Here is a 57,671-nt window from a genome sequence, read left to right as displayed (position 1 = left end):
TCATATGCAAAAATCACCTGATCAAAAATATCCTGAAGAATCCTGGTAGTAATTTTTTCTCCCTGCTGTGGTGCTGCCGGTTTATAAAATCCAAGCAGACGGCCATATTTGTCAAATACAACCGAGCAGGCAGGATAATGAATTCCTTTTGCTATCGTCGCAACATCAAGACCTACAAAACAATCCACATTGCCAGGCATATCTTTTACAACCCATGGAATCCCGCCTGTTTTTCCAAGAATTCCAAGAATTATATTGTGAAGATAATATCTTGAATTATTTTTTGCCTTATTCCCTTCTTTTGCTTCCTCAGCGAACAATTTTGCTGTTTTCATACTGATCATCTGTGACGGGATATTAGCCTTTGCCCAAATAGTTTTAAACGGATTGTACGGTCCATCTTCCTCCATCCCATCTGGTACAAGTGCAATGACCAGATTGATTCCTTCTATCTTCTGCAATTTATTGGCAGCTCTTTTATAATCTGTAATATCTCCCAACTCATATTCTTCCCGTACCATTGCCTTTACATCCAGATCCAGCAGTCCCGCCATGGTATATAAATCCTTTTCCCCGTGATACTTTCCAAGTTTCGCAAAGGTATAAATCCCATTTACAACTGCCTTCATCAAATCATAGGAATTTCTCGGATACAAATATCCTATTTTTATTTCTTTTTCCGTCTTTCGATAAAAACCGTAGTTGAATACTTTAAATTCTTCGCCGCATTTAAGAGCCTTATCTTTTCCACAAACTAACAGCGGTTCTTTAACTTTACCTTTCTTATAGCCAATTTTCTCTACTGTACATGGATCTGTTTCAAATTTCATTCCGTCAAGTGGCTCAATCGTTCCAATATCCTGTATAAAATCCTGGTCTAAAAGTACTCTGGTCTTCATATTCCGTTTTACCAAAGACTCTGTCCGCATAGAAAAAGCTGCATCCATACGGCTTACCGTTTCTCTTGTCAATACTGGTTTTAATGCCTGCGGATAATAAGGTAATTCTATTCCCGTCTGAAGTGCCACCTTAACCATCCTGGTATCATCAGAAATATTCTCTACCCTGTATGCTTCATTTCGTTGGATATAATACGCCTTTAGACTATCTGCAAAATCCAGTTTATCCGTTACGGTCAAATCACAGATTTCTGTCAGAATGCCTGTCTGATTATTCTTTGCCCAGTCATTTTTTACTTCCTGACCAATTAGATTTAGTCCTTTTTCCAGATAATCAGCTACAGTTTGATTCGATGAAAAAAGACTGCTGGTATCAATTCTCAGATATGCTTTTTCATCATCCATAATAGTAACCCAGAAATTATATTTCCGTTCCAGACTAATTTCTCTGTTCCTGACGAAAACGTCTCAAATCCCTGATTTGTCATAATCCACTTACTTGTCACATTACTTTTACAGGAATATTTTCTGTATTTTCCAAAAATTAAAATTTGGGATAGTTTTTGTGTGATCCAGTATTTGATAAGTTCCTGATAGATTCTTCTGTTTTCTAAAACAGGCAGTTCTCGTGATCCCTCATATTCGACTGTAAAATCAGCATTTGGGATTTTCTCTTGCAGTTTTTCCGTCGCATAGATTTTGTTTCCATCTTCAAATACGCCTGCCTGATTCCAGTTTCGTAATTTCCAGGCTACCCCTCTGATAATAGAATATGTATTTCCTATTTTTTGTACATGAAGTTCATAAACATGAAATTCTACCGGTTTTACAGTATCTACTGACGCAAATACTTCCATTTTTAAATCTTTTTCCAATATAGTTCCTCCTGGTTTTCATAAAGTTTGTTTTATCATATTTTTTTGTCCTGTATTATTGTGATCCATTTATATTATTCATTATTTCCAATGTATTCTCCAATTTTGTCTTTATATTTTCCCGCAGCATTTGTGGTTCTATAACCATAAACTTATCCATATATTTCATGAACCATCCAAGTAAAGTTACACTGTTCATTTTATAAAAAACGGCTCTGCAATTTCCATTTTCCAGTTTTTGGACCGATACATTTTTCCCAACAAAATCATAGAGAATTGCATTTGTCGCCGGTTCTGATTTATATTCCACTTCTATTCTTACGGTTTCCCCCAGGAAATGGTTTACACTTTCTTCAATATATTTCCGAATAATAAGTTCGGGATTTGGACCTATTTTTTCTACAGCATCAATCGCGTCACTCTGTGATATCTCCAGATTTTCAATTCGATCAAGCCTATAACTTGTAAGTCTATCATAATGATCATGTGCCCCGATTAAATAATAGGTATTATCAGACCAATATATTTCATAAAGATTAAGCGAATATTTTTTTCCTTCTCTTCGAAGCACCTTTTGCAACTTCTCATTTACTTCTGTATATTGAAATTCAATTTTTTTATGGAGATACATAGCTTCCAGCATTGTTTCAATGTAGTATCCTGTTTCCCTATCAGAATCCATGTTTCCTGCCTTGGGTGTCATCATATGACAAAATCTGCTTCGACTTCTCTTACTTGTAAGATCCAATAGTCGTTCTTTCAATTCCTTTGCTTCCTTTGCAGAAATGCATCTTGCCTGCTGTACTGCATCCAACATAATTTTAATTTCCCAGTCCGAAAATATATGTTTTTTCATATACCAGCCCATCTTTTTATCCGCACACTGATATATTTCATAACCACAAAATTGCAGCATTTTAATATCACGATAAACAGAACGGCGATCGACCTGTTCTATTTGATATTCCTCTTCCAGATATTTCAAAATCTGTGTCGCATTCATCGGACTTTTTTCATCTGTTTCCTCTAAAATCTGTAACACTCGAATCAGTTTTTCTTTATGATCAGTTCCCATTCTTTCTCCTTTTGATCATTTTATATGTATCTTACCTTTTCGCCGCTTTTTATCATAATATTATATCATCTGTCACAATAATGGCACACGTAAAAACATCTGCCCTATTGGACAGATGTTTTTACATATCTAAAAGCATTTCATAAATATGCTGTTCTTTCTCACTCTGCAAGAAAGTGCCGCGCGCCAACGCATTTTGCAGGCGGCTAAGCTGTGCGTCTGCATAGCCGCCGAAGGACTGGACGGCTCATTTCCATTTTCATCACCTTTCTTTCTCAGATTGAGATCGAAAAATCTGCTTTCACAAGAAAGAAAAAAAGCGCGATCTGCACCAGCAGCATCAGCGGAACGCCGATGGTAAACTTCTTTTTTCTTGTCTTGTGATGGAACAGGTGCATCGCCAGCAGTGCTCCTGCCGAACCGCCGACTGCGGCCAGGGTAAGAAGCGTCGAGACACGGATTCTCCATTTTCCATGCACAGCGTTTCGTTTATCGATGCCATAGACTGCTATGGTGATCATATTAATACAGATCAGATACAGGTACAATCCTGCCTGTAGTTGAATGGGAAGGTTCATTCTCTCTTCACCAGCCTTTCCTTTTTATCTTTCTTTGAAAAGAAGGCAGCGTTTTTCTCCGCTGCCTTCTTTTCAGATTTTTTTCAGAATCATTTCTTCTCCAGAAAGATTTTTCTGGTAATAAAGTTGTACACCATGACAACCGCAGTTGCAAAGACTTTTGCAATGGTGTAAATCAGGTTGTAGCCGATGTGCTGCTGCAGTGCAGTGCTCCCCCGGTAGATGGGTCCTACTACAATCCAGATCAGGAAGCTGTTCAGCAGCATTCCGATCAGGGAAAGGACGACGAAGGTAATGAATTCGACTTTTTTGTTCAGGTCTTCTTTTCGCTCAAAGACAAATTTGAAACTTAAAATGTAATTAGCGATGACGGACACAGTAAATCCGGCAATAGAACCGACAAGCGATGCCATTTCAAAATATGAACTGGAGGTCAGCGCCATAACAAGGTTCAGAACGATCAGTCCGGTCACGTAATCAATACCAAAGCTGATGAAGCCGACGATACCGAATTTCACAATCTGTGCAAATAATTTTTTCATTTTTTCCTCTGTTTCTTCTTATATAATTTTTAAGCAACATCCTGTAAAGAATACCATACAATGCCATTTTTTTCAAGTTTCTGCAAATTTTATCACAGCAAAAACGCCAGATTTCACGTTTTAAAATGAAATCTGACGTCTTTCGTTTTTTCTAAAATTCCTGTTTCTCCATAAATCCTACACTGATCCGGTACGAAATCAGCAAAACCACGATGCCTGCAGTAAAAATTCCTGCCTGGCCCGGAATTGTGCCCGTAATGGTGCCAATCAGCTCCGTGATTTGATCCAGTGTCGCTTCTCCTGCGACTTTCTGCACAAACAGAATCACACCGGCAAACAGAAAACAGATTCCTGCCATCATGACCCGTGCGCTTTCTGCTCCGCATTTGATCTGCACCGGAATCATGATGGAAATGGTGATGAAAAATACCGCCAGAAAGACCGGTATCATTCCCGCATTTTCCGAGAGAACACCAGATACATTCGAAACGCCGTGCACCAGCAGGGATACCAGGTATAACGCCCAGGCGAGGACAAACGATACTACGGTTCCGGCCACGCAGAACAGGTATTTTTCGCGGATATACAGTTTCCGGTCAATCGGGAGTGTGAACAGGAACGGCAGTCCGTTATCCGCTTCATCGCAGGAAAGCGTTCCGATCAGCAGAACGATCATCAGAAACGGAAAATAGCCCAGAATAAAGGTGTCCGTCTGGCTAAGTCCGAGGAATACACAGATCATAAGGAAAAGGATCATCGTGTTGCGATGGCCTTTTAACAGCAGACAGATATCTTTCTCTAATAATCCACTCATCTTTTTTCTCCTCCTGTCATCATCAAAATTACATCATCAATTCCGGCCCGCTCTACTACAAGGTCGGGAACGTTTTCTTCGTAATATTTTCTGTCGTTGGTAAGGCATGCATAGCCATACGGTTCTTTCTGGGTATCGATCAGATATTCTTTGTCGAGCGCCGCATACTGCGCCTCGTCTGCCTTGATGAGACCGTATTGCTCGAGAATCACATCCGTCTCCTCGTGCAGGAGCTGTTTTCCCCCGTGAATCAGATAAATGTCATCGCAGAGATGCTCGAGATCGGAGGCGATGTGGGACGTAATGAGGATCGTCCGGCTCTCATCTTCGGCCGCGTATTCGCGCAGCAGGTCGAGAATCTCATTTCTCGCTTCCACATCGAGTCCTGCGGTCGGCTCGTCGAGGATCAGAAGCTGTGCCTTGTGTGACAGGGCGGTAAGTACACGCAGCTTCGCCTTCATTCCATTGGAAAATTCCTTGAACTGTTTTCCTTCCGGAAGATGCAGCTTCTGGCACTCTCTGGTGAACCAGCTTTCCTCAAACTTTGGATACATTTTCGCCAGAATTTTCTCCACTTCCACGATGGTAACTGTCCGTTAAATCCAGATTCTGCCAGCGAAACGCCGATATTCTGCCGGTCCTCTGCCATAATTTCTGTGATCGGTTTTCCAAAGAGTTCGATTATTCCGCCATCTGCTTTTGCAAGGCCGAGCATCAGCCGGATCGCCGTGCTTTTTCCGGCTCCGTTTTTTCCAATCAGTCCGGTGATTCTTCCCTCCGGAATCTCCATAGAAAGCTCAAAATCAAATCCCGGATACACCTTTCTGACATTCTGCATTTTTATCATGTCTGTCTCTTCCTTTCTGCCGCTGCTCCGGCATTCCTTATTTTTCCTCCAGAAGAAGGGTTACTGTCTCCAGAATATCCTCCCGGCTCATTCCCATCGCAAGGGCACGGTCGATGGCTTTTTCAAAATCCGCCTCTGCTTCTCTCTGCCTTGCCTCCAGCGCGAGCTGTTTGTCGGAAGCCGTTACATACGTTCCCTTTCCGTGAATCGTTGTAACAAATCCTTCCTCTTCCAGCTTGTCATACGCCTTTTTGACGGTCAGCGCACTGATCCGCAGTTCCCCGGCCAGAGAACGGACGGATGGGAGCGCCTCTCCTTCTTTTAATGCTGTATTGATAATTTCTGATTTGATCTGCTCCATGAGCTGCTCGTAGATCGGCACCATGGAGGAATGATTCAAAATAATATGCATATCGTTTCTCTTCTCCTTTACAATAAACAGTATATAACAGTCTGCTACTGTTGTCAACTGTTATATACTGTTTATTTCAGAGAATTTTCTTTGTTTTCTTCTGCATTTTCCCCTCTTTTCTTTGCTTTCTATGGTTTTTCCTCTGCTGTACATGAAAAAAGCAATCAAAAAAATAGCAAAAAGTTCTTGACCAAATAAAAAACACCCGTTATAATGCGTGATATAAAATATGAAAGAGCAGACAAAGGAGTCTGAACAGAAATGTTTTCTCCCTGGTCTGCTCTTTTTCTATGCAAAAAAGGAGGAACACCATGAGATTAAATCCCAAGGAACAGGAAAAACTGATGCTTCATATGGCCGGTAATCTCGCCAAAGAGCGGAGAGCACGCGGCCTGAAACTGAATTACCCGGAAGCACTCGCCTACATCAGTTCCGAGCTTCTGGAACTGGCAAGGGACGGAAAGACCGTTGTGGAGCTGATGCAGCTCGGCACAAAGATTCTGACCCGCGACGATGTCATGGACGGCGTTGCCGATATGATCGGCGAGGTTCAGGTCGAGGCGACGTTCCCGGATGGAACCAAACTGGTCACTGTACATAATCCTATTCAGTAAGGAGGAGACATCATATGAAAATCGGTGAAATCATGGCTTCCGATCGCGAGATCACATTAAACGAAGGCAAAAAGACAGTCACTGTCATGGTAGCAAATAAGGGCGACCGTCCCGTTCAGGTCGGCTCCCATTTTCATTTCTTTGAGGTCAACCGGTGCCTCTCTTTTGACCGGGAAACGGCGTACGGTTATCACCTCGATATTCCTTCCGGAACTTCGGTCCGTTTTGAGCCGGGCGAGGAAAAAGAGGTGCAGCTCGTCGAGATGGGCGGCAGAAAACGTGTCTTCGGTCTGAATGACCTGACCCGCGCACAGGCTACCGCTGACACGAAAGCCGCATCACTGGAAAACGCGAAGTTAAAAGGATTTCTGTAAGGAGGGACAGCAAAAATGAGTGTAAAAATTTCCGGAAGTAAATATGCCGCTATGTACGGTCCGACCGTCGGCGATAAGGTCCGCCTTGCCGACACCAGCCTTGTGATTGAAGTCGAAAAAGACTACACCACATACGGCGATGAAGTAAAATTCGGCGGCGGCAAATCCATCCGCGACGGTATGGGACAGTCCGTCAAGACCTGCAGCAGAGACGGAGACCTTGATCTTGTCATCACAAACGCTCTGATCGTGGATGCTACAGGCATTGTAAAAGCAGACATCGGAATCAAAGACGGAAAAATTGCCGGCATCGGAAAAGCCGGAAACCCGGATGTCATGGACGGCGTGACTCCTGGCATGACGGTCGGCGCATCGACCGAGGCTCTGGCCGGCGAGGGTATGATCGTTACGGCAGGCGGCATCGATACTCACATCCACTTTATCAGCCCGCAGCAGATTGACTGCTCCCTCTACAGCGGCGTGACCACGATGATCGGCGGCGGCACCGGCCCGGCGGACGGCACGAACGCAACGACGTGTACCCCGGGACCGTGGAATCTGCGCATGATGCTGAAAGCCGCAGAGGAATATCCGATGAACCTTGGTTTTCTCGGCAAGGGCAACTGCTCCGACGAGGCTCCGCTGATTGAGCAGGTCAAAGCCGGTGCGATGGGCCTGAAAATCCACGAGGACTGGGGCGCAACGCCGGCGGTCATTAACCACTGCCTCAACGTTGCCGATGAGTTCGATGTCCAGGTTGCCATCCACACCGATACTTTGAACGAAGGCGGATGCGTCGAAGATACGCTTGCGGCCATCGGCGGAAGAACCATCCATACGTACCACACCGAGGGAGCCGGCGGCGGCCACGCACCGGACATCATCCGCGCTGCTGCTGCACCGAACGTTCTGCCTTCCTCCACGAATCCGACAATGCCTTACACTGTCAACACACTTGATGAGCATCTTGACATGCTGATGGTATGCCACCACCTCGACAAGCACATCCCGGAAGACGTTGCGTTCGCGGATTCCCGTATCCGCCCGGAGACGATCGCCGCAGAGGATGTTCTGCACGATATGGGTATTTTCAGTATGATGAGTTCCGACTCCCAGGCGATGGGCCGTGTCGGTGAGGTCATCACCCGTACGTGGCAGACCGCAAGCAAAATGAAGGATGAGCGCGGCGCTCTGCCGGAGGATGCCGGTCATGAAAACGATAACTTCCGCGTGAAACGTTATATCGCAAAATATACGATCAACCCGGCCATCACCCACGGTATCTCCGAGTATGTCGGCTCGGTCGAAAAGGGAAAATTTGCTGATCTCGTGCTCTGGAATCCTGCTTTCTTCGGCTCCAAACCGGATATGATCATCAAAGGCGGTATGATCGTCGCTTCGAAAATGGGAGACGCCAACGCTTCGATCCCGACGACACAGCCGGTCTGCTATCAGCCGATGTTTGCCGCTCACGGAAAAGCAAAACAGGAGGCATGCCTGACCTTCGTTTCCCAGGCTGCTTTCGATGCCGGTATCAAAGACGCATACGGACTGGAAAAAACGGTTGTCCCGGTACACGGCTGCCGCAGTATCAGCAAAAAGGATATGGTATGGAACGACCGCACGCCGGTGCTTACCGTAGATCCGGAGACATATAAGGTCACTGTTGACGGCGAGGAGATCACTTCCAAGCCAGCAGAAAAACTGCCGCTGACCCAGCTTTACAGCCTGTTCTAAACGGCTCTGCATTCTGTAAAACCATACGAGGAGAATTTTATTATGCTTGGAGTGTGTCTTTTATTTGTAGGAATTGTACTGATCAACAACGGCATGTGCACCCTGTACCATGTGGATGGACGCTCGGCCGCTGTAATGAATATCTTTACCGGCGGACTTTCCCTTTTCATCAACTTCGTGAATCTCGTGCAGGGAAATTATTACGCTGCCGGAACGGGACTGCTGTTCTGCTTCACTTACCTCTTTGTGGCCGTCAATAAATTTTTAAACGCCAGCCCGATCCCTTTTGCGTGGTTTTCGACCTTTGTTGCCGTCAACGCTGTCATCTTCGGAACGATCGAAGGCTTCATTGGAAGCGCGGCGCTTGGCATCACGCCGGATCTCCGCTGGGCGGGCATCTGGTATCTGTGGGCCATTCTCTGGGGTACTTCTTTTGTGGAGGATATCTGCGGAAAGAAGCTCGGAAAATTTGTGCCGTGCCTCAGGTATTTGAGGGCGTTGTCACCGCGTGGATCCCGGGCGTCATGATGCTGCTTCAGATCTGGTAATTCGGTAAGGAGGAACTTTTTTCAATGGTTTGCGAACAGATTTTAGGAAAACTTTCGAAATTTGACACTTCCGGAAAAACGATCGAATACGTCGATATCGAATGGCATGAAGCCTTCAAAAAGATTCATAAAAAGACGACCGACCACGGAACGGAGCTCGGCATCCGCATGGACGATTCCATTCTCACAAGGGGTCTGTATCAGGGTGATGTGCTCTATGCAGACGATGAAAAAATCATCGCCGTCAATACGCCTCCGTGCGAGGTGATCCGCGTTTCCCTTACTCCGGGTCACGAAAAGCAGGCGGCAAAGGTCTGCTACGAGATCGGCAACCGCCATGCACCGCTGTTCTGGGGCGAAAACGATACTTTTATCACGATTTACAATGAGCCGATGCTTCTGATGCTTCAGAAACTCCACGGCGTTACGGCCGAAAAAGAACTGAAAAAGCTCGACTTCGACCAGCGGATTTCCGCATCGATCCACAATCATCATCACTGATGCGGTCTGTCCGCACGCAGAAAAGAATGGGCCGGCCCCTTTTCGCGGGCAGGCTCATTCGATATCTTATGATTTTTCAGGAGACTTTTTATGTCCGAACTTAATTTTTATCTTCTTCAGATCAACGACGCCCTGTTTCCGATCGGCGCGTACTCGCACTCGCAGGGACTCGAAACGTATATTCAGCGTGGAATTGTGCACGATGAGGCGACGGCAAAGGAATATATCCACCACAAAATCCGATGGAATCTTGCCTTCACGGAGCTTCTCGCCGCAAGACTCTCCTATCTTGCTGCCGCAGACGGGGATCTGGAACAGCTTCTTTCGATTGAAGAAATTCTGGAAGCGTCGCGGATTCCGATGGAACAAAGGGAGGCCGCACGGAAAATGGGGTCCCGTTTTGCAAAGACGATCGAAAAGCTGGAGCTGCCCGTGACAAAAGAGGAAAACGGGATCTTCCGTCGTTATCTTACTGCCAGGAAAGGGCAGGCGATAAACCACTGCTGTATCTACGGTGTTTTCTGCGCTGCCATGAACATTCCGCTTGCCGATGCGCTGTCGCATTATCTCTATGCGCAGACTTCCGCGATCGTGACAAACTGCGTCAAAACGATACCGTTAAGCCAGAGCGCCGGACAGCAGCTTCTCGGCGGATGCTATGCGGAATTTGCCGAGATTTTAAAAGATCTGGAACACCGGAGTGCGGAGGATCTCTGTCTTTCTGCGCCGGGCTTTGATATCCGCGGAATCCAGCATGAAACACTGTATTCCCGTCTTTATATGTCGTAATGTGTTTGTTTCGCGCAATCATTATTTTCAGGAAAAGAGGTATGTGTTATGTCTTACGTAAAAATTGGAGTAGCAGGACCGGTCGGCTCCGGAAAAACGGCACTGATTGAGGCGCTGTCCCGGAAAATGGCAAACGATTACAGTATTGGCGTTATTACCAACGATATTTATACAAAGGAGGACGCACAGTTTCTCGCGAAGAACAGCGTCCTTCCGGTGGAACGCATCATCGGCGTGGAGACCGGCGGCTGCCCGCACACCGCGATCCGCGAGGATGCTTCGATGAACCTCGAGGCCGTCGACGAGATGATGGAGCGGTTCCCGGACATCGAGCTTCTCTTTATCGAGAGCGGCGGTGACAACCTCTCCGCTACGTTCAGTCCGGAGCTTGTGGACGCCACGATCTTTGTTATCGATGTCGCTGAGGGCGATAAGATTCCGCGGAAAGGCGGCCCTGGCATTACACGGTCCGATCTTCTCGTCATCAACAAGATTGATCTGGCTCCGTATGTCGGTGCAAGCCTGGAAGTCATGGAACACGATTCGAAAAAAATGCGTGGCGAGCGTCCATTTCTGTTCACCAACATCCGCGGCGACGTCCATGTGGATGATGTTGTTTCCTGGATCAAAGAAAATGTGCTCTTAGAAGGAATGTGATGCTTATGGAAAACAAATTCGGAAAGATTTCCCGCATCACGGCCTGCGCGGCGTTAAAAAACGGAAAGACGATTCTCGAAGACCTCTCCTTTACGGCGCCGTACAAGATTATGGCTCCGTTTGCAAAAGAGAACGGCGGAATCCAGATCATGCCTCTCTGTGCCTCCGCGGGTATTATGGAAGGGGATTCACAGGAATTTTCTTACCATGTAAAAGAGGGGGCGGATCTCGAGGTCCTGTCGCAGTCGTTTGAGAAGATCCACAAAATGGACGAGGGATCGGCATCCCGCACAATTTCCGTTCAGGTTGATCCGCACGCGGTACTTTACTACTATCCGCAGCCCGTCATTCCGTTTGCACAGTCTTCTTTTACGAGTACAATGACGATTCATCTGGCAGACGAGACATCCCGCCTGTTTCTGCTGGAAATCATCTCCTGCGGACGGAATGCGCACGAAGAGCGGTTCCAGTACCGCCGCTTTGCCTCAAAGGTACAGATTTTCCGCGGTCAAAAGCTGATCTACCGCGACAACACCTGCTATCTGCCCGATCAGATGCCGATGGAAGGGATTGGTATGTACGAGGGATACACGCATATGGCGAACCTTTTTCTCTCACGGACAGAATACGCGGATACGCTTCTCAATGAAATCCGGGAAATTCTTGACGGCGATCCGGAAATCGACGGCGGCGCAACGACGCTCTCCGGCGGCGATCTTGCTGTTCGAATTTTCGGACACCGTGCGCAGAAGCTGCAGCAGACGGCGGAAAAAATCAAAACTGTGTATGAAAAACTTCTATAAAAACAGACTGGAAAATTTCTGATTTCAATCAATCAAAAATTACCGGAAAAATGTCAAAATAAGGTGTGACAACCTCTTTGGAATGTGATAAAATAGCTTTCGTTTGAAACGAAGATAAAACTAATTTTACCATCATTCTGAGGAGGTTTTTTCATGGAAAGAGATATGACAAAGGGCAGTCCGCTGCCGGTCATTCTGCGGTTTACGCTGCCGCTGATTATCGGAAACATTTTCCAGCAACTCTACAACATGGCAGACACGATTATCGTTGGCCGATATGTCGGAGCGGATGCACTGGCTGCAGTTGGTTCTACGGGAACGATTATGTTCCTGGTGCTTGGATTTGCGCAGGGCATCACAGCAGGCTTTACGGTTCTGACATCGCAACGGTTCGGTGCAAAGGATACGAGCGGAGTAAAGCGAAGTGTGGCAAACGGCATTCTACTGGCTCTCCTTTTCACGGTTGTCCTGACATTCTTCAGCATGATCTCCATGCGGCCGTTGCTGCATCTCATGAACACACCGGAAAATATTTTTCAGGACGCTTATACCTATATTATGATTATCTGCGGTGGCCTGATCGCTACGATTTTTTACAATCTGCTTTCCTCCTATCTGCGTGCAGTAGGAAACAGCCAGACTCCGCTGATGTTCCTGATTTTTTCGGCTGTATTAAATGTTCTTCTGGATCTGCTTCTCATCATTCGTTTTAAAATGGGCGTTGCGGGAGCCGGATATGCAACCGTTTTCTCCCAGGGAATTTCTGCTGTGCTCTGTCTTTTTTATATTTATCGCTCCATGCCGGATATGTGGCCGGAAAAACACCACTGGAAGCTTCATGCGGCAGATTCCCGCCATCAGCTCTCGATGGGCATTCCGATGGCACTCCAGTTTGCCATCACCGCATCTGGTACAATGATTATGCAGGCTGCCATTAACCTGTTCGGCTCGGAGGCAGTTGCCGCTTTTACGGCGGCCTGTAAGCTGCAGAATCTGGTCACACAGGGCTTTTCCGCAATGGGACAGACGATGGCAACCTACAGCGGACAAAATTTCGGAAAGGGCGATATTCCACGGATTAAAAAGGGAGTTCGCGCTGCACTTCTGACTTCCGTCACGTATTCGATCGCAGCCGCTGTTCTCGTCTTCCTTCTTCTGAAGCCATGTCTTTCCCTCTTCTTCTCGGGTGATGTCGATATGGCCGCCATGATGCCATGGGCAAAGACTTATTCCTATATGTGTGCTCTTTTTTATGTACCGCTCTGCACCATCTTTATTTTCCGAAATGCAATGCAGGGTTGCGGCTACGGCTTTCTGCCTATGATGGGCGGTGTTTCTGAACTCTTTGCGCGCCTTATTGTAGCTGTGATTGCCATAAAAGTCATCAGCTATCCGCTCGCCTGCTTCTGTGACCCTGCAGCCTGGGTGACGGCAGCTGTCTTTACCGGTGTTTCGTATCTGTTCGTCATGAAGGATATCGATAAAAAGTATGATTCAAAGACACCAACGGCTCCGATCAGCTGACATTTTTCATACCAAACGCAAAACTGCGCGGAATGCACGATTCTGAAATGCATTCCACGCAGTTTTTTGTATTTACAGGATTACAGATTCAGTTTTGCTTTCTGCAGACTTACACAGGAACGATGATATGTGAGTGTCATCGTCAGATAAACGACGCCTACAACAATGACTGCGAGAATACCGGTATGGAACACCAGATGCAGGAGCATCGTTGCACACAGCAGGATCTGAAGCATCTTGCCCAGCGCCGTATAGGCCTTATAGGCACTCTGGTATACCATCTCTTTTTCTGCCTCATCGCAGCTTGCCATCCAGTCTTTCTGGAAGTTTTTCGAGTTCATATCGCCTCTCTTCTCCGGATGAGCCGCCTGAACCATTTTCACGTAACGCATCTGATAATAGCCATAGAGAAAGAAGTTGATACAAAACAGAACACAGGCTGCCAGGAATCCAGCAAGCTCTTTTCCCGATGCTTCTTCCAGCCAGGAACGGGAAAAGGTAAATGACAGCACGATGAAATCGCAGACCTGCGAAATCACATTGCAGTTCATCAGCATCGCGCCGTATTTCTCTTCTTCATAGCTTAAGACTTCGTACTGTTCATCCTCTGCTTCTTCGAGATGCTTCATCGTATCCTTTAATTTCCGGCTGTAAAATTCCATCAGGACAATGCTTACAACGAAAATTACCGCAATGATCGGCAGTGCCAGCGGACGGACCAGATCGCTCAGATCACTCATGCCATTTTTCACTCCGAACGTCATAAAAATTCCGACAAAAAAACCACAGACTCCGCCGATTCCCAGATAAATCAGCATCCGTTTCATCAACTTTCCGTAGGAATTTGGTTTGTTCCCCTGTTTTTCTTTCATGATTCATCCTCCTCATATTGAAAAATATCTTCTACTTTTACTTCACAGATTTTTGCAAGTTTTAACGCCAGTGTCACCGACGGTGAATAATCTCCCCGCTCGATCAGGCTGATGGTCTGTCTCGATACCCCCGCCATTTTCCCAAGGTCGGTCTGGTTGATGCCGAGCTTCGAACGGTACTCTTTTAACTGATTGTACAGCGGCATCGCAGCATCTCCTTTCTTGTCACGTTTTTTAGATGAGCTCTCTTTTTGACAACTTTTCTTGTCATCTACTACTCTACCATTGACAACTTTATTTGTCAATACTTTTGACAAGTTTTTTTGTCATTTCAAACTCCCGGTTGATTTGTGGGCTGAAATGTACTAAACTAGAGATATCTATTTTCGTAACTATTCAAGCCGCAGAAAGGACAGAATCTATGGAACAGAAAGACAGCCGGTTTGCCGTATTGATCGATGCGGACAATGTTTCCCCGAAATACATCAAATATATCCTGGACGAGGTTTCCGACCAGGGTGTTGCCACGTACAAACGGATCTACGGGGACTGGACCGATATCTCGAAAAAGAGCTGGAAAGAGCAGCTTTTGCGCTACTCGATCAATCCGATCCAGCAGTACAGCAATACGAACGGAAAAAATTCAACTGATTCCGCGATGATCATCGATGCCATGGACATCCTCTACTCCGGAAATGTGGAGGGCTTCTGCCTGGTTTCTTCGGACTCTGATTTTACCAAGCTGGCGCAGCGTCTGCGTGAATCTGGCATGTTTGTGCTCGGCATGGGCGAGCAGAAAACCCCTTCTTCCTTCCGCGTTGCGTGCGATGCCTTTAAAATTCTCGAAATCATTTCCCAGAACGAGGACGATATCTCCCCTGCGATTACCGCTGTCTCGGAAAATCCGGCGCGCTACGGCACTTCTCAGGACGAAACCCCTTCCATTACAAGCAAGGCAGAAATCGAGCGGACGGTTTCCCGTGTACTGACAGAGAACAATGATCACGGAAAAAATACGACACTTAGTGAGATCGGCAGTATCCTGCAGAAGAAATTCTCAGAGTTTGACGTTCGAAATTACGGTTATTCCAAACTTTCCACGTTTCTAGAAAGCATGAACGATATCGAAGTGCTGAAAACCGGTCATAATTACCTCGTAAAGGAACGCCAGAACACCGTATCGCGCCAGCAGATCGAAAAATGTATCACGGATCTGATCTGCTCCAACGGAGGCCATATCGACAACCTCAGCATTATTCACGATGCCCTGCGGAACCGTTTCCCGGGCTTCGATGTGAAGCAGTATGGGTATAGCAGGATTTCAAGTTTTATCAACAGTTTCAAAAAATTCAAAATCACAAACAATACGGTACAGATGAAACAATAGCATTCAAAACATAAACCAGATTCGCCGGATCCGGATCGTGTTTGATATACCATGTACATGTTTGGTGTGCCCGCAACAAAAAGCCCCCGGAAATGTCAGATTTTCTGACACCCGGAGGCTCTTTTTATTTCGTCTGTTGTTATCTTTTTCCGGTACTTCCAATTCCGCCGCGGTCCTCGCCGTTTAAGTGGTCAACTTCTTCAAAGCCGATGGTCGGCTGGTGTTTCTCGATGCGGAACTGGCAGATACGGTCATTGACATGAATCACGGTGTCGCGCAGGGCATACGCCGGCATGTAGAACCAGTCGTTCGGTCCGCAGTAGCTCTCGTCGATGATACCGCAGTGGTTTGTCTGGATAATGCCGAAATTCTTGAAGGTGCTGCTTCTCGGCACGATATGCGCCTCATAGCCTTCCGGCAGCTGCATGGCAACGCCGAGGTGGATCAGCTTGAATTCTCCGGCCTTTAACTCTACTTCTTCTGCCGCGCGCAGGTCGATCCAGTCGGACTTTCCGTCGATATAGCGCAGGCGCTCAATTTCATCGTTTAAATACTGAATTTTAATGGTTTCCATAAAGCGTCTCCTTTTCTTTTTGCGTGACTACTTTTCGCCGAACAGTACGACTTCGCCGCGTGCTCTCGTCTTTTTCACATCAATGACTCTCTGATTCGGGCTGCCCTTCCATTCCAGGGTAACGTCCCTCTGGGCAAGAATAAAGCGACCGTCCACAACCACGTCCGTGTAATCCATCAGTTCCAGATCACAGACGGATTCCCACTCATATCCGGTGTAAACCCAGATATCTTTTTTCGGATATCTTTCCTTGATCTCTTTTGCCAGAGCCGTCACATCCGCCCGGTTTGCCTCATACAGCGGATCTCCGCCGGAGAAGGTGATGCCGGAAATGTAGTCCTTGTCCAGCTGTTCAAAAATTTCTGCCTTTGCCGCGTCATCAAACGGGATGCCGCCATTTGGATCCCAGGTAATCGGATTCTGACATCCCTTACAGTGATGACCGCATCCGGCGACCCAGAGCACGACGCGCAGGCCGTCTCCGTTCAGCATATCGTCTTTCGTTATATTATGGTATCTCATAGCTTTCACTCCTATTGGACATAAGAAAACACAGAAAAACGAACCGTTTTGCAGATCCCTTTTTCTGTGTTCCCCGCTCTTTATCGTCTGGCAGATCTATTTATTTCGCGTCTGCCGGAACATCCTTGATACTGAAGCTTACACGGCCCATTTTATCTTTGCCCATGCAGACTACTTTTACAACATCGCCAAGGCTGACAACGTCTTCTACTTTCTCAACACGCTGTTTGGCGAGCTTGGAGATGTGTACCAGACCTTCTTTTCCAGGTGCAAACTCAAGGAAAGCACCGAAGTCTTTGATGCTGACAACTTTTCCGGTCAGGATCTGTCCCTCGGTAAAGTCGCTTGTGATGATCTCGATATATTTCTTTGCCTGATCCATCATAGCCTGCTCGGTTCCGCAGATGGAAACTGCACCGTCGTCTGTGATGTCGATCTTTACGCCGGTCTCATCGATGATGGCGTTGATGGTCTTTCCTCTCTGGCCGACAACTTCACCGATCTTCTGCGGGTCGATCATCATCTGGATGATCTTCGGAGCGAACTCGCCGACCGTCTTACGCGGCTCTGCGATCGCTTTCTCCATAACCTCAGTCAGGATGTACTCTCTTGCCTGTTTCGTTCTGGCAATCGCCTCTTCTACGATCTGACGGGTCAGTCCATGGATCTTGATATCCATCTGGATTGCAGTGATTCCGTCGTGGGTACCAGCTACCTTAAAGTCCATGTCGCCGAAGAAGTCTTCGAGACCCTGGATATCGGTCAGTACGAGGTAATCATCATCGGTCTCGCCTGTTACCAGACCGCAGGAGATACCTGCAACCGGTTTTTTGATCGGTACACCGGCAGCCATCAGAGACATGGTGGATGCACAGATACTTGCCTGGGAAGTAGAACCGTTAGACTCGAAGGTCTCGGATACGGTACGGATTGCGTACGGGAACTCTTCCTCGGTCGGAAGTACCGGAACCAGGGCACGTTCTGCCAGAGCACCATGGCCGATCTCACGGCGTCCCGGTCCGCGGGACGGTTTTGTCTCACCTACAGAGTAGGACGGGAAGTTGTACTGATGCATGTAACGTTTGGAGGTCTCGAACTCATCCAGTCCGTCCAGTTTCTGTGCTTCGGAAAGCGGAGCCAGTGTTGTTACGTTGCAGATCTGAGTCTGTCCACGGGTGAACATAGCGGAACCATGAACACGCGGGATAATGTCAACCTCTGCAGCCAGAGGACGGATTTCTGTGATCGCACGGCCGTCCGGACGTTTGTGGTCTTTTAAGATCATCTTACGAACGGTCTTTTTCTGATACTGGTAAACAGCCTCGCCTAATACTGCCAGCCACTCTTCGTTGTCGGCAAATGCCTCCTCGAGTTTCTCGGTGATGACGCGGATGTTTTCTTCTCTTGTCTGTTTGTCATCGCTGAAAACAGCCTCTTCCATCTCTGCCGGAGGAACGATCTCTTTGATCGCTGCAAACAGCTCTTCCGGAATAGCGCAGCTCTCATAAGCGTGTTTCGGTTTTCCAACCTCTGCTACGATGCTGTCGATGAATTTGATGATTTCCTGGTTTACTTCGTGTGCTTTGTAGATGGCGTCGATCATTTTTGCTTCCGGAATCTCTTTTGCTCCGGCTTCGATCATGATGACTTTCTCTCTGGTGGAAGCTACGGTCAGTTTCAGGTCGGATACGGCTTTCTGTGCGAGAGTCGGGTTTACGATGAACTCGCCGTCGATCATACCGATCTGAGTCATGGCACACGGACCGTCAAACGGGATGTCGGAAATGCAGGTTGCGATTGCGGAACCCAGCATTGCGACTACTTCCGGATCACACTCCGGATCTACGGACATTACCATGTTGTTTAATGTAACATCGTTGCGGTAATCTTTTGGGAACAGCGGACGCATCGGACGGTCAATGACACGGCTGGTCAGAATTGCGTGCTCGCTTGCTTTTCCTTCTCTTTTGTTGAATCCGCCCGGGATTTTTCCAACGGCGTACATCTTCTCTTCGTACTCAACACTTAATGGGAAGAAGTCGATGCCGTCACGCGGTTTCTCAGATGCGGTTGCTGTAGAAAGAACTACAGTATCGCCATAATGCATAAATGCTGCGCCGTTTGCCTGTTTTGCTACACGGCCTACGTCTACGGTCAGGGTTCTGCCTGCCAGTTCCATAGAAAAACTCTTGTACATAAATAATCTCCTTTTTTTCTTCTGAGCAGAATTTCCGAAACAACTGAAAAGCACACCGGAATACGGACAGGATGCAGCTTTTCAATGTGTTTTTCAGTGGTCTCGGATAAAATTCCTGCACCTCCAGAACCTGCCACTGGCAGCTTCTTACGGATGCAATGCAGCTCAGAATGGCTCCATGTCGTTTGCGTCTTTGATCTTACAAGCAAAGAAACGGGCGGAAAATGTATCCCGCCCGTTGTTCCAAGCTGATTATTTTCTGATTCCTAACTTCTCGATTAAAGCACGGTATCTTTCAATATCAGTTTTCTTTAAGTAGTCAAGCAGACCACGTCTCTGACCAACCATTTTCAGAAGACCTCTTCTGGAGTGATGATCTTTGTGGTGAACTTTCAGATGCTCAGTGAGCTCCTCGATTCTTGCGGTAAGAACAGCTACCTGTACTTCCGGTGATCCTGTATCTCCCTCAGTTCTTGCATACTCTTTGATGATTGCCTGTTTTTTTTCTTTCGAAATCATTTTAAATTCCTCCTGTTATTTTGATTGCACCGCTGACTAAGAAGTGGTCGGAGTGTCCTGCCTCTGAATCAGGGTCCGGGGATCTTTTTTGTCCCGCATACTCGATTAGTATAGCATACGCTTTTCGAATTGTAAATACTAAAATCAGATGTTTTCGCGATGAATTTTCACGTAGTTACAGTTCTCCGAACTGTAACTTTCGCAGCTCTCATTTTAAGTTTTGCTTCGCAAAAGGAGAGCTGCTCACACCTGAATCACTTTCTTACGCAGCGAAACAGCGAGTGTTTCACTGCTGAGCGAACTTTTTTTCTACATATTTTTTCCCTGCCGCAACATCATGATCGAGCTGGTTTTTCAGCGCGTCGATCGAAGCAAATTTCTGCTCCGGGCGCAGGAATTTTAACAGAGAAACCTCCGCCTGCTTTCCATAGAGATCCTCGCTGCAGTCAAAAAGATTCGTCTCCACGCCGGTAAATTTTTCCTGTACCGTCGGCTTAACACCGATGTTTGTGATACCGTAATAAATTTTTCCTTCGATTTTCACCTCGGAAACGTAGACGCCGAACGGCGGAAGCAGCTTTTCTGCCGGCGGGATCTGATTGATGGTCGGCACGCCGATCGTTCTGCCGAGTGCATGACCGTGGACAATCTCGCCGTGAACCGCGTAATCGTAGCCGAGCAGACCGCTCACGGCTTCCATATTGCCCTGTTCCAGCTCTTCCCGTGCCCAGGTGCTGCTGATCTCGCGGCCGTTTTCCTCTGCTTTTTCGATGATCTCGGTTTCAAAACCAAGGGACGGGCCCATTTCTTTCAGCATTTCGGCTGTGCCGCTTCTCTTGTAGCCAAAACCGAAATCCTTTCCCACAACAACTTTTTTCGCGTGCAGCTTATCCACCAGAATCTCTTTGATAAAGGCTTCCGGCGTCATGTGCATCACTTCATCCACAAACGGGCATTCCACAAGGCAGTCCATGCCAAGCTGTTCGAGGCGGGCTCTTCTCTCCTCATTCGTCAGCAGCTGATGCGGCTTGACATGCTGCACTTTCGACTGCGGCGGCACGTCAAACGTAAACACAACCGTTTCCAGTCCTTCCGTTCTGCCGATTGCAAGGACACGGCGGATCAGAAGCATATGCCCCCGGTGGAGGCCGTCAAATTTCCCCAGGGTTACAACGCTGTCCCCTCTGCTGTCAAAATCCAGTGTTTTTGTTAGATATCTCATGTTCTCTCCAGAAATAACTTGACCGGTCTGGTTAAGTTTTGTGATGGTCTGTATTGATAAATACCGACAAACGTTCCGTCATCGAGATAAAGGCGGAACTCCTCGTCTTCTGCGAAGTCCCCGCCGGAAGCAGTTTCCCCGATTTCGCGGATCTGCGCCGGTTTCAGCGGATTTCCGTTTTCCGCAAGCTTTTTCGCATGATCGTCCGCTGTCGCAAAGCTGCGTAGCGCGGCAAACATTTCATCGACCGGCACGAGGATCTCCGAAAGGCGGCCCTCACCGACAATCGCTGCGATCTCGTCAAGCGTGTGCGCTCCGTTTCGGTCAAACTGGCCCACTCTCATGCGGATCAGCTGCTCCATACATCCGTGGCAGCCCAGTTTTTCGCCGATATCGTGGCACAGGGTGCGGATATACGTTCCCTTCGAACACGTTACCTCCATGCGCACCAGCGGAAGCTTCACTTCCAGAATGCTGATCTCGTAAAAGTGCACCGTGCGGGCCTTCCGCTCGATCTCGATGCCTTCCCGCGCCAGCTCGTAGAGTTTCTTTCCATTAACCTTCAGCGCGGAATACATCGGCGGCACCTGCTGCTGCTCCCCGACAAACGAGGCGATGCAGTCCCGCACCTCTTCTTCCGTCACGGTCACTGGCGCTTCTGCTGTCACGGTTCCGCTCATGTCCTGCGTATCCGTTGCGATTCCAAGGTGAAGCAGCGCTTCATACGTCTTCGTTTCATCGGTCATCATATCGCAGAGACGCGTTCCCTTTCCAAGGCAGACCGGAAGCACGCCCGTCGCATCCGGGTCTAGGGTTCCGGTGTGGCCGATTTTTTTCTGGTGCAGGATGCCGCGCAGCTTCGCAACCACGTCATGCGACGTAAATCCCGCCTCTTTCCATACGTTCAGAACTCCGTTTATCATGTTGTTTTGTCTCCCTCTTTTTCACAAGAAAACCGGGCGTGGATATATTTTCTGCGCCCGGCTGTTTCCTGTTTATGCTTCTTCCTCTGTCGTCTCTTCTTCCTCTTCTGCAAGAAGCTGTTTTTCGATATACAGAGTCAGATTGTTGATTACATCATACGGAGAACCTGACATCGTGCAGCCAGCCGCACGGGCATGGCCGCCGCCGCCGAATACGGCTGCGATTTTGCTCACATCAACCAGCTCGTCGGAGCGGAGGCTTACTTTGAAGACCTGCGGCTCCAGCTCATACAGGAAGATCGCTACGTGAACGCCTTCTGTATTTTTTAGCTGGCTGACAATGCCGTCCATATCTCCCGGTGTCAGGCCATAGAAGTCCATGACCTTCTTCCGCACGATACCGACAATACACTGCTTGTCGAGAAGCATGATGCTCTCTGTCAGCGTGCGTCCCATAATCTGGTTCTGTACATATGTTTTCTTGAAGAATGCATCCTCGATGATTCTGGTAAACGGAACTCCCTTTTCCATCAGAGCGGCCGCAACCCGCATCGTGTGCGGAGAAGTGCTGCTGTACTGGAATACGCCGGAATCGGTCACAATACCGGTGTACAGCGCCTCGGCGCACGGCTCGGAGATCTTTTCTTCCTCCAGAAGTCCGAACAGCACCTCGCAGGCAGAGCTTGCATCCGGCTCTACGTGATTGATTTCGCAATATTCTGTATTCGTCACATGGTGATCGATGCAGATCGTCTTTCCCGCTTTTGCAAGAAGCGGTACGGCAACGCCGATGCGTTCCTCGCTGGATACATCCAGAAGGACCACAAGGTCGTACGCTTTCTCTTCACAGCTTGTCTTTACCTCAGAAAAGCCCGGAAGATAGGAAAATTCCGGCCGTGGATCCTCAAGATAGACATCTGCCTGAATCTCCGGCCGATTGTCGCGAAGATACTGGTATAATCCCAGGCAGGAACCGATGCAGTCACCGTCCGGACGAACGTGTCCGGCGATGGCCATGCAGGAGACTCCGTTTAGAATTTCATCAATTTTCTTCATTTTCCTCATCCTTTTTGTCTTCTTTGTGTGTTACTTCATCAATCAGTTTCGACATCGTAACGCCATATTCAATCGACTCATCCAGGACAAAGGTCAGCTCCGGTGTATTGCGGAGGTTAATGGTCTTGGCCAGCATACGGCGGATGAAGCCCTCCGCGCTCTTTAAGCCGCGGATGGTTTCTTTCTTCGCCTCATCATCGCCAAACACACTGATATATACTTTACACGTCTTCAGATCCGGCGCTACCTCTGCCGCTGTGACAGAGGTCATCATTCCGATGCGCGGATCCTTGATCTCGTTCCGGATGATGTTGGAAAGCTCTTTCTGTACTTCCCCGTTGATCCTGGTGTTTTTAATACTGTTTTTTCTCAACTTAATTCCTCATTTCTATCTCGGCACTTCTACCATGATATAGGCCTCGACCTGATCGAACTCCTGAAGATCGTTGAATCCTTCAAATACAAGACCGCACTCATAGCCGGAGCGCACTTCTTTGACATCGTCTTTGAAACGTTTGAGGGATGCCAGATTTCCTTCGAAGATCTGGTTTCCTTCGCGGCTGATTCGAACTTTGCAGCCTCTCTGGAACGTTCCGTCCAGTACATAGCTTCCGGCGATCGTTCCGACACCGGATGCCTTGAAGAGCTGACGTACCTCGGCATGGCCGATAACTTTCTCTTCGTAAACCGGCTCAAGCATACCCTTCATGGCTGCCTCAACATCCTCAATTGCCTGGTAGATGACACGGTACAGACGGATGTCTACGCCGTTCTGCTCTGCCATGGATTTTGCGTTCGCATCCGGGCGTACGTTAAATCCGATAATGATGGCGGAAGATGCGGTTGCCAGCATAACGTCGGACTCGTTGATCGCACCGACACCGCCGTGGATGACGCGTACGGCAACTTCCTCGTTGGAGAGTTTGACAAGACTCTGTTTTACTGCCTCGACAGATCCCTGTACATCGGCTTTGACAACGAGTGCCAGTTCTTTTAAGTTACCCTCCTGAATCTGGTTGAACAGATCATCCAGGGACATCTTCGCTTTTGTCTCCTCAAGCAGGTTCTTCTTGTTCTCTGCCACGAAGGTTGCTGCGAAGTTCTTTGCTTCTTTATCGTTATCGGTCTGAACGAGGATCTCTCCTGCGTTCGGAACATCGGAAAGTCCGAGGATCTCAACCGGAGTAGACGGGCCTGCCTCTTTGACGCGGCGTCCCTTATCATCCATCATCGCACGGACTTTACCGGAGCATGCGCCTGCTGCGATGTAATCGCCGACATGCAGGGTACCTTTCTGTACCAGAATGGTAGCAACCGGTCCTTTTCCTTTATCCAGCTCAGCCTCGATGACAAGACCTCTTGCTTTCCGGTTCGGGTTTGCTTTCAGCTCGAGCACTTCGGAAGTCAGAAGGATCATCTCAAGCAGATCGTCGATACCTTCGTTGTTCTTTGCAGATACCGGAACGAATACGGTGCTTCCGCCCCAGTCCTCCGGAATCAGTTCGTACTCGGAGAGCTCCTGTTTTACACGCTCTACGTTTGCGCCTGGTTTATCGATCTTATTGATCGCAACGATGATCTCAACGCCGGCTGCTTTTGCATGGTTGATTGCCTCAACGGTCTGCGGCATCACACCGTCGTCTGCTGCGACAACGAGAATGGCGATATCCGTTGCATTGGCTCCACGCATACGCATAGCGGTGAATGCCTCATGTCCCGGGGTATCGAGGAACGTAATCTTCTGTTTGTTGATCGAAACGGTGTATGCACCGATGTGCTGGGTAATACCGCCAGCCTCGCGGTCGGTGACATGGGTGTTCCGGATGCAGTCCAGAAGAGATGTTTTACCGTGGTCAACGTGTCCCATAACGCAGACTACCGGCGGACGCGGAACCATGTCTTTTTCATCCTCTTCGTCCTCTTTTAAGAGCTCTTCGATCACATCGACTTTCTCTTCCGGCTCAGCGATGATATTATAATCAAGCGCGATTTCCTGTGCTTTTTCGAAATCGATCTCATGGTTTACAGTAACCATCGTTCCTTCCATGAACAGTTTCTTTACGATGACTGCCGGCTGCATTTTCATCTTCTCAGCCAGCTCGCGGATGGTCATTTTCTCCGGCAGGGTAATCTCCTTTACCTCGTCCTTCGGAGCTTCCTGTTTCGGTTTGTTGACCGGTTTCTGGAGCGCTTTCGGGAGTCTGGACTGCTGATGATGTCCCTGGTTCGGACGGTTTCCGCCTCTTCCTCTGTCTTCACTGAATTTATTTTCTCTTAAAGAATCTTTGTTTTTGTCTTTTTCTTTTCTTCCTGTATCACGGCCTGGCTTCTTGATGCCAAGGCTCATTGTATCGCCTGCAGAGCTCTTATGCTCGGTTCTGCGGCGGTCTCCTCCCGGACGGCGGTTCTGATTCTGGGAATCATCATCCTTTCCTGCGAACGGTCTTCCGCCATTATTTCCCGGTCTGCCTCCGTTTGGACGTGCGGAACGCTCACCGAATGGTCTTCCGCTTCTCTCACCGTTTCCGCTTCTTCCGCCGTTATTGCGGTCTCCTCCCGGACGGTCTCCGCTGCGGTTCGGGCGGTCTCCATTGTTTCCGCCGAAGCGGCGCTCTCCCTGCGGACGGTCTCCATTGCGGTTCGGACGATCTCCATTTCCGCCGTTTCCGTTTCCACGGTTCGGACGGTCCTCGCTTCTTCCGTTTTCATTGCGGTTTCCTTCCGGACGGCCGTTTCCGCGGGACGGACGGTCTTTTTTCTGTCCCTGGTTCTTTGTGAACTCTTTTGCTTCTTTACTTGTTGCGTTCTGCGGACGCACAACGGAAATAATTTTCTTTTTCTTCGGTTTTGCCTGCTCTTCCGGTTTCTTCATTTCCATGTTTTCTGTATCTTTCTTTTCCAATGATCTTTTCTCCTCTTTCTGCGGTTTTCGTGTTTCCTGCATCCATCCACCGACCTTTCCGGCCTTACGCCTTACGCTTCTGCCAACAATGCTGCTATTTTTTCTGCAAAATGCGCTTCACATACGGCAAGGGAAGAACGGTATTCTCTTCCGATGGCTCTTCCAAGCTGCTCTTTGTCCCCAAAAAGAATGCATGGCACTTTATAGTATGCACACATATTGCGAAATTTCTTCTGTGTATTGGCCGACGCCGTTTCCGCCAGAATGACAAGGTATGCGCTGCCGCTCTTTACGGCCTGCTCGGTCGCAAATTCGCCGCTCGATACCTTACCCGCCTTCATGGCAAGGCCCAGCATGGATAATCCTTTACTTTGACTGTTCAATCTTCGCAAATGCCTCCTTTAACTGCTCATAAACCTCTGATGGAATTTCTGCCTTCAGAGAACGGGAAAGTCCTTTGTTTTTCATTGCTTTCCCAAGACATTCCAGAGAGCAGACATAAGCACCGCGTCCGTTCATTCTTCCGGTTGTGTCCGGAACAATCGTTCCTTCGGTGGTTTTCACCACGCGGATCATTTCTTTTTTGTTTTTCATTTCATTGCAGCCAATGCATTTACGCAGCGGCACTTTACGAACTGTACTCAAATGCTCATCCCGCCTTTGTTTTTATTTTAATTACTCTTCGTCTCCGGCTTTCTCTGCTGTTTCTACATCATTCTCGTCGAAGTTTTCTTCTGCAGAGATGGTTTCCTCCTCTGCTGCGGACTCATCGTAATTGTCCTCTTCCTCGTATTCCTCTTCTACGTAGTCGAAGTCTCCTGCCTCGCGTGCCTGGGTCTCGCTCTTAATGTCGATCTTGAATCCGGTCAGACGTGCGGCAAGTCTTGCGTTCTGTCCCTCTTTACCGATGGCAAGGGAAAGCTGGTAATCCGGAACGATTACTTTTGCGGTCTTCTCCTCCGGGTCTGCCATAACGGAGATAACTTTTGCCGGGCTCAGTGCGTTCTCGATCAGGAGTGCCGGGTTCTCATCCCATGTAATGATGTCGATCTTCTCTCCGTTCAGCTCATTGACAACCGCGTTGACACGGCTTCCGTTCATACCGACGCATGCGCCGACTGCATCGACGTTCGGATCGTTGGACCATACTGCCATTTTCGTACGGCTTCCTGCCTCACGGGCAATGCTCTTGATCTCTACGATGCCTTCTGCAACCTCGGAAACCTCAGACTCAAAGAGACGTTTTACGAGTTCCGGATGGGTACGGGATACCATGACTTTCGGTCCCTTGGTTGTATTCTTTACTTCCAGAACGTATACTTTCACACGCTGGGTCGGCTCAAATTTCTCGCCTTTGACCTGCTCGTTCTCGGTCAGCAGAGCGTCTACTTTACCGAGGTTGATGCTGACGTTGCGTCCCACATAGCGCTGTACCACACCGGTAACCACATCGTGCTCTTTCTCGAAGTACTGATCAAACAGAACTTTACGCTCTTCCTCACGGATCTTCTGAAGAATGACGTTTTTGGCATTCTGGGTTGCAATACGGCCGAACTCTTTGGATTTGATTTCTACCGGAACGATATCGCCGAGTTCATAGCGGGAGTCTGCACGTTTTGCATCGGAAAGGGCGATCTCCATGATCGGATCCTGTACCAGATCAACAACGGTTTTCTCTGCTACGACTTTGAAATCACCAGTCTGGGCGTTAATGCTTACCTTTACATTATCTGCTTTGCCAAAATGGTTTTTACAGGCCTGGATCAGCGACTGCTCAATTGCCTCAAGCAGGGTATCTTTGCTGATATTCTTCTCTTTCTCAAGAACTTCAAGGGCCTCCATTAATTCTGTATTCATTTTTCTCTTTTCCTCCTGTATCTGCGTCTGTTTAGAAATCAAATGCTAAACGGATCAATGCAATATCGCTTTTCTGGAAGACGCGCTCTGTTCCGTCCTCCTCCAAAATGGTCACACTGTTATCATCATATGCGGTGAGTATTCCGTAAAATTCCCGGTTTCTCTCGATCGCACGGTATGTCCGGATTTCCAGCTCTTTTCCCATGCTTCTCTTATAGTCTTTCTCTTTTTTCAGCGGACGTCCAAGGCCCGGGGAGCTGACCTCCATGATATAGGCGTCATCGATAAAGTCCTCTGCGTCCAGCCGGTCAGAAAATGCACGGCTGACGATTTCGCAGTCATCCACGGTAATTCCGCCTTCTTTGTCGATGTAAGCACGCAGGTACCAGGTACCGCCCTCTTTGACATACTCCACATCCACCAGTTCAAAACCATTGGCTTCTACAATCGGAGTGATCAGTTCTTCTGCCTTCTGTTCGTATTCTTCTCTTCTGCTCAAATCCTCACCACCTTTTTGATTCAGGGAAACTTTCGAAAAATTCTTTCATTTCCCTGTACACAAGAAAGAGTGGACGAAATCGTCCACTCCTTAACAGTCACTTATTAACAACTTTACTATAGCACCTTTTCCGTGCAATTGCAAGGGTTAATTTTCAAAATATCCTTTATTTATCGCCTTTTCCGGCTTTTTTGTTCGCCGGTTCCGGGCAGATGTGGACATCGAGCTGGTTATACGGGATGGAAATTCCCGCCGCGTCAAACTCTTCTTTGATGCGCTCATTCATTTTCCATTTGACCGGCCAGTAATTTTCCGTTGCGACCCAGGCGCGCAGACCGACCGTGATCGCGCTCTCGCCCAGCTCATCTACGAAAAACTGCTGCTCCTCCGACTGAAAATGCGGCTCCTCCTCAACGAGGCGACGCAGGATGTCCTTCGCTTTTCTGATATCGGACTCATAAGAAATGCCGACTTTGATCTCCAGCTTTCTCCGGTCCATCGCCGTCACGTTGATGATGGTGTGGTTCGTCAGATTGGCGTTCGGGATCATGATGGTACGGTTGTCGATGCTGTTGATTGTCGTGTAATACATCTCAATCTTTTTGACCGTTCCCTCCTGGCCTTCGCCCGGGAAGATAATGTAGTCACCGACCTTAAATGGCTTCAGCAGCAGAATCATCACCCCGCCTGCAAAGTTCGAGAGACCGCCCTGCAATGCCAGGGATACGGCAACGCCGGCGGAAGCGATGGCTGCTGCGATCGACGCTTCGGATACGATACCGAGCTGAACGATAATGGTCAGCACCAGCAGCGTGTTCAGACTGTATTTCACCATGGAAGCGGTGAAACTGACCACCGCCTCCTCCGTGTGAAAACGCCGCATGTTTTTCCGGATCAGATCGCAGAGCCACAGGATCAGTTTGCGTGCAACCAGAAACAGAATTACTGCAAACACGATCTTCAGCACCAGATCGGCAGCCGAAGAGGCCTTGTCGATCCAGTATTCATAGACGCGTTCCGCCGCTGTCAGATTCACCATGTGTTATCTCTCCTCTGTCTCGAATTTTCTCTGCAGCTCCTCGCCGAGTTCACTCATGCCTGTGCTTTTTTTCGTTTTTGTCTCTGGTTTTGCCTCTGATTTTGCTTCCGACTTGGTTTCCGGCTTTGTAGCCGGCTTCTTTTCCGGATCGGCGGCTGCGCGGTATTTTTCCACGGCTTTTGCTGCCTCTGCCGCTGCGGATTTTCCGGCTTTCACCAGCTTGTCCACCGTCTGCTCTACCGTTTTCACCGGTTTGCTGTCGATCGCCTGCTTTACTGCTTTCTCCACCTTCTCTGTCGCAGTCGTAGTTCCCTGCTTTTTCTCTGCGGTTTTCACCGTTTTTTCCGATACCTTTTTCTCTGCTTTTTGGGCAGTCTTTGTTGTTTTCTTTGCTTTTACTGCTTTTACTGCTTCTTCCGTTTTTCCAGCCGGTTTTCCCTTCTTTCCGGTTTTCTTCTCTGCTGCCGCTTTCGCTGCAGTTTTTGCCTTTGCGCTCTTATTGCTTGCAGCGCCCGTCTCCGGCTTCGTATAAGAAAATACCTGAACAGAAAGCGGTGCGAGTTTTACGGTAATCGAGTTTTTCCGCTCGTCGCACTCTGTTTTTTTCGACATTTTCACGCGTGGATTTCCGACGCCTGTTCCGCCATAGCTTTCCGCATCGCTGTTGAACATCTCTTTGTACTTTCCTGGATACGGCACACCAATGCGGAAATCATCGTACTCGACATTCGAGAAGTTGCATACGACAAGCAGCGTATCTTCTTTCTTCCTTGTTCTGCGAAGGAAGATCAGAAGATTCTTTTCCCACTCCATGCCATTGATCCACTCAAAGCCCTCCGGCTTTTCGTCAAGCTGATACAATGCCGGATTTGCTTTGTAGAATGCATGAAGTGCCGCCATATAGTTCTTTAACTGCAGATGTTCCTTGTCCTCAAGAAGCTCCCAGGACAGGGACTGTTTCTCATTCCACTCTTTTTCCTGTCCGAATTCCTGTCCCATAAACAGAAGCTTCTTTCCGGGATGCACCATCTGATAAGCGTACGCCAGACGAAGATTTGCCATTTTCTGCTCCGGTGTACCCGGCATTTTGGTATACATGGATCCCTTCAGATGAACCACTTCATCGTGCGACAGACTCAGCATGAATTTCTCCGAGTATGCATATACCATAGAAAAAGTCAGCTGATCGTGATGTGCCCCGCGGTATACCGGATCGTTTTTCATATATTCCGTAAAATCATTCATCCAGCCCATGTTCCACTTGTAGTCGAAGCCAAGTCCTTCATCGTCGAGTTCTCCCGTCACCTTCGGCCATGCGGTCGATTCCTCTGCGATAAGAAGCGCATCCGGGAACTCTTTTTTGAAGATGGAGTTCAGATGTTTTAAAAATTCGATTGCCTCAAGGTTCTCATTTCCGCCGTAGATATTTGCGACCCACTCCCCGTCCTGCTTGCCATAATCAAGATACAGCATCGATGCAACCGCATCCATACGGATTCCGTCGGCATGGTACTCTTTTGCCCAGAAAAGCGCATTGGCGATCAGGAAGTTCTTTACTTCCGGTCTGCCGTAATTGTAAATCAGCGTGCCCCAGTGTGGATGGGATCCCTGTCTCGGGTCAAAATGCTCGTACAGACACGTTCCGTCAAACGCAGAAAGTCCGAAGGTATCGCGCGGGAAGTGTGCCGGTACCCAGTCGAGAATAACACCAATGTCGTTCTGGTGCATCGTATCCATAAAATAGCGGAAGTCATCCGGCGTTCCGTATCGTGCTGTCGGTGCGTAATAGCCCGTTACCTGATAACCCCAGGATTCATCGAGCGGATGCTCCATCACCGGCATCAGCTCAACATGGGTGTAGCCGAGCTCTTTCACATAAGAAGCCAGCATCGGAGCGATCTCACGGTAGTTATAAAATTCACGGCCATCGTCCGGTTTTTTCCAGGAGCCAAGATGCACTTCATAAACAGAAATCGGCGCTTTGTCGCCCTGTGTGACACCACGCTTCTTCATCCAGTTCTCATCCTGCCAGGCATATTTTCCAAGATCAACCACAACACTCGCATTGTTCGGACGCAGCTGTGCTGCATTCGCGTATGGATCCGATTTCAGATACGTCAGACCGCCCTTTGCCTTAATTTCATATTTATAGATGTCGCCCGCGCGAACACCGGGGATAAAGAGCTCGTAGATTCCGGACTCCAGAAGATTCATCTGATATGCTCTTCCGTCCCAGTTATTGAAATTTCCGACAACACTGACACGGATCGCATTCGGTGCCCACACAGCGAAGTAAACACCGCTGATACCATCGATCTTTACCGGGTGTGCACCCAGCTTCTCATAGATGGAATAACAGATGCCGTTTTCAAACTGTTTCTGTTCCTGCTCGGTGAACTGCATCGGATAGGCGTACGGATCGTAATGCTCCATCTGGTTTCCGTCGCCATCCCAGTAGATCAGCGTATAGGACGGAATTTTCTTCCCTGGAAGCAGCACAGCGAAAAATCCCGCCTCATCCTCGCAAACCATCTCGGTCTGTTTTCCGTCGCGGATCGTATGTACGGCTGCACGGGTTGCACCCGGGAAAAACGCCTGAATCAAAATACCATCCTCCGTTACGCGCGGTCCCAAGATGTCTCTTGGATGATTTTCCTCGGAATAGACCACGGCTTCTATTTCCGCCCAATCCATATAATCGTATAATTTTTCTTCCATTTTCAAAATTATAACCCCTCCTTTTTTATTTTACGTGCTCTCGCTGCTGCTTCCCCCATACAAAATCGCATAAAAAAGCACTCATTCATGCCAGAGCGTGTTTGAAAAAAGCTTTTCGTGAGCTGCGAGTCCCATTTTCAGCCCAAACGGTCTGCAGCAACCGGATAAGGTCAAAACAGATCGCGAAGTGGGGCTTGCAGATTGTGGAAATGATTTTTCAAATTCTGTTTTTATTCTACCATCCTAACTGCGATTGTACAATGCAAATCTGGTTTGTTTTTTATTCATTTCCTACGATTACGGCAAGATCTTCATCTGTCGTCTGCATCTCATCGTCCTCAAACCAGATGCTGTAAATGTTCTGTGAAGTCAGTGTTTCCAGGGACTCCCTGGAAAGCGATTCGGCCTGATAATCAGAAAATGCTGCAAGCAGCGTATTGGCACAGCCATATTCACCGGAATAGACGATCAGTTCGGATGCTGCTGTGTGGTCTTTTCCGTCTGCCGCGCTAAGATACGGCGTGCACATCGTTTTGTCCTGATACTGATAATAGCGGTACGCATCCGGGCTGCCCGCCTGGTAAGCGTGGAAAAACACGATGCTTTTCGGTCCTTCATACATCATTGTTCCGTATGACTGGATTTCGTTCCCGGAAAGATGATACAGCGGATACCGGTACTCTTTTTCTCCCGTCTCATCGAGACAGCGCACGAAACCGTCCTTACTGGAAATAATGCCGAGCTGATAGCCCTCGCCGCGAATCGTATCCGCCAGATAATCAATCAAAAAAGCATTTTTCATCCAGAAAAAGTCGAGATATGCGGTATAGCCCATCTCTGCGGCATACGCCTGATACGCGTCTGACACATGCAGACAGACCTGGTTTTCCCCTGACAGCTCCAGTGAAATATCATCCGGGTTCTGTGTAAAGGCAGCAACTGCTGCCGTTTCTTCTGCTGCCGCATCGTTCCGGTTCGGATCAAACTGCGCTGCAGCCGCATCATCATTGCTGGCGCAGAGATTTTCCAGGGACGCATACAGCGGTCCCAGATAAATTTCCCGGCAATTGGCATCGGATACTTTTTTCAGTGCATCGTATAAAACCGGATCTACCGTCAGCACTTCATTCGGATGCTGGTTGATATCATACAGGTTTGTCACATCCTCAAAGCTCTCATCTATATTGAAAAGCCGGTAGCCTTTCACCGCCGCATCTGTGTAAAGCAGCGAAAGCGCCTTTGCCTCCCCGCCTGCGGAAACCCCACTTGCGCCAACGTTATATTTCAAGGTAAAATCCTCACCGCAGTTCAAATCCGCGCCTGCCTTTACACTGATCTCACGCCAGCCGGAATCTCCGTGCAGAAAGTTCATAAAACCATACACCAGAAAACCGGATCCAATCGCCAGAAGCAGTACTACAAGCAGGATGCGCCGTCCGACATTTTTTTCGGAAAGCCAGACCTTCTGTACCGGCTTTGGCAGCCGTCTGTTCGGATCTTTTACTGTTCTTCCCATTTTTTTGCTCCTCTTTCATTCTAATTTTCCTTTTCCGCTGTGATTTATTGTCCCAAAAAACACATCGCCCGTCAAGTAAAATCGGAACGGAATTCATCTCGCACTTCGTTCCGGAAACCACAACTTTTTAATTTACAGAAAACTTCAACGAAGTTTCCTGTAAACTATGAGAAACACGCTCCGCGAGTTTCTCAAGTTATCGCGGCAGTCGCCAAGGTCTCGTGCAAGCACAGACTTTGGCTCGTTGCTCGCGTAAATCAAAAAAGCGGCACCGGAACCTTTTTTCTGGTTCCGGGCCACTTTTTCTTTCCTGTCCACTATAGGGCAACTAAAATCAATGCAATGATAAAGATCAGGAGAATCACGGCAAGTACAGCAAATCCGTACAGCGCGCCCTGCTTGCATGCTTTGTAGTTGTGATAGTACTGTTTCTTTTTGTATACCATCGCTGCTATGATACCGATGATCGGGAAGAAGAATGACAGCACTTTGTACCAGACGCTTCCGGTATCGTGAACCGGAGTTTTCAGGAATTCATCTTCTGCCTTGGAAAGATGAACCTCGTGGTTCTCCTCTTTTACTTCCTCGCCAGGCTTTCGGATGGTGATCGGCTGCAGCGGCTCTCCCTTTTCACGGAGTGCCTTGTACTCTTCGATCTCTTTTTTATTTCCATATACAAAGTGGTTGTGTCCGATATCCACGAATTCCGGTTTGTCCACGGAATAATCATGGATGGACGGGTCGTAGGTGTACAGCACCTTATTCTTCTCGAGCTGCGGATCCGGAATCGGAATCGCAGAAATCAGAGAATGCGTGTATGGGTGCAGCGGGAAGTTAAACAGCTCCTCTGCATCCGCAACCTCTACGATATTTCCTTTGTAGATAACACCGATACGGTCGGAAATGAACCGAACGATGGAAAGGTCATGAGCAATAAACAGATAAGTAACCTGTTTTTCTCTCTGGAATTTTTTCAGCAGATTGAGGACCTGGGCACGGATCGATACGTCCAGTGCGGAGATCGGCTCATCGGCTACAACCAGCTCCGGCTCCATAACCATGGCACGGGCCAGACCGATACGCTGGCGCTGTCCGCCGGAGAACTCATGTGGGTAACGGGTCAGGTGCTCCGGCAGAAGACCAACCTCGTTGATCATGTTCTCTACCTTTTTCACACGATCTGCCTCGTTCTCGTACAGATGGAAGTTGTAAAGACCCTCGGATACGATATAATCGACCGTCGCACGCTCATTTAACGATGCGGCCGGATCCTGGAATACCATCTGAATGTTTCGGATAACCTCCCGGTCCAGGGAATGCGGAATCTTACCGGAAATTTTAACGCCCTTATACAGGATCTCTCCTGCGGAACACGGATTGACACGAATGACCGCACGGCCGATCGTTGTCTTTCCGGAACCGGACTCGCCTACGAGGGAGAAGGTCTCTCCCTTGTAGATGTCAAAAGAAGCATTTTTTACCGCTTTGACTGCGTCATCGCCCTTGCCGAAAGTGATATCTACATTTTTTACCTGCAGTAAGATTTCTCTTCCATTTTCGTCAATCGGACCATGCTCCGGCAGATGCGAAACAGTGGTCTTGCTTTCCTGCTTTGTAGACACTTTCAAACTCTCCTATAAGTTATATGCTTTTAACAGTTTTTCGTGAATATTCTGAATAGCTTCCGGTTTTTCTGTCTTCGGCGCTCTCGGATCCAGCAGCCAGGTCTTGGCATAGTGGGTATCCGTTACCTTGAACATCGGCGGCTCCTCCAGAGTATCAATCTTCAGACAGTACTGGTTACGCGGTGCAAACGGGTCTCCGATAATCTTATTGTACAGAGACGGCGGCGTACCGGTAATGGAAAACAGCTTTGTATTCCGCTCCGCAAGCTGCGGCAGGGAAGAAAGCAGCGCCCAGGTGTACGGATGGCGCGGATCGTAGAACAGCTCTTCTACGTTCGCAAACTCGATGATCTGTCCTGCGTACAGAACGGCAACACGGTCTGCGATATTCGCTACGACACCAAGGTCGTGGGTAATAAACACGATGGTGTAGTTGTACTCTTTCTGAAGATCCTTGATCAGCTTCAGGATCTGTGCCTGAATCGTAACGTCCAGCGCAGTTGTCGGCTCATCGCAGATCAGAATCTTCGGACGGCAGGAAAGTGCAATCGCAATAACGATACGCTGTCTCATACCGCCGGAATACTGGAACGGATAATCATCGAAACGCTGCTCTGCGTTCGGAATACCAACCTTTTCCATCAGCTCAAGCGCCTGTGCTCTTGCTTCCACCTCGCTGACATTCTGATGCTTCATGATAACAGAAGTGATCTGTTTTCCGATTGTGATAATCGGGTTCAGGGAAGTCATCGGATCCTGGAATACGGTTGCAATTTTCTTGCCGCGGATCTGGCCCCAGTCATTCGGATCCTGGATTTTTGCCAGGTTAATGATACAGGTTCCATGAAGCCGCTCCGATGTCTCATCCAGATAGCGCACGCGGAAGGTAGCCTGGTCGAAAACGCCGTTTCGTTTCTGCTCGTCATTCAGATCCACACCGCGTTCCATCGCAGCTTTGAATGCCTCGTGCAGCTTCTTGATCATGCGAACCTTTTTACGCAGTTTGTAACGTCCGACAGAAAGATAGATCTCTTTGGCAAGAATCTCGTTTCTCTTTCTCGTCTCGTCCGTAATTTCTTTTGCTGTCAGACCGGCGTACTCTTTTTTGTACTCTGCCATTTTTGCCTCATACGCCTGATTGTAGGCCGTATCGTTCATGGCAGCCTGTTTGTGTGCCTTGATTTTTTCCTCTTTTGCTTTCTGCAGAGCCTTGATCTCTCCATCCAGTCGGGAAATCTCGGCAGATGTCTCTTTGATTTTCGCTTTTTCTTTGGAAGTATCGAGTGTCTGCTTATAGTTGAAAAGTTCGGTTCTCTTTATTACAAGTTCCTTGATTTCAGCATCTGCTTTCTCACGCTCTTCCTCGCTCAGCGTCATTTTTTCTTCTTTTTCCTGCTCCAGCGCCTTCATTTTCAGGAATACTTCTGAACCATATTCCAGTTTGGAATACTCATTCAGTTTTTCCCAGGTGGATGCGATGGTCTTTTTGGCATAAGAGTTCAGCGGCACAACGGTATCGCTCAGCTCGGCATCGTTAAAAATGATATCTCCCTGATCGATGAAACCGTTGCTGTCCAGCATACCTGCAAACGCTTTCGTGAATACGGATTTACCGGCACCGGATTCTCCTACGATAGCAATGGACTCATTCTCGTAAATATCCAGCGTTACGCCCCGGATTGCCGTCAGGATACGGCCGCGGACACGGAATTTTACCTGTAAGTCCTTAATCGATAATAATACTTTTTTATCTTCCATGCGGCTTTCCTTCCTACATATGTGTTCTCGGGTCGGACGCATCTCCAAGGTTCTGTCCAACTACATATAATACTACGGTGATAATTGAAGCGACAACAACCGGACTCCAGAATTCGAATCCCCATCGGTGTCAGCATGGCACCCTCAGCCTCATAGATCAGTCTTCCCAGAGACATGTCAGAAAGTCCCATACCGATGTAAGCCAGGAACACCTCGTAAGAGATGTAGGACGGAATCTCAGTTGCCGCCAGAGTAACAATGACAGATGTCATAAACGGGAGAATATTCTTCATCGCAATGCGGAAAATCGAAGTTCCAAGACATTTTGATGCCAGATTATACTCTCTGTCACGGATGATAACGACCTGCGTACGGATAAAGTACGCGATGGCAAGCCATCCGGTAACGGTCAGTGCAAATACCATGGTCCAGAAGCTCGGAGAAAAGATAAGCACCAGGACGGAGATCAGAAGTACATACGGAATATTTCCGATGATGTTGTAAACCTCCATCATGAAGACATCAACCTTCTTCGAAAATCCCCAGACAGATCCGACAATCACACCAATCGAAAGGTTGATGAGCGCACAGATAAACGCCAGGGAAACTGAAATTCTGGAACCAAACCAGACAGCATCAAAGGTCGACTGTCCGGAAGCACCGGATCCTAAAATCCAGTGAATATTGAATCCAAGCTGCTGCAATGCTTTGCTTGGAGACAGATGTTTTGTCGCGCCGTTCATCAGATTGGCGAAACGGTCGTACTCCACAAAGAGCGGATACACATACGTCATCAGCAGAATCACACCCAGGAGGCAAAGTACGGCAATATTGATTTTTTTCTTAAAAAATACGCGGAACACGGAATGCCAGTAGGAATATCTCGGAGCCGTAATTTTCTCAGACTCCAGAGAGCTGTTATCTACAGGAGAAAACAGTTCTTCCTCAGACAGACCGAATTTATCTAAATCATAATTCATAAGTCCCTACCTGTCTTTCGTTGAGAATGAGATTCGCGGATCCACCATGGACATCAAAACGTCGCCCAGGATGATGGAAATCACGGAGAGCACTGCGTAGAACAGTGTAACACCTACGATAACACCATTATCATATTTGCTGATTGCTTCGGTCAGCAGATTACCGGCACCAGGTACTACGTACACACGCTCGGTGATGATGGCTCCGGTCAGTGCGAACAGTACGCTCGCCGGAACACCCTGCACGATCGGAATCGCTGCGTTCTTCAAAATGTGTTTCGTAAAGATTTCTCCCTCTGTCAGTCCACCGGATCTTGCGAATTTTACGTAATCGGAGTTCATCTGGTCGATCATGTATCGACGCAGCCATTTCATCAGGTTTGCCACCTGCGGCAGTGCCAGAGAAACGATCGGCAGAATATACATCAGCTTGCTCTTCGAATCCATGTCAAAGGTGGTTGGCAGACCCATTTTTCCTCCGATTGCCTTAAACAGGAAGATATAGGCCAGTGAAGGTACTGCTATAATGAATACAATATAGATGGTTCCAAGCTGGTCAACCAGTTTGTCTTTCTTTCTCGCCATCAGAATGCCAAGCGGCACTGCGATGAGATAGGAAAGAATTACGGCAATGATACCGATCACAAAGGAATAGCCGATTTTTGATTTACCACTCTTAACTGTATCCACGTTGGTATAGTCATCTGTGAACCGATCGGAATGAACAGCGCTTGCATCCTGAGATTCGCTCATATACGTTGCGCTGTGCAGATCGTCTGCACTGTATTCCACCAGACCGCTTGGGTAGGTATCTCCGATTTTACGTAGGATCCCTGCGCGCGGGTCATGGTCAGTGCTACATCCACACCCTCATTTACGGAATAGGACTTTCCTAAATTTATGGTGATTATATTCTGATGGAAATATGGGAATTTTGAGTCAAAGTACATCAGGTACTTGTGTGTTGTGCCATTTCCCATGATGGCCGGTGAAAATTTCTTTCCCCCATATACCGGATCGTGTAAGGTAAATGTAATCCCCCTCTTACCTTCTACCTTTGCAGCATCGTGAATGCTGTCGATGTCAATCAAACCGGAAAAATATTTTCCGAGACGTGTTGCAAGCGGAATATCCCTGTATGCAAACAGCTGCTGCTGTCCGCCGTTGGCATATTTTTTCTTACCCATCATGATCGCATCGTATCTTCTTACGGTGTAACCTTTTGCTTTATAATAAGCTGTAAATTCCTTTACATATTCAGATACCAGTTCTGAATCCTGGTCTTTCGTTCTTCCGAATGCTACTGCTTTGGATCTCGTATCCTCGTCAATTTCGCCTTTTGCTTTGAGAGCGTTCAAATAATCTGCATAGGTTACATAATCAAGATATCCGTATGTCTCCCACTTCTGATATTTGTACACCTTTTTCTGGTTATTGCTCTGATGGGAATAGGTGGTATCCTGTGCGAAAATCAGATTTCGGTCCATCAGAGAATAGATCATAGTCATAACGCATCCAACGACGATTACTACGGAAACAAGGCCATGCAACAAACGCTTAAAAAGATATTTTGTCATATTCTCTCATTCCTTAACACAATATGACAGGGGAATGGCTTTTTTTGTCCCCATCCCCCTGCCGGTTTATTCATTGGCTTTCAACTGTTCTGGTCTTTCCAATTTTACCTTTTCCAAAATTAGAAGATACCGAAACATTTGGTCATGTATCCTTCGTAGTCCGGAAGCATGGTATCCAGATAAGAGCACGGATCACCAAAGTCCGGACCCCATCCGGAGACATCATATACGTCGTAGTTTTGTTCATAACCATAGTTTACATAGTATCCTGCATAGTACCATCCATCCAGGTCTACGGCATCAACCAGATTGATCACAACTTTTCCGCCAAGGGCAGCCTCTACTGATTTCTTGTAGGAGTTTGCTTTGTTGGTGTAAACTTCTACTGCAGACGGATATGGATACTCAATCTGGATCGGGTTGCTCTCATCGATGGTGATACCGTCTTCTGCGAGCTCCTCGATTGCGGTATTCAGTTCTTCTACTGCGTTTTCCGGATTGTACCATCCATCAAAACCATCGCTGGTCTTGTTTTCGGCATCCCATACTTTGATCTTCACGCCGTCGGCGTCGATCTGTTTCTGTACGATTTCACCATAGTAGGTGCCTGCCGGGAAGGTTGTGTCGGTTCCGTTGATCTGAATGGTAGTGTCTTTTGACAGGCTTACGAAATATCCCGGGGTAAAGGTATTTCTAAGGGAAGTATACTTCAGATCCTCGCCAACCTGCTGTGCATTGTAAGCGCCACGATCTGCTGCAAAGCTGATCGCTCTTCTGAAGTGAACGTTCTGCAGTGCTTTGTTTGTTCTCTGGATTTCTTCGTCAGACTTTGTACTCTTTGCTGTTGTTCCGTCGTTGGCATTTGCAGTCGCAGTACGGTTGATATTGTAGAATCCCATGAAGGAAGTAGCGTCGGTATCTGAAACTACTGCGTACTGGTCGTACAGACCTTCGGATTTTGCTGTCTCCATAGTGGAGGTGTTCAGGTTTACATAGTCAACGGTACCTGCTTTTGCATCTGTGTACATTTTGGTAACATCAGACTGGTCATTGAACAGCCAGGTCAGGGTTTTAATGTTTACGTTGTCTTTGTTCCAGTAAGAATCGCTCAGTTTAAATACGATGGTATTTTTCGCTGTAGCGTTGGTTACCAGGTACGGTCCGCAGTATGCGATGGAGTTGGAATCTTTTCCGTACTGATAATCTGCTGCGGAAGAATCGTACTCAGCACCGAATTTACCACCCTGGGACTGATAGTAGCTTCTGCTCATCGGCATGAAGATGGTGTAGCCCAGCATGGTCATGAAGTAGCTGCATGGCTCTTCCAGTGTGTACTCTACGGTATAGTCATCAACAGCTTTTACACCAACCTCGTCGAAATCGGTAACTTCACCGCTGATGTACTGGGATACGTTTTTGATCACGCCCTGTACCAGGTATTCCAGACCGCCCTGTGCATCACACATGTGCTGCATTCCGGCCACGAAGTCATCTGCTTTTACAGTATCCACTTCACGTCCCTGGGAATCGGTCCATTTTACATCTTTACGAAGGTGGAAGGTATAGGTCAGTCCGTCATCGGATACTTCATAGGATTCTGCCAGTGCCGGCTGCAGAGTTCCCTCTACATCGTACTCCATCAGTCCGTCATAGGTATTGATGATCGCATCGGTATCTGCCGCACGGGAAGTTGCAAGTCCGTCCCATGTTACCGGATCGCTCGCATACGGCATGGAGAAGCTGTCTTTTAAGGTGTAACCTTTTCCTGCCAGATATTCTTTTACCCAGCTCTCATAGGTTCCTGTTCCTTTAAGCTCATCCCATTTTGCTCTCATTTCGTTGTAATCTTCTGCCTTGATAAAGTCAGTTGTTACAACATACTGATGATAACGGTCCTTATCGCTTCCCCAAAGTGTATAGTCCTTGGTGCGCGGAGCCATTCTGTACATCGCGTACATACCACCTCTTGAGATGAGCGGGTACATCATGGCAGACTCCATCAGTTTTCCCTCGGCAACTGCCATCAGGGCATATCTCTCATCCACCGTTTCTGCTTCCTTTGCAGTAGCAAGTGCATCGTTGAAATCTCCCAGTGCCTCATTGTAGAGCTCTGTGCTGGTCTCGTCGTATCCTTCCGGCATTTCGGATTCCTCTGCCTCGGCTTCGCTCTCACTGCTTGCAGATGCGCTTGCATCACTTTCGGAAGATGCGCTGCTGCTTACGCTTACACTCTCATCTGCCGGATCAGAACTTCCGCTGCCGGAATTTCCGCAGGCAACCAGGCTTGCAGTCATACTCATAACAAGTAATGCGCTTACAATTTTTCTTTTCATAATTCTTCCTAACTCCTTTCATGGATTCGCGTTGTTTTTGCATCATCCGGACATTTACCGGAACGGCTTCGCCATTCCACCGTTTTTCATTTTGGCACTTTACCACATCAAAACGAATAGTACAAAAAGGAGATGCGTCCAACAAGATTTGTTTTCTTCATCCCTCATGCCCGTACATTTGTCCGTTTGTCCAAAAACAACTGGGTTCATTATAACCAGAACTCTCTCTGTTTGTCAATATCCGATGCAGGAGAAAAGTGTATAAACTGCATTTAAAGTCATCAAAATCCTCTATTTTCCTCTTTTTGGGTATTGTTCTGATGCTGTTTTTCTATTTTCCTGTATTCTTCGGTTTTAGAATAAAAAAAGATTACACAAATAATTGTTTCTTTCCATTTGCGTTCTGCAGCACTGTCTTTTTGTATTTGTTTCAGATTTTGCTCCGGGAAAGAATCCTGCCGGACGCAAAAACAGACTTCTGAAAATCACATTTCTTCTTATTTAAGAGCGTCATACTGTTTTTTACTTTCGTTTTTTACTTTCGTTTTTTACTTTCGTTTCCTTCTTTTACAAAGCAAAGCCTTCCATGAAGACCGCTCACACCGAAATCACTTTCTTACTTTTTGTCTTCGACAGTCTCCGGACTATTGACATCAAAAAAAAATCCTGCTAATATTAATTTTAATAAGGAACCAGTGCAGTACACGGAAAACAGGCACCGCACGCGGCGTCTCTGATATCCTTGTCGGATACAGCAGACGCTTTTTTGCTTTCTTGTGTATCATCACTTCTGCATCCGTATCCGCACGAAAAGAAAAAAGGAGACTTCTTTTATGTATCTTTATAATTCTGCAACCCATAAAAAAGCTGAATTCCTGACACACACACCGGGCCGTGTAGAAATGTACACCTGCGGACCTACCGTTTATCATTTTGCGCACATCGGAAACCTGCGCAGTTATATTATGGAGGATGTCCTGGAAAAGGCACTCCGCTATGAAGGCTACGACGTCAACCGTGTCATGAACATCACCGATGTCGGCCATTTAAGCTCCGATGCGGACACCGGCGAGGACAAGATGGTCAAAGGTGCAAAGCGCGAGCACAAAACAGTCATGGAAATCGCACAGTATTACACCGATGCATTCTTTGCGGATTGCAAAAAGCTGAACATCAAGCGCCCGGATGTCGTACAGCCGGCAACGGGATGCATTGACGAATATATCAGAATCATTGAAAAACTGATGGACACCGGCTACGCTTACTTTGCCGGCGGAAATGTTTACTTTGACACCAGCCGTCTCGACCACTACTACGTATTCAACGATCACGACGAGGATGACCTCGCGGTCGGTGTACGTGAGGGCGTAGAGGAAGATACAAACAAACGCAACAAAAATGATTTCGTTCTCTGGTTTACGAAATCCAAATTTGAGAACCAGGCCTTGAAATGGGATTCCCCGTGGGGCGTCGGTTATCCGGGATGGCACATCGAGTGCTCCGGTATCTCCATGAAATACAATGGCGAATACCTTGACCTGCACTGCGGCGGCGTAGACAATGCATTCCCGCACCACACGAACGAGATCGCACAGTCCGAAAGCTATCTTGGCCACGCCTGGTGCCCGCAGTGGTTCCATGTACATCACCTGAATACATCGACTGGAAAGATGTCGAAATCGAAAGGTGAGTTTTTAACCGTTTCTCTTCTTGAGGAAAAAGGTTATGATCCTCTCGTCTACCGTTTCTTCTGCCTCCAGTCTCATTACCGTAAGGCGCTTGTCTTCACCTGGGAAAACCTGGACAACGCCAAAATTGCCTACGACAAGCTGATCGCCCGCATCGCCGCTTTAGACCCGAAAGACGGACCGGCCGAGGAAGCTTCTATGACTGCTTTAAAAGAGAAATTCCAGAAAGCGCTCGATGCCGACCTCAACACCTCGCTTGCCATCACAACGCTGTACGATGTGTTAAAAGCAGACATGCATGATGCTGCAAAGCTGGCGCTTCTCGACAGTTTCGATCAGGTACTCGGTCTTTCCCTTCTCGCTCATGCAGATGCGAAGAGAAAAGAGGCTGCAAAGACAACTTCTGCTTCCACCGCGTCCGGCTATCAGATTACCGGCGAAGGAGATCCGGAAATTGATGCTCTTGTTCTGAAACGATATGAGCAAAAAAAGCCAAAAACTTTGCAGAAGCAGATAAAATCCGCGATGACCTGAAAGCCCAGGGCATTGAAGTTGCTGATGTACGCGGCGGAGCCGTCTGGAAACGGATCTGATCTGCACGAAAGAGGAACTCTGATTTTCTTCTTCATTTCCTACGAAGGAAACAGGGAATTTCATGTGCTGAAAGCAACAACCGACCAGTATATTACCTGTGAAAACGCGGCTGCACTTTCTATTAAACTTCTTCCAAAGAGAACTGCTCTGATGCGGCAGTTCTCTTTTTTATGCTTTTTCACCTGCTGCTTGCGGCTTCCTTCGGATGCATGGCATCGAAAAAAAGACGGCATCCATTTTCCGGATACCGCCTTTTTTGTTTCTTTCGGATGGCTGTTTCTTTATTTAATAATACGAACCCTTAACACGCCGTCTACTGCTTCCAGCGCTTTTACGATCTCTTCTGTTGCTTCGCTTTCCAGATCCATCATGGTGTAAGCGTAATCGCCTTTACCTTTGTTTGTCATGTCGCTGATGTTGACACCGGCGTTACCCATAACGGTGGTAAATGCACCCAGCATACCAGGAATATTCTTATGGCAGATGGTCACACGGCCTGCTCCTGTGCATACACCCATATCACAGTTCGGGAAGTTGACGGAGTTTTTGACGTTTCCGTTCTCCAGGAAATCACGGATTTCTTTAACTGCCATGACAGCACAGTTATCTTCGGATTCTTTGGTCGATGCTCCAAGATGCGGAGTAACGATGGTTCCCTCTGCGCCGACTACCTTCGGGTTTGCAAAGTCAGTCACATATTTTTTCATTTTTCCGGCCTTTAATGCTTCCAGAACAGCATCCTCATCAACCAGGAGGTCTCTTGCATAGTTCAGAAGAACCACGCCGTCTTTCATCTCATCGATCGCTGCCTTGTTAATCATACCTTTTGTGCTGTCCATCAGCGGAACATGAATGGTGATATAATCGCAGGTACGGTAGATATCTTCCACGTTCTGGATATGATGAATGTCACGGGACAGATTCCATGCCGCATCGACAGAAATGTACGGATCGTATCCGTATACTTCCATGCCAAGATGGGTTGCTGCATTTGCTACAAGCTGACCGATCGCGCCAAGTCCGATGATACCGAGCTTCTTTCCGCTGATCTCACAGCCGGCAAATTTCTTTTTCTGTTTTTCTGCTGTCTTTGCAATGTCGCCGTCTTCTTTGTCGCTCTTCACCCACTCAATACCGCCTGCGATATCGCGGGATGCAAGCAGCATGCCGGCAAGCACCAGCTCTTTGACGCCATTTGCATTGGCTCCCGGTGTGTTGAATACAACGATACCCTGCTCTGCGCAGTCGGCAAGCGGAATGTTGTTGACACCGGCTCCTGCTCTTGCTACGGCAAGAAGACTTTTCGGCAGCTCCATACCGTGCATGGCTGCACTTCTGACGAGAACCGCATCGGCTCCCTCCAGGCTTTCACTCTGCTGATAGTTTTCATTAAAATTTGCAAGGCCTACGCCTGCAATCGGATTTAAGCAATGATACTGAAACATTAGAGATTTTCCTCCTCGAACTTTTTCATGAAGGCTACGAGTGCTTCTACGCCTTCCTTCGGCATTGCATTGTAGATACTTGCACGCATACCGCCGACGGTACGGTGACCTTTCAGGTTCTCAAGTCCGGCTTCTTTGGACTCTTTGACGAATTTTGCATCCAGATCTGCATTTCCGGTGATAAACGGAACGTTCATCAGAGAACGGTCTTCCGGTACAACGGTTCCTTTGAAGAGCTTGCTCTGATCCAGGAAATCATACAGCAGTTTTGCTTTTTCTTCGTTGCGCTGTTTCATGACTTCCAGTCCGCCCATTTTCTTCAGCCATTTGAACACTTTGCCGCACATGTAGATGCAGTAGCAGTTCGGCGTGTTATACAGAGAGCCGGCATCTGCATGCGTTTTAAATTTCATCATGGTCGGTGTTCCCGGCAGGACATCGTCGGTAATCAGATCGTCACGGACAATGGAGATGACCATTCCGGCAGGTCCGATGTTTTTCTGGACACCGCCGTAGATGATGCCGTAATCGGAGACATTAACAGGTTCGGAGAGGAAACAGGAGGAGACATCTGCCACCAGGGTTTTGCCCTTGGTATTCGGCAGTTTTTTGTATTTGGTTCCGTAAATGGTGTTGTTTTCACAGATATAAACATAATCGGCATCCGGGCTGATCGGAAGATCGCTGCAGTCCGGGATGTAGGAAAATGTTTTATCCTCAGAGGAGGCAATTTTGTTTGCCTTTCCGTATTTCTGTGCTTCTGCGTATGCTTTCTTTGCCCACTGGCCTGTTACGATGTAATCTGCGACACCGTTTTTCATCAGGTTCATCGGGATCATGGAAAACTGCAGCGATGCACCGCCCTGGAGAAACAGGACTTTGTAATTTGACGGGATTCCCATCAGATCGCGAAGGTCTGCTTCTGCCTCATCGATAATATTCTGGAATACTTTGGAACGGTGGCTCATCTCCATGACGGACATGCCGCATCCGCGGTAATCCAGCATTTCCTCCTGGGCTTCTTTCAACACTTCCTCTGGCAGAACTGCCGGTCCTGCGGAAAAATTATAAACTCTGCTCATTTTTCATCCTCCTGTTTCTCTTGCTACTTTATATTACTGGAAAACCACCGTTCCTATGCCGGTGGTTTTCCTTGTAATCGTTTGTACCTGTATTGCAGTTTTTCTTACAAGTCTGCAATTCATATGGTAATACGGTATTACTTTACCACGTTGAAACTATGATACCTCTTTGTTAGAAATATGTCAATCCTTTTCTTGTTCCTTTTTTGCCAGATCCTCTGCATCGAAGACATCCTCGATCGGTGCTCCGGCCGGAACCATCGGGAATACTTTTTCATCGCAGTCGATCCATACGTCGATCAGTGCCGGTTTTCCGCTCGCAATCGCCTCACGGATGGCAGGTCCCATCTCCTCTTTCTTCGTCACGCGGATGCCCTTTACGCCGAGCGCCTCAGCAACCTTGACAAAGTCCGCCTGATCCTGCAGAACAGTGTTGGAATACCGTTTTCCATAGAACAGTGTCTGCCACTGGCGTACCATACCGAGTACATGGTTGTTGACAACGACTTCGATCACCGGAATGTTGTGTCTCGAAAGGGTTGCCAGTTCGTTCATATTCATGCGGAAGCAGCCGTCGCCTGCGATGTTGATAACGGTTTTGTCCGGGCGTCCCATTTTGGCGCCCATGGCAGCTCCAAGACCGAATCCCATGGTTCCAAGACCGCCGGAGGTTAAAAGGGTTCTCGGGCTCGTATACCGATAATACTGCGCCGCCCACATCTGATGCTGTCCGACATCGGTCGTGATGACAGCCTGGCCGTCGGTTGCCTTATAGATCTCCTCGATCACGAACGGTCCGGTAAGGCCTTCTTCATGCTTTAACGGGAATTTTTCTTTCATTGACTCGATTTCGGCAATCCACTCGTCATGATGCATCGGCTCCAGCTTCGCATTCAGGCGTTTTAAGACTTCTTTGACGTCTCCGATGATGCTCGACTCGACAACAACATTCTTGTTGATTTCTGCCGCATCTACATCGATCTGAACGATTTTTGCATTGTTTGCAAATTTTGCGGCGTTTCCGGTGACACGATCGGAAAATCTTGCACCGAGCACGATCAGCAGGTCGCACTTCGTCACGCCATAGTTCGATGTTTTTGTTCCGTGCATACCGAGCATGCCGGTGTACAGCTGATCGGTTCCCGGGAAAGCGCCTTTTCCCATCAGGGTATCGCAGACCGGCGCCTGTATATGGTGTGCCAGTTCACGCACTTCCTCGGCCGCACCGGAGATGATGCTGCCGCCGCCCACGAAAATATACGGTTTTTTCGACTCCCGGATCAGAGATACAACGTGATCCAGTCCTTCTTCTGTGATTTTTTCGGTAGACGGTGCGATTGCTTCCGGTGTCTTTGGCTCATATTCATACGTTGCCGCCGTGACATCTTTCGTGATATCCACCAGAACCGGGCCCGGTCTTCCGCTCTTTGCAATCGAAAACGCACGGCGCAGCGTGTCTGCGAGAACCGTGATATCTTTTACGATCACGCTGTATTTTGTGATCGGCATCGCAACGCCTGCAATGTCAATCTCCTGAAAGCTGTCTTTTCCAAGCAGTGCCTTGCCTACGTTGCAGGTGATGGCTACCATCGGGGTAGAATCCATGTAGGCAGTTGCAATTCCAGTGACAAGATTTGTCGCACCAGGGCCGCTTGTTGCCATACATACGCCTGTTTTTCCGGTCGCACGCGCATACCCGTCTGCCGCATGGGCAGCACCCTGCTCGTGGGAGGTCAGGATGTGGTGGATTTCCGGATGACGGTAAAGCTCATCATAGATATTCAAAATCGTTCCCCCCGGATAGCCGAACACGGTGTCCACGCCCTGCTCCTTCAGGCACTCAATAACAATCTGTGATCCAGTTAATTCCATGTCTGTATGATTCCTTCCTTATCTTTTGGCTTTGTGTATGAAATCAGCCATCCGATGAAAATGCACGTTCGGACGGCTGATATGATTTTTTTCTATTAGAACTCCAGAATGGCTCCCTTATTTGCGCTGGAAACCATCTTTGCGTAGCGTTTCAGATAGCCTGTGGTTACTTTCGGCTCTCTCGGAGTCCATGCAGCTTTTCTGCGTGCCAGCTCTTCATCCGATACGGCAAGCTCCAGCTTGTGCTCCGGAATATTGATGCGGATCAGGTCGCCTTCCTCAACGAGCGCGATCGGACCGCCTTCTGCTGCCTCAGGGCTGACATGGCCAATGGATGCACCGCGGGATGCGCCGGAGAAACGGCCGTCTGTAATCAGAGCTACGGAAGAGCCAAGTCCCATACCTGCAATCGCAGAGGTCGGATTCAGCATCTCACGCATACCAGGACCTCCCTTTGGTCCCTCATAACGGATGACAACAACGTCGCCTGCCACAATCTTGCCGCCGCGGATTGCCTCGATGGCATCCTCCTCACAGTCGAAGACTCTGGCCGGTCCTTCGTGAACCTGCATCTCCGGTACAACGGCAGAACGTTTGACGACTGCGGTATCCGGTGCCAGGTTTCCTTTCAGGACAGCAATACCGCCGGTCTTGCTGTATGGATTTTCTACCGGACGGATGATCTCCGGGTTTTTGTTGACACAGCCTTTGATATTCTCGCCAACGGTCTTTCCGGTTGCGGTCATGCACTCGGTGTGCAGAAGTCCCAGTTTATTCAGCTCGTTCATAACGGCATAAACACCGCCGGCCTCGTTCAGCTCCTCGATGTAGTGGTATCCTGCCGGAGCCAGATGGCAGAGGTTCGGGGTCTTCTCACTGATGGCATTTGCCATCTCCGGATTCAGCTCTACGCCTGCCTCATGCGCGATGGCCGGCAGATGCAGCATACTGTTGGTGGAACATCCAAGTGCCATATCGACGGTCAGAGCATTTAAGAATGCTTCTTTTGTCATAATGTCTCTTGGACGGATATTCTGTTTTAACAGCTCCATAACCTGCATACCGGCTCTCTTGGCCAGGCGCAGACGCTCGGAATATACGGCCGGAATCGTTCCGTTTCCTTTTAAGCCCATGCCGAGAACCTCGGTCAGGCAGTTCATGCTGTTTGCAGTGTACATACCGGAGCAGGAACCACAGGTCGGGCATGCATTGCACTCAAAATCATAAACATCTTCCTCTGTCATAGTTCCGGCAGCGTAGGATCCAACCGCCTCGAACATGCTGGAAAGACTTCTCTTCTCACCTTTTACATGGCCGGCAAGCATCGGACCGCCGCTGACAAATACGGTCGGAACATTGACTCTTGCTGCTGCCATCAGAAGGCCAGGTACGTTCTTATCACAGTTCGGGATACATACCAGTGCATCAAACTGGTGAGCCATTGCCATACACTCGGTGGAATCGGCGATCAGGTCACGGGTAACGAGGGAATATTTCATTCCGATGTGGCCCATGGCAATACCGTCACAGACTGCAATGGCCGGGAACACGATCGGTGTTCCGCCTGCCATGGCAACGCCCATTTTTACAGCTTCTGTAATTTTATCCAGGTTCATATGACCCGGTACGATCTCATTGTAGGAGCTTACGATTCCTACGAGCGGTTTTTTCATTTCTTCTTCGGTCAGACCCAGCGCACGCATCAGAGAACGCTGTGGTGCCTGTGCGATTCCTTTTTTTACAGCATCACTTCTCATGATTTTTTCCTCTTTTCTTATCTTACAGTTTTATGCCAGTGCTTTTACCAGCAGATCTCCCATTTCGGATGTAGATACCTGGGTACATCCCTCAGACATAATGTCTACGGTTCGGTATCCGTCTTTTAAAATTTTCTGTACAGCATTTTCGACTGCCTCTGCCTCCTGATCGAGATCCAGGGAATAGCGGAGCATCATGGCTGCGGACAGAACCGTTGCAATCGGGTTTGCGATGTTCTTTCCTGCGATGTCCGGTGCAGAGCCGTGGCTTGGCTCGTACAGACCAAATTTTGTCTCGTTCAGGCTGGCGGAAGAAAGCATTCCGATCGAGCCTGCTACCATACTTGCCTCATCGGAAAGAATATCTCCGAACATGTTCTCGGTCAGAACGACGTCAAACTGGCACGGATTGTGGACGATCTGCATCGCACAGTTGTCGACCAGCATATGCTCTAAGGTAACTTCCGGGTAATCTTTTGCAACATCCTCTACCACGGATCTCCACAGACGGGAGGAATCGAGAACGTTTGCTTTATCTACGCTCGTTACTTTTTTCTTTCTCTTCATGGCGATGTCGAATGCACGGATTGCAATGCGGCGGATTTCAGTCTCGCTGTAGGTCAGCGTATCGGTTGCTTTCCGGATGCCGTTTTCTTCTACAGTGCTGCGCTCTCCAAAGTACAGGCCGCCGGTCAGTTCACGCATAATCAGCATGTCGAAGCCCTCGCCGATGATCTCTTCTTTTAACGGGCAGGCATCTTTCAATTCCTGATACAGGTAAGCCGGACGCAAGTTTGCAAACAGACCTAACGATTTCCGGATTTTTAAGAGTCCTGCCTCCGGGCGCTTGTCCGGGCTTAATTTGTACCATGGGGATGTTTTTGCATCTCCTCCGATGGAGCCCATCAGACAGCGTCGCATTTCTTTGCTTCTTCTATGGTTTCATCTGTCAGCGGCACGCCGTGCACATCAATGGAGGCTCCGCCCAGCAGAAGGTTGGTATATTCAAACTTATGTCCATATTTCTCGCAGACAGCGTCCAGAACTTTTTTTGCTTCCTTTACAATTTCCGGTCCGATTCCGTCACCGTGAATTAATCCAATACGGTATTCCATATCTTTCTCCCTCTTTTCTTCCGGCTGAAAAACCGTTCTATTTTCTCTGCGTCTATAGCATTTCTAAATTATACGCCATTTTTCCGGTAATTTCAACACGAAATTTCTTTGTATCGGACGAAACGCAATAATCTTTTTGCTTTTTTGCCATTTAAAAGAAAAATACGCGGCATTTTTCGCCGTGTTCCGCCGAAGAAGTTTCGGGGCAGAAAAAACGCAGGCATTCGTTTTTTTGAATACCTGCGTTTTTCTTGCTTTTCGCCGTGTAAAATTATTTTTTCTTTTCTGTTTTTTCTTCAACGACTGCTGTCTCCGGTTTTTCAACCTCTGTAATGGCTGTTTTACGCATCGGGATACGGCAGTTTTTGTTGTTTCCGAACTCTACGATGACATCGTCGTCTGTGATATCGATGACTACGCCGTAGAAACCGCTTGTCGTGATGACCGCATCGCCGACTGCGAGGTCATTCAGCATTGCCTGAAGTTTTTTCTGCTCTTTTTTCTGCGGGCGGATCATTAAGAAATACATCATACCGAACATGATGACCAGCCACATAATTAACATACCAGTGCTCATCACACCGCTGCCTGCTGTTGTTGTTGCTAAAAACATTTTCTTTCCTCCTGTTATTCGAGAATACATCCCGTTCTTTCGACACACCTATCATAATACACAATCCGTAACCGATGGGCAAGTCTTTTTCGGATATTTTCCAAAGATTTCATACTTTCCCGCTTACTTTTTGTCGTATTCCTCAAATCCTGCGAGTTTTGCCCGTTTGTAGGAAGCAAAATTGCCCTCGTCCAGTGCGGTCCGGATTTCTGTCATCATATTGTTATAGAAATACAGGTTGTGCAGAACACAGAGCCGCATGCCGAGCATCTCTTTTGCTTTCAGCAGATGACGGATGTAGGCTCTGCTGTAGTGACGGCACGCCGGGCACTGGCAGCCTTCCTCGATCGGGCGCGGATCCAGCTCGTATTTCTGGTTGAACAGATTCATTTTTCCATGGTTTGTGTAAACATGGCCGTGGCGTCCGTTCCGGCTCGGATATACGCAGTCGAAGAAATCGATGCCGCGCTCTACGCCTTCCAGAATGTTTGCCGGCGTTCCAACGCCCATCAGATACGTCGGTTTGTCTTTCGGCAGGTACGGAACGACTTCGTCGAGAATATGGTACATCTCCTCGTGGCTCTCTCCTACTGCCAGACCGCCGACTGCATAGCCATCGAGATCCATCTCGGAAATCCGTTTTGCATGGTCAATGCGGATATCCTCATAAATCGCACCCTGGTTGATTCCGAACAGAAGCTGATGTTTGTTGATCGTGTCTTCCCGCTGGTTCAGCTCCTGCATCTTATTTTTGCATCGCTGCAGCCATCTCGCCGTGCGGTCGACAGAGTTTTGCACATAACGGCGCTCTGCCACACTCGACGGGCACTCGTCGAAAGCCATCGCGATGGTTGAAGCCAGGTTGGACTGGATCTGCATACTCTCCTCCGGTCCCATAAAGATCTTTCTTCCATCTACGTGCGAGTGGAAATAGACACCCTCCTCCTTGATTTTCCGAAGGCCTGCCAGAGAAAACACCTGGAATCCGCCGGAATCGGTCAGGATCGGTTTGTCCCAGACCATGAATTTGTGGAGTCCGCCCATCTTCTTTACGACTTCATCTCCCGGGCGCACATGGAGGTGATACGTATTGGAAAGTTCTACCTGCGTGCCGATCTGCTGGAGATCTTCGGTGGAAACAGCTCCCTTGATTGCTGCTGCAGTTCCGACATTCATGAATACCGGCGTTTCGATATTGCCGTGCACGGTTTCCATATGGGCGCGCTTCGCTCTTCCTTCCATTTTCAGAATTTTATACATAACGCTTTTCATCCTTTCTCAATGATCCCTGCCTCCTGTTTTCATGCAGGGCATACTATTTTTAGTATACAGGCAAAATCTGTTTTTGACAATGCCTGAATTTTCTTTTTTCTCTCTTTTTTCTTTCCCGCTTTCTCCATTTTTCACAAGGACTTTATACTTTTTTCATAAGACATCGCCTTTTTTCCAATTGTATTTCCTTATTTTTTGTCGTATAATGTGTTGAGATTGTTTCTTATTATAAAAGGAGTTTGATTCATGACTGATAAAAAATATACTCTTGGAATCGACATCGGTTCCACTACTGTTAAAATTGCGATCCTCGACGAAGAGAACCAGCTTCTCTTTGCCGATTACGAGCGCCATTTTGCAAACATCCAGGAAACACTTGCCCATCTGCTCGGGGAAGCCCACGAAAAACTGGGCGAATTGACCCTGCAGCCCGTCATCACCGGTTCCGGCGGACTCGCGCTTGCCAACCATCTTGGCATTCCGTTCACGCAGGAGGTTATCGCAGTTTCCACATCGTTAAAAGCACTGGCTCCGCAGACCGACGTTGCCATCGAACTCGGCGGCGAGGATGCCAAAATCATCTATTTTGAAGGCGGCAATGTCGAACAGCGTATGAACGGTATCTGCGCCGGCGGTACCGGTTCGTTCATCGACCAGATGGCTTCTCTTCTGCAGACCGATGCAACCGGCCTGAATGAGTATGCGAAACATTACCAGGCCATCTACCCGATCGCTGCCCGCTGCGGTGTATTCGCAAAAACGGATATCCAGCCGCTCATCAACGACGGTGCAACAAAAGAGGATCTTGCCGCTTCTATTTTCCAGGCAGTCGTCAACCAGACCATTTCCGGTCTTGCCTGCGGTAAACCAATCCGCGGCCACGTTGCCTTCCTTGGCGGCCCGCTGCACTTCCTCTCGGAATTAAAGACAGCGTTCGTCCGCACCTTAAAACTGGATGACGAGCACGCGATCGTGCCGGACAACTCTCATCTGTTTGCAGCCATCGGTTCTGCAATGAATGCAGATGGAAAGACCGAGGTTTCTCTTCTCGCGCTGAAAAAACGGCTCGAAGAAAAAGTAGCCATCGATTTTGAGGTTGCCCGTCTCGAACCGCTGTTTAAAGACAAGGAGGAGTACGATGCATTCCTGGCCCGCCAGAGCGTCAACAATGTTGTAACGGCTGATCTTTCCACTTACGAAGGAAACTGCTATCTCGGAATCGATGCCGGTTCCACAACCACAAAAGCCGCGCTCGTTGGTGAGGATGGCGCTCTTCTGTATTCCTTCTACAGCAACAACCACGGAAATCCGCTCGGCACCTCGATCCGCGCGATCCAGGAAATCTACTCCAAACTGCCGGATTCCGCACAGATCGCCTGGTCCTGTTCCACCGGTTACGGCGAAGCACTCATCAAAGCTGCGCTGATGCTGGACGAGGGTGAGGTTGAAACGATTTCTCATTACTATGCCGCAGCATTCTTCGATCCGGAAGTCGACTGTATTCTCGACATCGGCGGTCAGGATATGAAATGTATCAAGATCAAAAACGGCACTGTAGACAGCGTACAGCTCAATGAAGCATGTTCCTCCGGCTGCGGTTCCTTTATCGAAACCTTCGCGCAGTCCCTGAACTACAGTGTACAGGATTTTGCACACGAAGCACTGTTCGCAAAACACCCGATCGATCTTGGTACCCGCTGTACCGTATTTATGAATTCCAAGGTAAAACAGGCGCAGAAAGAAGGCGCATCCGTTGCTGATATTTCTGCCGGACTTGCCTGCTCCGTCATCAAAAACGCATTGTATAAGGTAATTAAAGTTTCCGATGCCACCGAGCTGGGACGCCACATCGTCGTACAGGGCGGTACATTCTACAACGATGCCGTTCTTCGAAGCTTTGAGCGGATCGCCAACTGCGAAGCCATCCGCCCGGACATCGCCGGCATTATGGGTGCGTTCGGTGCGGCGCTGATCGCAAGAGAGCGCTATTCGGCAGATCAGGAGACTACGATGCTCTCCATCGAAAAGATCAATGAGCTGAAATACTCGACCACGATGGCAAACTGCAAAGGCTGTACGAACAGCTGCCGTCTGACCATCAACAAATTCTCCGGCGGCCGTCAGTACATCAGCGGAAACCGCTGTGAGCGCGGAATCGGAAAAGAGAAAAACAAGGATCATATTCCGAACCTGTTCGAATACAAATACAAACGAATCTTCGGCTACCAGCCGCTGCCGCAGGATGAAGCAATCCGCGGAGAGGTCGGCATTCCGAGAGTCCTCAATATGTTCGAGAACTATCCGTTCTGGTACACCTTCTTCACGCAGCTGAAATACCGCGTGGTACTCTCCCCGACTTCAAGCCGCAAGATTTATGAGCTCGGCATCGAATCGATCCCGAGTGAATCCGAGTGTTACCCGGCGAAACTGGCCCACGGCCATGTGACCTGGCTCTTACGCCACGGCGTAAAATTCATCTTCTATCCGTGTATCCCGTACGAGCGTACCGAGTTCCCGGAGGCCATCAACCACTACAACTGCCCGATCGTTACTTCCTACGCGGAGAACATCAAAAACAACGTGGATGAGCTCCAGGACGACTCCATCACATTCCGCAATCCGTTCCTCGCATTTACGAGTGAAAAGGTTCTCGCCGACGGCCTGGCAAAAGAATTTTCCGGCCTGCCGGAGGATGAGGTCCGCGCCGCTGTCCATGCCGGATGGGAGGAGCTCGCCGCTGCAAGACGTGATATGCAGAAAAAAGGTGAAGAGACGCTGCAGTATATGAAAGAAACCGGCCGCAGAGGTATCGTACTTGCCGGAAGACCGTACCACATCGATCCGGAAATTCATCACGGTATTCCGGATATGATTAACTCCTACGGTCTGTGCGTTTTAACAGAGGACTCTGTTTCCCATCTTGCACCGCTCGAGCGCCCGCTTCGTGTCAATGACCAGTGGATGTATCACACCCGTCTGTATGCGGCTGCAAACTACGTAAAGACACGCGATGATCTTGACCTGATCCAGCTGAACTCGTTCGGCTGCGGTCTCGACGCCGTTACCACCGATGAGGTTTATGAGATTCTGACCAGAAGCGGTAAAATTTATACCTGCCTGAAGATCGATGAGGTCAACAACCTCGGCGCTGCCAGAATCCGTGTCCGCTCTCTGCTCGCCGCTCTGCGTGCACATGACCGCAAACAGGCGGTACGTGAAATTGTTCCATCCTCGATCCAGAAGCCGGTCTTCACAAAAGAGATGCGCAAAGATTACACGATCCTCTGCCCGCAGATGTCACCGATCCACTTCTCGATTCTGCAGCCTGCATTCAATGCTGCCGGATACCATCTGGAAGTGCTTCCAAATGACAACAAAGAGGCGGTCGACGTCGGCCTGAAATACGTAAACAACGATGCCTGCTATCCGTCTCTGATGGTAGTCGGACAGATTATGCAGGCGCTGCTCTCCGGCAAGTATGACCTGAATAAAGTAGCCGTCATCATGAGCCAGACCGGCGGCGGCTGCCGTGCTTCCAACTATATCGGATTTATTCGCCGTGCACTGGAGAAGGCCGATATGACGCAGATTCCGGTCATCTCGATTAACTTGAGCGGTCTCGAAGAAAATCCGGGCTTCAAGATTACACCGGATCTTGCAATCCGTCTCTGCTATGCGGCGGAGTTCGGTGATATCATGATGAAATGTATCTACCGGATGCGTCCTTATGAGCAGAAAAAGGGCACGACAGACCGGATTCACAGGAAATGGGAGAAAATCTGTATTGATTTCATTTCTTCCAAACACCTGAGTCATACCCGTTTTAAACAGATCTGCCGCACGATGATCCGCGACTTTGACCACATTCCGATTACGGACGAGAAAAAACCGCGTGTCGGTATTGTCGGCGAGATTCTGGTTAAGTTCCTTCCGGCGGCCAATAACCATCTGGCGGAGCTTCTCGAAAGCGAAGGCGCCGAGCCGGTTGTGCCGGATCTGATCGATTTCTTCTGCTATTGCTTCTACAATACGAATTTCAAGGTAGAGCACCTTGGATTCAAGAAGAGCTCTTCGATGCTCGGAAATACGGGCATTAAGCTGATCAACTGGCTGCGGAGCGCGGCAGTTGCAGAGTTCAAGAAGAGCGAACACTTTGATCCGCCGGCTGATGTACGGGATCTGGCGAAGTATGCTTCTCCGATTGTTTCCTGCGGTAACCAGACAGGTGAGGGATGGTTCCTGACAGGCGAGATGATGGAGCTGATCCACAGCGACGTTTACAATATCGTCTGCATCCAGCCGTTTGCGTGCCTGCCGAATCATATTGTCGGTAAAGGTGTTATTAAAGCCATTCGCAAGGAGTATCCGAAGGCAAATATCGTGGCAGTCGACTACGATCCAGGCGCTTCGGAGGTTAACCAGCTGAACCGTATTAAGCTGATGCTTTCTACCGCAAATAAGAATCTGAAACAGGAATCTGGCGGAGAGAAAGACGCATAAGAAGTTACATACTGATTTTTCTATTCCGATATTTAAAAAAGCTCCTGTCCGGAAAACAGTTTTTTCTG

The 57,671-nt window shown here is 48.3% G+C and carries 49 protein-coding genes and 4 pseudogenes (1 of these 53 running past the window's edge); 13 read left to right on the top strand and 40 right to left on the bottom strand.

The genetic code is table 11. The features are described 5' to 3' along the window. The 9 genes and pseudogenes from DXA55_RS13175 to DXA55_RS13135 form a co-directional block, all read right to left on the bottom strand. Nucleotides 1–1,304, bottom strand: the 5' portion of a protein-coding gene (locus tag DXA55_RS13175; RefSeq protein WP_117814405.1) for a Piwi domain-containing protein. It extends 460 nt beyond the left edge of the window; 1,304 of the gene's 1,764 nt are visible here — the first part of the coding sequence; it begins with the start codon at nucleotides 1,302–1,304; its stop codon lies beyond the left edge, outside the window. Then, nucleotides 1,280–1,774: a hypothetical protein gene (locus tag DXA55_RS13170; protein ID WP_117814404.1), complete on the bottom strand. Its 495-nt coding sequence runs from the start codon at nucleotides 1,772–1,774 to the stop codon at nucleotides 1,280–1,282. Before DXA55_RS13170 ends, DXA55_RS13175 begins: the two co-directional genes overlap by 25 nt. Nucleotides 1,775–1,829: 55 nt before the next feature. Next, nucleotides 1,830–2,849 (bottom strand): helix-turn-helix transcriptional regulator, encoded by a 1,020-nt coding sequence (locus DXA55_RS13165; protein WP_117814403.1) that lies wholly within the window; start codon nucleotides 2,847–2,849, stop codon nucleotides 1,830–1,832. Between the two features lie 142 nt (nucleotides 2,850–2,991). Further along, nucleotides 2,992–3,096 (bottom strand): annotated as a pseudogene (locus DXA55_RS19360) (nucleotidyltransferase); the annotation flags it as partial. A gap of 28 nt (nucleotides 3,097–3,124) precedes the next feature. Beyond that, nucleotides 3,125–3,427, bottom strand: coding sequence for a DUF1294 domain-containing protein (locus DXA55_RS13155; protein ID WP_055221488.1), 303 nt, complete (start codon nucleotides 3,425–3,427; stop codon nucleotides 3,125–3,127). Between the two features lie 89 nt (nucleotides 3,428–3,516). Further along, on the bottom strand, nucleotides 3,517–3,969 hold the full coding sequence (locus DXA55_RS13150; protein ID WP_117814402.1) for a GtrA family protein: 453 nt from the start codon (nucleotides 3,967–3,969) through the stop codon (nucleotides 3,517–3,519). A gap of 151 nt (nucleotides 3,970–4,120) precedes the next feature. Then, nucleotides 4,121–4,783 (bottom strand): ABC-2 transporter permease, encoded by a 663-nt coding sequence (locus DXA55_RS13145; protein ID WP_055221492.1) that lies wholly within the window; start codon nucleotides 4,781–4,783, stop codon nucleotides 4,121–4,123. Continuing rightward, a pseudogene (locus DXA55_RS13140) lies at nucleotides 4,780–5,630 on the bottom strand (ABC transporter ATP-binding protein). The gene DXA55_RS13145 and the pseudogene DXA55_RS13140 overlap by 4 nt, the downstream one beginning before the upstream one ends. 37 nt (nucleotides 5,631–5,667) lie before the next feature. Further along, the gene (locus DXA55_RS13135) at nucleotides 5,668–6,042 is read right to left on the bottom strand and encodes a GntR family transcriptional regulator (RefSeq protein ID WP_055221496.1); all 375 of its coding nucleotides are present in this window, start codon (nucleotides 6,040–6,042) and stop codon (nucleotides 5,668–5,670) included. 311 nt (nucleotides 6,043–6,353) lie between these two features. On the opposite strand from DXA55_RS13135, the gene ureA reads away from it, so the two are divergent. The 9 genes from ureA to DXA55_RS13090 all read left to right on the top strand — a co-directional run bounded on the left by ureA (nucleotide 6,354) and on the right by DXA55_RS13090 (nucleotide 13,589). Then, complete coding sequence (gene ureA / locus DXA55_RS13130; RefSeq protein WP_055221498.1) at nucleotides 6,354–6,656, top strand: urease subunit gamma; 303 nt, start codon at nucleotides 6,354–6,356, stop codon at nucleotides 6,654–6,656. 14 nt (nucleotides 6,657–6,670) lie between these two features. Continuing rightward, nucleotides 6,671–7,030 (top strand): urease subunit beta, encoded by a 360-nt coding sequence (ureB, locus tag DXA55_RS13125; RefSeq protein ID WP_055221500.1) that lies wholly within the window; start codon nucleotides 6,671–6,673, stop codon nucleotides 7,028–7,030. A 15-nt stretch (nucleotides 7,031–7,045) separates the two neighbouring features. Next, nucleotides 7,046–8,767 (top strand): urease subunit beta, encoded by a 1,722-nt coding sequence (gene ureB / locus DXA55_RS13120; protein ID WP_117814401.1) that lies wholly within the window; start codon nucleotides 7,046–7,048, stop codon nucleotides 8,765–8,767. A gap of 42 nt (nucleotides 8,768–8,809) precedes the next feature. Continuing rightward, nucleotides 8,810–9,295: an AmiS/UreI family transporter gene (locus tag DXA55_RS13115; RefSeq protein ID WP_242998544.1), complete on the top strand. Its 486-nt coding sequence runs from the start codon at nucleotides 8,810–8,812 to the stop codon at nucleotides 9,293–9,295. A gap of 44 nt (nucleotides 9,296–9,339) precedes the next feature. After that, entirely contained in the window at nucleotides 9,340–9,816 is a 477-nt protein-coding gene (locus DXA55_RS13110; protein ID WP_055265458.1) for an urease accessory protein UreE, read from the top strand. Nucleotides 9,817–9,906: 90 nt separating this feature from the next. Further along, nucleotides 9,907–10,605, top strand: coding sequence for an urease accessory protein UreF (locus DXA55_RS13105; protein WP_117814400.1), 699 nt, complete (start codon nucleotides 9,907–9,909; stop codon nucleotides 10,603–10,605). A 48-nt stretch (nucleotides 10,606–10,653) separates the two neighbouring features. Further along, a complete protein-coding gene (ureG, locus tag DXA55_RS13100; RefSeq protein WP_117814399.1) occupies nucleotides 10,654–11,262 on the top strand; it encodes an urease accessory protein UreG in 609 nt (202 codons plus the stop codon). Further along, a complete protein-coding gene (locus DXA55_RS13095) occupies nucleotides 11,262–12,065 on the top strand; it encodes an urease accessory protein UreD (RefSeq protein WP_178735518.1) in 804 nt (267 codons plus the stop codon). The genes ureG and DXA55_RS13095 overlap by 1 nt, the downstream gene beginning before the upstream one ends. A gap of 153 nt (nucleotides 12,066–12,218) precedes the next feature. Then, nucleotides 12,219–13,589 carry an MATE family efflux transporter gene (locus DXA55_RS13090; RefSeq protein ID WP_117814398.1) on the top strand — a complete coding sequence of 457 codons (1,371 nt, stop codon included), beginning with the start codon at nucleotides 12,219–12,221 and terminating at the stop codon, nucleotides 13,587–13,589. An 80-nt stretch (nucleotides 13,590–13,669) separates the two neighbouring features. Here the strand turns inward: DXA55_RS13090 and DXA55_RS13085 are convergent, their stop codons facing one another. Beyond that, the gene (locus tag DXA55_RS13085; RefSeq protein WP_117814397.1) at nucleotides 13,670–14,461 is read right to left on the bottom strand and encodes a DUF3169 family protein; all 792 of its coding nucleotides are present in this window, start codon (nucleotides 14,459–14,461) and stop codon (nucleotides 13,670–13,672) included. Beyond that, on the bottom strand, nucleotides 14,458–14,667 hold the full coding sequence (locus DXA55_RS13080) for a helix-turn-helix transcriptional regulator (RefSeq protein WP_022462940.1): 210 nt from the start codon (nucleotides 14,665–14,667) through the stop codon (nucleotides 14,458–14,460). Before DXA55_RS13080 ends, DXA55_RS13085 begins: the two co-directional genes overlap by 4 nt. A gap of 215 nt (nucleotides 14,668–14,882) precedes the next feature. Between DXA55_RS13080 and DXA55_RS13075 the strand changes: the two genes are divergently transcribed. After that, nucleotides 14,883–15,848, top strand: coding sequence for an NYN domain-containing protein (locus DXA55_RS13075; RefSeq protein ID WP_117814396.1), 966 nt, complete (start codon nucleotides 14,883–14,885; stop codon nucleotides 15,846–15,848). Nucleotides 15,849–15,987: 139 nt separating this feature from the next. Here the strand turns inward: DXA55_RS13075 and DXA55_RS13070 are convergent, their stop codons facing one another. The 15 genes from DXA55_RS13070 to glgB form a co-directional block, all read right to left on the bottom strand. Then, nucleotides 15,988–16,422, bottom strand: a complete 435-nt coding sequence (locus DXA55_RS13070; RefSeq protein WP_022462938.1) for a dUTP diphosphatase — start codon at nucleotides 16,420–16,422, stop codon at nucleotides 15,988–15,990. A 27-nt stretch (nucleotides 16,423–16,449) separates the two neighbouring features. After that, entirely contained in the window at nucleotides 16,450–16,944 is a 495-nt protein-coding gene (gene nrdG / locus DXA55_RS13065) for an anaerobic ribonucleoside-triphosphate reductase activating protein (protein WP_055228610.1), read from the bottom strand. A 100-nt stretch (nucleotides 16,945–17,044) separates the two neighbouring features. Further along, nucleotides 17,045–19,141, bottom strand: a complete 2,097-nt coding sequence (locus DXA55_RS13060; RefSeq protein ID WP_117814395.1) for a polyribonucleotide nucleotidyltransferase — start codon at nucleotides 19,139–19,141, stop codon at nucleotides 17,045–17,047. A gap of 252 nt (nucleotides 19,142–19,393) precedes the next feature. Further along, on the bottom strand, nucleotides 19,394–19,660 hold the full coding sequence (gene rpsO, locus DXA55_RS13055; RefSeq protein ID WP_022462935.1) for a 30S ribosomal protein S15: 267 nt from the start codon (nucleotides 19,658–19,660) through the stop codon (nucleotides 19,394–19,396). A 286-nt stretch (nucleotides 19,661–19,946) separates the two neighbouring features. Then, nucleotides 19,947–20,882: a bifunctional riboflavin kinase/FAD synthetase gene (locus DXA55_RS13050; protein WP_055265450.1), complete on the bottom strand. Its 936-nt coding sequence runs from the start codon at nucleotides 20,880–20,882 to the stop codon at nucleotides 19,947–19,949. Continuing rightward, the gene (gene truB, locus DXA55_RS13045) at nucleotides 20,879–21,805 is read right to left on the bottom strand and encodes a tRNA pseudouridine(55) synthase TruB (protein WP_117814394.1); all 927 of its coding nucleotides are present in this window, start codon (nucleotides 21,803–21,805) and stop codon (nucleotides 20,879–20,881) included. Before truB ends, DXA55_RS13050 begins: the two co-directional genes overlap by 4 nt. 72 nt (nucleotides 21,806–21,877) lie before the next feature. Next, nucleotides 21,878–22,861: a DHH family phosphoesterase gene (locus DXA55_RS13040; RefSeq protein ID WP_117814418.1), complete on the bottom strand. Its 984-nt coding sequence runs from the start codon at nucleotides 22,859–22,861 to the stop codon at nucleotides 21,878–21,880. Then, nucleotides 22,848–23,234 carry a 30S ribosome-binding factor RbfA gene (gene rbfA, locus DXA55_RS13035; RefSeq protein ID WP_022462931.1) on the bottom strand — a complete coding sequence of 129 codons (387 nt, stop codon included), beginning with the start codon at nucleotides 23,232–23,234 and terminating at the stop codon, nucleotides 22,848–22,850. Before rbfA ends, DXA55_RS13040 begins: the two co-directional genes overlap by 14 nt. Before the next feature lie 15 nt (nucleotides 23,235–23,249). Then, nucleotides 23,250–25,805: a translation initiation factor IF-2 gene (gene infB, locus DXA55_RS13030; RefSeq protein WP_117814393.1), complete on the bottom strand. Its 2,556-nt coding sequence runs from the start codon at nucleotides 25,803–25,805 to the stop codon at nucleotides 23,250–23,252. Nucleotides 25,806–25,834: 29 nt separating this feature from the next. After that, nucleotides 25,835–26,146: a L7Ae/L30e/S12e/Gadd45 family ribosomal protein gene (locus DXA55_RS13025; RefSeq protein ID WP_055221524.1), complete on the bottom strand. Its 312-nt coding sequence runs from the start codon at nucleotides 26,144–26,146 to the stop codon at nucleotides 25,835–25,837. Then, complete coding sequence (rnpM, locus tag DXA55_RS13020; protein ID WP_022462929.1) at nucleotides 26,130–26,408, bottom strand: RNase P modulator RnpM; 279 nt, start codon at nucleotides 26,406–26,408, stop codon at nucleotides 26,130–26,132. The genes DXA55_RS13025 and rnpM overlap by 17 nt, the downstream gene beginning before the upstream one ends. 30 nt (nucleotides 26,409–26,438) lie before the next feature. Further along, the gene (nusA, locus tag DXA55_RS13015) at nucleotides 26,439–27,620 is read right to left on the bottom strand and encodes a transcription termination factor NusA (protein ID WP_117509187.1); all 1,182 of its coding nucleotides are present in this window, start codon (nucleotides 27,618–27,620) and stop codon (nucleotides 26,439–26,441) included. A 31-nt stretch (nucleotides 27,621–27,651) separates the two neighbouring features. Then, nucleotides 27,652–28,119 (bottom strand): ribosome maturation factor RimP, encoded by a 468-nt coding sequence (rimP, locus tag DXA55_RS13010; protein ID WP_022462927.1) that lies wholly within the window; start codon nucleotides 28,117–28,119, stop codon nucleotides 27,652–27,654. 166 nt (nucleotides 28,120–28,285) lie between these two features. Further along, nucleotides 28,286–29,158 carry a mechanosensitive ion channel family protein gene (locus DXA55_RS13005; protein WP_055228615.1) on the bottom strand — a complete coding sequence of 291 codons (873 nt, stop codon included), beginning with the start codon at nucleotides 29,156–29,158 and terminating at the stop codon, nucleotides 28,286–28,288. A 3-nt stretch (nucleotides 29,159–29,161) separates the two neighbouring features. Then, on the bottom strand, nucleotides 29,162–31,876 hold the full coding sequence (glgB, locus tag DXA55_RS13000) for a 1,4-alpha-glucan branching protein GlgB (RefSeq protein WP_117814417.1): 2,715 nt from the start codon (nucleotides 31,874–31,876) through the stop codon (nucleotides 29,162–29,164). 101 nt (nucleotides 31,877–31,977) lie between these two features. On the opposite strand from glgB, the gene DXA55_RS19620 reads away from it, so the two are divergent. After that, nucleotides 31,978–32,232, top strand: a complete 255-nt coding sequence (locus DXA55_RS19620) for a DUF6783 domain-containing protein (RefSeq protein WP_416388117.1) — start codon at nucleotides 31,978–31,980, stop codon at nucleotides 32,230–32,232. On the opposite strand, the gene DXA55_RS12995 is transcribed toward DXA55_RS19620, so the two are convergent. The 7 genes from DXA55_RS12995 to DXA55_RS12970 form a co-directional block, all read right to left on the bottom strand. After that, nucleotides 32,157–33,392, bottom strand: a complete 1,236-nt coding sequence (locus DXA55_RS12995; protein ID WP_117814392.1) for a hypothetical protein — start codon at nucleotides 33,390–33,392, stop codon at nucleotides 32,157–32,159. The two genes, DXA55_RS19620 and DXA55_RS12995, sit on opposite strands and share 76 nt — an antisense overlap. Nucleotides 33,393–33,709: 317 nt before the next feature. Then, complete coding sequence (locus DXA55_RS12990) at nucleotides 33,710–35,014, bottom strand: ATP-binding cassette domain-containing protein (protein WP_270423095.1); 1,305 nt, start codon at nucleotides 35,012–35,014, stop codon at nucleotides 33,710–33,712. Between the two features lie 12 nt (nucleotides 35,015–35,026). Next, nucleotides 35,027–36,775 (bottom strand): oligopeptide ABC transporter ATP-binding protein OppD, encoded by a 1,749-nt coding sequence (gene oppD / locus DXA55_RS12985; protein ID WP_055221530.1) that lies wholly within the window; start codon nucleotides 36,773–36,775, stop codon nucleotides 35,027–35,029. Then, complete coding sequence (locus tag DXA55_RS12980) at nucleotides 36,730–37,755, bottom strand: ABC transporter permease (protein WP_242998542.1); 1,026 nt, start codon at nucleotides 37,753–37,755, stop codon at nucleotides 36,730–36,732. Before DXA55_RS12980 ends, oppD begins: the two co-directional genes overlap by 46 nt. Before the next feature lie 6 nt (nucleotides 37,756–37,761). After that, complete coding sequence (locus DXA55_RS17865) at nucleotides 37,762–38,547, bottom strand: ABC transporter permease (protein WP_242998540.1); 786 nt, start codon at nucleotides 38,545–38,547, stop codon at nucleotides 37,762–37,764. Then, nucleotides 38,505–39,332, bottom strand: a complete 828-nt coding sequence (locus DXA55_RS17860) for a hypothetical protein (protein ID WP_242998537.1) — start codon at nucleotides 39,330–39,332, stop codon at nucleotides 38,505–38,507. The genes DXA55_RS17865 and DXA55_RS17860 overlap by 43 nt, the downstream gene beginning before the upstream one ends. A gap of 119 nt (nucleotides 39,333–39,451) precedes the next feature. After that, a complete protein-coding gene (locus tag DXA55_RS12970; RefSeq protein ID WP_117814391.1) occupies nucleotides 39,452–41,665 on the bottom strand; it encodes an ABC transporter substrate-binding protein in 2,214 nt (737 codons plus the stop codon). 833 nt (nucleotides 41,666–42,498) lie between these two features. Between DXA55_RS12970 and cysS the strand changes: the two are divergent. Next, nucleotides 42,499–43,946: pseudogene (gene cysS, locus DXA55_RS12965) on the top strand (cysteine--tRNA ligase). Between the two features lie 282 nt (nucleotides 43,947–44,228). Here cysS and DXA55_RS12960 read toward each other — a convergent pair. The 7 genes and pseudogenes from DXA55_RS12960 to tgt form a co-directional block, all read right to left on the bottom strand. Then, on the bottom strand, nucleotides 44,229–45,392 hold the full coding sequence (locus DXA55_RS12960; RefSeq protein WP_117814389.1) for a phosphoglycerate dehydrogenase: 1,164 nt from the start codon (nucleotides 45,390–45,392) through the stop codon (nucleotides 44,229–44,231). Beyond that, the gene (gene serC / locus DXA55_RS12955; RefSeq protein WP_117804398.1) at nucleotides 45,392–46,474 is read right to left on the bottom strand and encodes a 3-phosphoserine/phosphohydroxythreonine transaminase; all 1,083 of its coding nucleotides are present in this window, start codon (nucleotides 46,472–46,474) and stop codon (nucleotides 45,392–45,394) included. The genes DXA55_RS12960 and serC overlap by 1 nt, the downstream gene beginning before the upstream one ends. A 183-nt stretch (nucleotides 46,475–46,657) precedes the next feature. Beyond that, on the bottom strand, nucleotides 46,658–48,346 hold the full coding sequence (gene ilvB, locus DXA55_RS12950; protein ID WP_117814388.1) for a biosynthetic-type acetolactate synthase large subunit: 1,689 nt from the start codon (nucleotides 48,344–48,346) through the stop codon (nucleotides 46,658–46,660). A 95-nt stretch (nucleotides 48,347–48,441) separates the two neighbouring features. Beyond that, nucleotides 48,442–50,103 carry a dihydroxy-acid dehydratase gene (ilvD, locus tag DXA55_RS12945; RefSeq protein WP_117801682.1) on the bottom strand — a complete coding sequence of 554 codons (1,662 nt, stop codon included), beginning with the start codon at nucleotides 50,101–50,103 and terminating at the stop codon, nucleotides 48,442–48,444. A gap of 30 nt (nucleotides 50,104–50,133) precedes the next feature. Further along, nucleotides 50,134–51,218, bottom strand: a pseudogene (leuB, locus tag DXA55_RS12940) (3-isopropylmalate dehydrogenase). 271 nt (nucleotides 51,219–51,489) lie between these two features. Further along, nucleotides 51,490–51,831: a preprotein translocase subunit YajC gene (gene yajC / locus DXA55_RS12930; RefSeq protein WP_055265423.1), complete on the bottom strand. Its 342-nt coding sequence runs from the start codon at nucleotides 51,829–51,831 to the stop codon at nucleotides 51,490–51,492. Nucleotides 51,832–51,954: 123 nt separating this feature from the next. Beyond that, the gene (gene tgt, locus DXA55_RS12925) at nucleotides 51,955–53,091 is read right to left on the bottom strand and encodes a tRNA guanosine(34) transglycosylase Tgt (protein ID WP_117804425.1); all 1,137 of its coding nucleotides are present in this window, start codon (nucleotides 53,089–53,091) and stop codon (nucleotides 51,955–51,957) included. 258 nt (nucleotides 53,092–53,349) lie between these two features. On the opposite strand from tgt, the gene DXA55_RS12920 reads away from it, so the two are divergent. Beyond that, a complete protein-coding gene (locus tag DXA55_RS12920; RefSeq protein ID WP_117814386.1) occupies nucleotides 53,350–57,603 on the top strand; it encodes a 2-hydroxyacyl-CoA dehydratase in 4,254 nt (1,417 codons plus the stop codon). The last annotated feature ends 68 nt before the right edge of the window (nucleotides 57,604–57,671 follow it).

Source organism: Blautia sp. OF03-13 (assembly GCF_003460685.1).
In the GTDB taxonomy this organism is placed as follows: Bacteria; Bacillota; Clostridia; order Lachnospirales; family Lachnospiraceae; genus Fusicatenibacter; species Fusicatenibacter saccharivorans.
The sequence above is the reverse complement of the archived record's forward strand: the minus strand, read 5'-3'. Positions and strand labels throughout refer to the sequence as shown.

What these genes read in the sequence shown, in the direction of transcription:
- DXA55_RS13165 (WP_117814403.1), bottom strand. Translation starts at nt 2,849, where the DNA reads ATGGGAACTGATCATAAAGAAAAACTGATTCGAGTGTTACAGATTTTA.
- DXA55_RS13155 (WP_055221488.1), bottom strand. Translation starts at nt 3,427, where the DNA reads ATGAACCTTCCCATTCAACTACAGGCAGGATTGTACCTGTATCTGATC.
- DXA55_RS13150 (WP_117814402.1), bottom strand. Translation starts at nt 3,969, where the DNA reads ATGAAAAAATTATTTGCACAGATTGTGAAATTCGGTATCGTCGGCTTC.
- DXA55_RS13145 (WP_055221492.1), bottom strand. Translation starts at nt 4,783, where the DNA reads ATGAGTGGATTATTAGAGAAAGATATCTGTCTGCTGTTAAAAGGCCAT.
- DXA55_RS13135 (WP_055221496.1), bottom strand. Translation starts at nt 6,042, where the DNA reads ATGCATATTATTTTGAATCATTCCTCCATGGTGCCGATCTACGAGCAG.
- ureA (WP_055221498.1), top strand. Translation starts at nt 6,354, where the DNA reads ATGAGATTAAATCCCAAGGAACAGGAAAAACTGATGCTTCATATGGCC.
- ureB (WP_055221500.1), top strand. Translation starts at nt 6,671, where the DNA reads ATGAAAATCGGTGAAATCATGGCTTCCGATCGCGAGATCACATTAAAC.
- ureB (WP_117814401.1), top strand. Translation starts at nt 7,046, where the DNA reads ATGAGTGTAAAAATTTCCGGAAGTAAATATGCCGCTATGTACGGTCCG.
- DXA55_RS13115 (WP_242998544.1), top strand. Translation starts at nt 8,810, where the DNA reads ATGCTTGGAGTGTGTCTTTTATTTGTAGGAATTGTACTGATCAACAAC.
- DXA55_RS13110 (WP_055265458.1), top strand. Translation starts at nt 9,340, where the DNA reads ATGGTTTGCGAACAGATTTTAGGAAAACTTTCGAAATTTGACACTTCC.
- DXA55_RS13105 (WP_117814400.1), top strand. Translation starts at nt 9,907, where the DNA reads ATGTCCGAACTTAATTTTTATCTTCTTCAGATCAACGACGCCCTGTTT.
- ureG (WP_117814399.1), top strand. Translation starts at nt 10,654, where the DNA reads ATGTCTTACGTAAAAATTGGAGTAGCAGGACCGGTCGGCTCCGGAAAA.
- DXA55_RS13095 (WP_178735518.1), top strand. Translation starts at nt 11,262, where the DNA reads ATGCTTATGGAAAACAAATTCGGAAAGATTTCCCGCATCACGGCCTGC.
- DXA55_RS13090 (WP_117814398.1), top strand. Translation starts at nt 12,219, where the DNA reads ATGGAAAGAGATATGACAAAGGGCAGTCCGCTGCCGGTCATTCTGCGG.
- DXA55_RS13085 (WP_117814397.1), bottom strand. Translation starts at nt 14,461, where the DNA reads ATGAAAGAAAAACAGGGGAACAAACCAAATTCCTACGGAAAGTTGATG.
- DXA55_RS13080 (WP_022462940.1), bottom strand. Translation starts at nt 14,667, where the DNA reads ATGCCGCTGTACAATCAGTTAAAAGAGTACCGTTCGAAGCTCGGCATC.
- DXA55_RS13075 (WP_117814396.1), top strand. Translation starts at nt 14,883, where the DNA reads ATGGAACAGAAAGACAGCCGGTTTGCCGTATTGATCGATGCGGACAAT.
- DXA55_RS13070 (WP_022462938.1), bottom strand. Translation starts at nt 16,422, where the DNA reads ATGGAAACCATTAAAATTCAGTATTTAAACGATGAAATTGAGCGCCTG.
- nrdG (WP_055228610.1), bottom strand. Translation starts at nt 16,944, where the DNA reads ATGAGATACCATAATATAACGAAAGACGATATGCTGAACGGAGACGGC.
- DXA55_RS13060 (WP_117814395.1), bottom strand. Translation starts at nt 19,141, where the DNA reads ATGTACAAGAGTTTTTCTATGGAACTGGCAGGCAGAACCCTGACCGTA.
- rpsO (WP_022462935.1), bottom strand. Translation starts at nt 19,660, where the DNA reads ATGATTTCGAAAGAAAAAAAACAGGCAATCATCAAAGAGTATGCAAGA.
- DXA55_RS13050 (WP_055265450.1), bottom strand. Translation starts at nt 20,882, where the DNA reads ATGAGATATCTAACAAAAACACTGGATTTTGACAGCAGAGGGGACAGC.
- truB (WP_117814394.1), bottom strand. Translation starts at nt 21,805, where the DNA reads ATGATAAACGGAGTTCTGAACGTATGGAAAGAGGCGGGATTTACGTCG.
- DXA55_RS13040 (WP_117814418.1), bottom strand. Translation starts at nt 22,861, where the DNA reads ATGAAGAAAATTGATGAAATTCTAAACGGAGTCTCCTGCATGGCCATC.
- infB (WP_117814393.1), bottom strand. Translation starts at nt 25,805, where the DNA reads ATGCAGGAAACACGAAAACCGCAGAAAGAGGAGAAAAGATCATTGGAA.
- nusA (WP_117509187.1), bottom strand. Translation starts at nt 27,620, where the DNA reads ATGAATACAGAATTAATGGAGGCCCTTGAAGTTCTTGAGAAAGAGAAG.
- DXA55_RS13005 (WP_055228615.1), bottom strand. Translation starts at nt 29,158, where the DNA reads ATGGTGAATCTGACAGCGGCGGAACGCGTCTATGAATACTGGATCGAC.
- glgB (WP_117814417.1), bottom strand. Translation starts at nt 31,876, where the DNA reads ATGGAAGAAAAATTATACGATTATATGGATTGGGCGGAAATAGAAGCC.
- DXA55_RS12995 (WP_117814392.1), bottom strand. Translation starts at nt 33,392, where the DNA reads ATGGGAAGAACAGTAAAAGATCCGAACAGACGGCTGCCAAAGCCGGTA.
- oppD (WP_055221530.1), bottom strand. Translation starts at nt 36,775, where the DNA reads ATGGAAGATAAAAAAGTATTATTATCGATTAAGGACTTACAGGTAAAA.
- DXA55_RS12980 (WP_242998542.1), bottom strand. Translation starts at nt 37,755, where the DNA reads ATGAATTATGATTTAGATAAATTCGGTCTGTCTGAGGAAGAACTGTTT.
- DXA55_RS17860 (WP_242998537.1), bottom strand. Translation starts at nt 39,332, where the DNA reads ATGACAAAATATCTTTTTAAGCGTTTGTTGCATGGCCTTGTTTCCGTA.
- DXA55_RS12970 (WP_117814391.1), bottom strand. Translation starts at nt 41,665, where the DNA reads ATGAAAAGAAAAATTGTAAGCGCATTACTTGTTATGAGTATGACTGCA.
- DXA55_RS12960 (WP_117814389.1), bottom strand. Translation starts at nt 45,392, where the DNA reads ATGTTTCAGTATCATTGCTTAAATCCGATTGCAGGCGTAGGCCTTGCA.
- serC (WP_117804398.1), bottom strand. Translation starts at nt 46,474, where the DNA reads ATGAGCAGAGTTTATAATTTTTCCGCAGGACCGGCAGTTCTGCCAGAG.
- ilvB (WP_117814388.1), bottom strand. Translation starts at nt 48,346, where the DNA reads ATGGAATTAACTGGATCACAGATTGTTATTGAGTGCCTGAAGGAGCAG.
- ilvD (WP_117801682.1), bottom strand. Translation starts at nt 50,103, where the DNA reads ATGAGAAGTGATGCTGTAAAAAAAGGAATCGCACAGGCACCACAGCGT.
- yajC (WP_055265423.1), bottom strand. Translation starts at nt 51,831, where the DNA reads ATGTTTTTAGCAACAACAACAGCAGGCAGCGGTGTGATGAGCACTGGT.
- tgt (WP_117804425.1), bottom strand. Translation starts at nt 53,091, where the DNA reads ATGTATAAAATTCTGAAAATGGAAGGAAGAGCGAAGCGCGCCCATATG.
- DXA55_RS12920 (WP_117814386.1), top strand. Translation starts at nt 53,350, where the DNA reads ATGACTGATAAAAAATATACTCTTGGAATCGACATCGGTTCCACTACT.